Source organism: Streptomyces sp. NBC_01445 (assembly GCF_035918235.1).
GTDB lineage: Bacteria > Actinomycetota > Actinomycetes > Streptomycetales > Streptomycetaceae > Streptomyces.
In genome coordinates, this window is record NZ_CP109485.1 from 626,984 (window position 1) to 684,654 (window position 57,671).

Consider the following 57,671-nt stretch of genomic DNA (forward strand, 5'->3'; position numbering starts at 1 on the left):
GCCATGGACGGCTTCAGCTGGACCATCCCCGGCCTCGTGCTGGCCCCGGCCCTGACCGCACTGCTCCCCGCCAGCGGCATCCCCGTCACACCCGACAACATCGGCTGGCACGGACAGGTCAGCGCCGCCGTGTTCCTGCTCGGCTGGGGATGCGCCTTCATCTGGGGGCCCATCGCCGACCGCTTCGGCCGCAAGCCCGCCATGATGGCCTCCATCCTCATGTACGGGGTCTTCACCGCCCTGGCCGGCACCGCCACCCACCTGTGGGAATGGAATACGTATCGCTTTCTGGCAGCCGTCGGTGTCGGCGGCGAATGGGCCATGGCCGGCACGCTGCTCTCCGAAGTGATCCCCGAGCGGGTGCGCGCGCGATTCGGCGGTCTGATGCACTCCGCCGCCTACTTCGGCGTCCTCGCCATCTCCGTCATCTATCTGCTCGCCGGACCTGAACTCGGCTGGCGGGGAATGTTCTTCGTGGGCGGCCTCCCCGCCCTGGCCGTCTTCCTCATACGGCGCACCACTCCCGAGCCGGAGCGCTGGCAGGAGGACACGTCCAGCCAGCAGGCGCGGTCCTTCTGGCAGCCCGTCGTCGAGGTTCTCTCCCGGCCCTACCGTGCCCGTACCGTGGGCAACCTGCTGCTCCTTGTGGTGTGTGTCATCGGGCTGTGGGCGGGCTCGACCTACGTACCCACAGCCATGACCGGTCTGTCGGAGGAGGCCGGTTACAGCCATGCGGCCACCGTGCGCCTGGCCAGCCTCTCGTCCATGACGGTGGCCGCCTTCACGATCCTGGGCTGCTTTGCAGTGCCGCGCATCGCGGCGCGCATGGGGCGGCGCGGCGCACTCGCCTCACTCTTCGCGCTGGTGATCGTCGGAATCGTGGGCGCCTACGGTTGGGCCTATCCCCACCACTCGATCGCCCTGCTCTTCGCCTTCCTGCCGGTACTCGGCCTGGGCGGCGCCAGCTTCGCGGTCTTCACCATCTGGCTGCCGGAGCAGTACCCGACGCGGATGAGGGCGACCGCTTTCGCCTTCACGACCACCTTCTCCCGATGGGTCGCCGCGGGCGGCACCTTCCTCATCGGCTACGGCATCCACGCCACCGGCTCGCTCACCCTCCCCCTCACCCTGACCGCGGCCGTCTTCGTCATCGGCATGCTCCTGGTACGCCTCGCCCCGGAGACCCGCAGCACGGCGCTTCCCTCCTGACCGCCGACACCCTTCCCGTGCCGGTCAGTTCGTGGGCCCGGGATCCTTCTCGTGGTCGTCGACATCCGGCGGAGCACCCTGCTGCCCGCCCTCGCCGACGGACTCGGCGTCGAGCGGTACGCCGTTCGTCCGCAGCATGTGTCTCACGTCCAGGATCAGTGGGAACACTTCATGGTTCTGGTCCTCGCCCTGTTCGTCCCAGGCTCGCTGCTCGGCCTCGACCGCCATCCGGTCCTGGGCGAACACCCGTTCAGTGAAGCGGCGGATCAGCGGCCATGCCAGACGGAGCACCCCGGGGACCGGCGGCTTCGCGATCATCAGCAGGCCGTAGGCGTGGTTGATGCGCTGTTCGGCGTCCTCCGGCACGTAGGCCGCCCAGAGGGAGAACGACGGGAGTTCGGCGCCGTCGGGGACGGCTTGCAGGGTTTGGTACGGGTACTGGGTGCGGATGGTGATCTCGTCGGGTGTCTGCTGTCCACCGAGCCCCTCGGCGGACAGCAGTCCGGCGCCGCGGTCCTTCTTGCCCCCGGCGGGGACGAAGAGGTAGCGGGCCTCGACGAACTGCGGGCCGGTCTCGTACCCCTGCAGCTCGGGCTGAATTCTGCCCAGCACGCTGCGGTGCAGGAACTGGTGGTTCATGTCGAGCAAGTTCTCGTGCATGAACGAGTAGTGGCAGCGCACGGTGCGCGAGAAGGTCATGGTCCGGTGCGTGGCCGCGCCGAACTCCGGCAGCACCGGGAACGGCGCCGCCTCGGCCTTCTCGGGGTCGCCGGGGAAGACGAACACCAGGCCGAACGCCTCGCGGACCGGATACGACCGCACTCCGCGCGGCGGCCGCTCGCACCCCTTGGGCAGGTACGGGATCTGCGAGATGCGGCCGTTTCCGCGGTAGGACCAGGCGTGGTAGCAGCAGCGCAGGGCGTCCCCCTCGACGACTCCGAGGCTCAGTGGCACCTGGCGGTGCGCGCACCGGTCCTCCAAGGCGTAGACGCTTCCGCTCCGGCCGCGGTAGAGCGCGATCCGTTGTCCGGCGAAGACGGCGGCGAAGGTGCGCTCCCTGCGCACAGCCCGCGACCGGGCCACGGGATACCAGTAATCCGGGTCGATCCCGATGCGCCGCAGGTCGGCGACGGCCTCTCCGCGTTCGGCCACCGGACGTCGGGGGAAGCCCGCCGGTCCGTCGGCGCTGTACCCGTCCGTTCGGGGAAGGGCCTCGGTCATGTACTGCTCCCTTGCGCTGGAGCCGGCAGGACAGGGAAGCACCGGGCTCCCGGAGGTGTACGCGCGTCGCGCGGCCGGTCTGTCCCAGGCCGAGCCTTAGGGGTCCGGTGGCTGCCGATCAGCGAGCGTGCCGGCGGCGGCATCGGTTCGGTCCGACCCACCGGAGGCCGAGGGCGCTCCGCCTGCCGCAGCAGGACTCCATTTCTCCACGGTGGTAGCAGGCGGCCCGAACGGCAACTGCGACAGCGTGCATCGCCGGGCCGTCACGGCACGGCCGGCCCGAACACGACAAGGCGCGTCCACTACTGGACCGGACGCCCCCGCAGGCCGGGAGACGGCCCCCTGTTGCTCCATTTGCCTGTTCGGCTCCCCTGAGCGCGGTACTGAGCTTCGCCGTTCCCCGTCGACGCGTTGACGCCGTGCGATCGTGCAGCGTCAGAGCGATGCGACCAAAGGAACGTATGAACGAGACCGTTTCAATTCCTCCCAGAACGGTCGAGGCCGGGGATGATCACGTCTTCCCTCCGGCGACCACGACGGTGCAAGCCCGGGCAGAGCTGGACTTGCTCCTGCGATCAGCTCTCGCCCTCGAACACGCCACCATTCCCCCGTATCTCTGCGCGATGTTCTCCCTCAAGGACGGAAAGAACCGAGAGGTCGAACGCATCATCCGCAGCGTCGTCATGCAAGAGATGCTGCACCTGGCACTGATCGGAAACATCATGAACTCGATCGGTACCACCCCCAGGTTCGACGACCCGGGCCTGGTTCCCGTCTACCCGGGGCGGCTGCCCGGCGGGGTGATGCCCGACCTGGAGGTTTCGCTCGGCGCCTGCTCGATCGAACGGGTACGCCAGGTCTTCATGGGCATCGAGCTGCCCGAGGAGCCGCTCGCCCCGGCCGGCCAAAGAGAGCTCACGGCCATCTCTGGGTACAACCCTCAGCTGGACGAGTTCGGGAACATCCAGAACCTCACCGAAGAGGCCCTCGACGCCCCTCGAAAGTTCTTCGCCCTGGCCGACTACGACGCCACCACCGTCGGCGGGTTCTACCAGCACATCGCACAGGCACTGACCGATCTCGACGAGAGTGACGAGAATCTGTTCAGCGGCGATCCACGCAGACAGGTCAGCTGGCCGCACGCCCCCGGACGGCTGTACCGGGTGACCAATCTGCAGACAGCGCTCTGGGCCATCCTCGAGATCATCGACCAGGGCGAGGGCCATGCCCAGGACCCGACCGTGGGCCCGCTACCGGGAAGGGCGTCATGACCAGCACCGATCAGGACGGGGCCGTCGGCGGGCACGACCGACGTACCGCTCTGCAACTGGCGGCCACTGCCGCTGTGTCGGGGGTACTCGCCACCGGCACAGGGGCGCCGGCCTCGGCGTCGGCCGCCACCGAACCGCCGGCCGTCACCGAACCATCGGCGGCCGACGGACCACTACCGGCCGAGCCAGTCGCGGATGAGCTGGCGCACTACTACCGGTTCTGGGAGATCGTGCAAGGGCGCCGGCTGGTCAAGACGCACGGTTACTGGGCGTTCGACGGGCCGCCGATCCCGTTCGATCCGAGCGGTGTGCATCGCCTGGTCGAGAATCCCGACACCCAGCGGCTGGAGGAGGGCTCGGCAGCGCGCAGAGCGTCCGAACGGTGCGACCGCGCCTACACCGAGATGCTCAGGACGCTCAACCGCGTGTTCGACGGCCACCCCGAAGAGCTCCGCCGGGCCCAGAAGCAGATGGAAGCCCTCGGTAAGCAGGCCCGTGCGCTGATGCGGATGCCGAGCGCCCCCGGCGCGAAGACCTTCCTGGCCCCCGCCTTCCAACTGGCCGAGGACCGCTGACGAGGATGTGCCCGCGGTTCTGACCGTGGATGCGTCCACGGACGCATCCACGCATCCCACAGCCGATGCGCTCGCGGTGCCTGGTCCGGTCACCAGCCCTACGTTGGTGACATGGCAGTGATGACCGCTAAACGTCCGGGAGCTCAGGCTCGGGTTCGCGTCAAGGACGTCTTGTTGGCGGCCGTGGTCTTTCTGCTGTCGATGGTGGCGGTCTCGATCATTCATGAGCAGCACCGGATCTCCATCCGGTGGCAGGCCGTGGTGCTCGTCGGGACCAGCTCCTTCGCGCTGGTGTGGCGGCGCCGCCACCCCTTCGGCGTACTCGTCGTGGCCGTCGCCTGCGCAGTGGTGCTTCAGTCGCTCGGGTTCCGGGAGGGTCCGCTGGGGACGAGTTCGGTCATCCTGTCCGTGTACACGGTCGCCGCGTGCACCGACCGGCGCACCACCTGGACCACAGCGTGCGCGTCGGCGTCAGTGCTGGTGGGGGCGGCCCTTGTGACCGACCCACGGGCGTGGCTCTCCCCGGACAACGCGGCGATGCTGGCATGGACGGCTCTGCCGGCGGCGGTCGGGGACGGAGTGCGATCGCGCAGGGCCTATGTGGCAGCCGTGGAAGAACGGGCGGAGCACGCGGAACGCACCCGCGAGCAGGAGGCCCGTCAGCGGGTGGCGGCCGAACGTATGCGGATCGCACGTGAGTTGCACGACGTCGTGGCCCACCACATCGCCCTGATCAACGCCCAGGCGGGCGTCGCCGTCCACCTTGTGGAGCAGCGGCCCGAACACGTACTCACGGCCCTGGAGGGGATCCGCGACGTGAGTCAGTCCGCGCTCGACGAACTGCGGGTGACCGTGAGCCTGCTGCGGCAGCCGGACGAGACAGCCGCGCCCCGTGATCCGACGCCGGGCATGGGTCACGTACCCGACCTTCTGGCGTCCTTCGAACGCGCTGGGCTTGCTGTCAAACAGACGGTGAGCGGCGACCCCCAACCCCTGCCACCGGCGGCCGACCTGGCGGCTTACCGCATCATTCAGGAGGCCCTGACCAACGTGCGCAAGCACTCGGGTGTGGACCAGGCCCGACTGGACTTGTCCTACCTCCCGAACCTGCTGACGATCACTGTGCAGGACGACGGACCGTCGCAGCCCACCCGTTCCGACCCGGGAAAGGGCCACGGGCTGATCGGGATGCGCGAGCGGGCCGGCACAGTCGGAGGCAGGGTGCAAGCCGGACCGCGCGCCGAAGGCGGTTTCACCGTGATTGCCGAGCTGCCGCTGCTGTCCGGCACGGCCGAGGGCGAACCGGCGTCGGCGGGTACCGACGAGACGGGTTCGAGGGGCACCGCCGAGGAGGGACGAGCGTGACGATCCGAGTGCTTCTCGCCGATGACCAGGCTCTGCTGCGGGGCACCTTCAAGATGCTGTTCGATTCCGCGGACGACATGGAGACCGTGGGGGAAGCCGCGAACGGCAGGGAGGCCGTGGACCTCTGCGAAGAGCTCCGTCCGGACGTGGTCCTGATGGACATCCGCATGCCCGAGATGGACGGCCTCGACGCCACGCGCCTGATCAGTGAGTCCGAGGACCTCGCCGGGGTGAAAGTCCTGATCCTCACCACCTTCGAGGACGACGAGCACGTCGCCGAGGCGCTGCGCGCGGGGGCGAGCGGCTTTCTCGGCAAGGGGGTGCGGCCGGACGTCCTGCTCGAAGCCGTCCGCACGGTGGCCGCCGGTGAGGCGCTGCTCTCCCCCGTGGCGACCCGCGCGCTGATTTCCCGTTTTCTGGCGCAGCCCGAGCTGTACCCGGCCGTCGTCCAGGAACGCCTGCAGTACCTGACGCCGCGGGAGCGCGATGTGATGTGCCTGGTGGCGCTGGGCCTATCGAACGAAGATATTGCCGAACGTTTGTTCGTAAGCCCGCTGACCGCGAAGACACACGTCAACCGCGCCATGACCAAGCTGGCGGCGCGTGACCGGGCCCAGCTCGTGGTCATGGCCTACCAGTGCGGCCTGGTCAGCCCAGCGGTGGAACCGACCGGCCCACAGGCCTGAGGGCCGCCCGGAGCAGGCGGGACGGCGTCGGCCGTACGCCCGGCCATCGGGTACCACGGATGCAGTAGACGCGATTCGCTTCAGGGGGACGACGCGTGATCGCCCCGCGTCGGCCACATTGAACGTATGAACGGAAGCAGGTCCTCGAGCCCCAGTGCCCCGCGGCACGACCGGCCCTCAGTGCCTGCCCGCCTCATGTGCCGCAGCTGCGCGATTCCGCGCTTGTGCGGTGGCCAGGAGAGGACTCGACATGTTCAGTAACTCCCAGGAATGCCAGACCACGCGTGACCGGCTGGCCGGCTACACGCTCGACGCACTCGCCGAGGAAGAGGCCCGCGCCGTCACCGCCCACTTGGCGACCTGTTCCGCGTGCCGGGACGAGCACTACTGCCTGGCGGCGGTGGCTGCTCACCTGATTCCTCTCCGGGAGGCACTGGCCGACGAGTCGCGCCGCAGCATGCCCCGTCGGCGCCGCCCGGAGCGGACCGCGTCGCTGACTCTCGCGCACTGGGCGAACTGCAAGGTGCTGGCAGCGACCGGCTGAAACGCGGTGTACGGGGGGAGGGTGTCACCCGTCCCCCGGCAGACGCCCTCCCCCGTACCGCTCCGCATCCAGAAGTCGTGATGATGCCAACAGGTCGTCCGCGCAAGGGCGTTGGGTACCTGTCGGCAGGCCCGAGGATCCGGATCCGACTTCTCTTGCGGAGAGGCACAACCATCCTGATGTGTCGCGAGTCACATGATGTAAGAGCAACAAACTCGCAAAGATCACAAGGGGGAAATATGCGATTCAGCCGACCTGTCCTGACTGGTGCCGCTCTGGCAGCCCTGGCGATCGGGGGCACGACCGCGCTGGCGGGACCCGCCTCCGCCGCGCCCAACACCACACCGCAGAAGGTCTGTGGAAGCAGCTACAAGACCGTCAACTCGGCGCCGGTCGGCTCACTGGGCACGGTCTACCTCACGTACAACTCGTCGAACGGCAAGAACTGCGTCGCGACCATCCGCAACAACCCCGGCACCCGGCTGGACATGTCCGCGTGGATCTACGTCTCCGACACCGACCAGGGTGACCAGGACTACGGGCAGTACACCTCGTACGCGGGACCGACCTACGTCTACGGCAAGGCCCACTGCGTCGACTGGGGCGGCAACATCAACAACGTGTACGTCCAGGTGACCGGGTCCAACTGTGCCGCGCTCAGGGAGCACCGGGTCACCACGACCCGCTGATCGCTCGCCGCGCGACGGCGCACAGCTGACCAACGCACCACCGACCGGCCAACGGGAGCACATCACACACCGTTGGCCGGTCTCCGCGCGAAATGCCGACAGACTCGGGCCTGTTACAGCCGACCTCACGGCGCCTACGTCGCGCGGAACCGTCCCTGCTCCACCTCGGCGACCAGTCCTCCGGCCCTCAGCACGTCCAGGTGCTGCACCGCCGTCCTCCGCTCGACCGGCCTCACATGCGGCCCTTCGACGTGGGGCCGGTAGACGAGCCTGTGCTCGACGATCTCCTCGACGGTCCGCGGCTCTCCGAGGAACGTGAGCAGCGCCGCCTCGCGCTTCGCCACCACGCCGGCGAAGGCGTCGAGCCGGCGCCGGAATTCCTCGGCGCCCTCGATCACGCCCTTCTGGTGGGACGTGCCGTACCAGCGGGCGTCGATCTCCCGGCACCGGCGCATCGACGCCTCGAAGTCCACGAGACTGCTGCCGAGGTCCCCGTAGTAGGGACCGAACGACGTCAGGTCGATGTCCCCGACGAACAGGAAGCCGTCCGGCTCGATCAGGAAGCCGCTGTGGCCCGTGGTGTGCCCGGGCAGATGCACGACGGTCACGGTGCGGCCGCCGAGGTCGAACACGGTCCCGTCCTCGAACCCCTTGGCGTCCGGTCGCCCCTGCACATGGAACTCGTCCCGCATCATCTTGTCGACGGCGTCGACCTCTTCGGGTGGCAGGCCGATCCCGGCGACCAGAGCTTCGCGGGATCGCAGCGCGTCGAGGTCACCTTCGTGGGTGTGGACCGGCACCTCGTAACTGCCGAGACCGGCGATGTGGTCCTCGTGCGCATGGCTCACGAGGACCAGGTCCGCGGGTGGCGCGCCTTCGACGAGCGACAACGACGGGTCGACGACCAGCGATTCGGCCGTGCCACGCACCAACAGCGTGTTGCCGTACGGGTAGGCACCTTGCTGGGCGCCTACGAGCACGCTGACGTCGCCGTATTCTGCCGCTGTGTATCCCGTGGTACGCATTTTCAAGACCCTCTCACTTTCCGGTCCGATCTCCGGTCGAACGCCCACATCGCGTGCGGCACCGGAGCGTTGAAGACGAGCTCGGGAGCGAACCGGGGCCCGGGCTCGCCATACGGTGTCGGGCTCGGCGGCGGGCGGCGTGACGGGCTGCGGGCCGGCGTAGGGCATGCGGATGCTCCGCAGGTGTGCGGGAGGGAAGAGTGTGGGAGAGGCCCTGCACGGCAGGGGTACCACCTGGTGTTCAGCGGGACTGGAAGTCGGCCAGCGCGTGGACGACGTGGGACGACGCCGGGTAGAGCTCGCGGTACAGCGCGTACAGCTCGTCGTAGCGGGACGTCATCTCCGGGCGGGGGGTGACGACTTCCTGGACCGGGTTCCATGCGTCGATGCGGGCGTCGGTCACGAGTCGGGCGGCGAGGAGCGCCCCTCCGTAGGAGGCGCCGATCGAGGTCGTACGCACCTCTTGGGCCCTGCCGGTGACGTCGGAGACGATCTGGGTCCACAGGCGTCCCTGGGTGCCGCCGCCGACAGCGACGACGCGGCGGATGTCACCCCCGGCCGCATCGATGGCCTCGATGTTGTGCCGCACTCCGTACGCCGTGCCTTCCAGGGCTGCCCGGTACAGGTCTCCGCGGGTGTGGGACAGCGTGAGGCCCGCGATGACGCCGCGCGCCCGTGGGTCGGTGATCGGGGTGCGCTCCCCGGCGAAGTACGGAAGCATCAGCAGGCCGCCCGCACCTGGGCCCGACTCCTCGGCCAGGCACAGCAGTTGTCGGTAGTCGTCGCTGCCGAACAGATCGCGCAGCCAGCTCGTGACGGCGCCGGACGTTGCCATTCCGCCGGCGAGGTTGCGGGTGTCGGGGAGGGCGCCGACGGTGCTCCACAGCGAGGGGTCGCGCAGCAGCCCCGGCACGGTGTGGACGAGGAACATCGTCGTGCCGTACATGAGCATGAGGTCGCCGATCCCGTGTGCGCCGACGCTCAGCGCCTCGGCCCAGGCGTCGATGGTTCCGGTGGTGACCGGGATACCGGTTGGCAGGCCGGTGAGGCGCGCGGCCTCGGCTGTCACCGTGCCAGCCGCCTCGCCGGACCAGCGCAGTTCGGGAAGTTCGATGCCGGGGGCGATCAGGTCGCACCACGGGGTGTACCAGTCGCGGGTCAGGGTGTCGTAGAGCGGGGTGCTCTGGCTGGCCGAGTGGTGGTCGAGGACGTAGGCGCCGGTGAGTTTGCGTACGAGCCAGGAGCTGGGCATGAAGAGCCTGCGGGCGCGGGCGTAGAGCTCCGGTTCCTGTTCGGCGATCCACGCCACCTTGGCCCCCGCCGCCTGGGTCGTGAGCCGCGAGCCACAGCGGTGGGCGATCTCTTCGGCGCCCAGCTCGCTTTCGAGCCGCTCGATCTGGGGGACGGAGCGGGTGTCCACACCGTAGAGGATCGCGGGGCGCACAGGTGTGTCGTTCTCGTCGGCGAGCAGCACGCAGGGGCCCATGCCGCTGGCCCCGACCGCGATGACCTCCGCGTCGTGGACGGTGGTCAACTCGCGGGTCAGGGAGACGAATTCGCCCCACCAGATGTCCGCGTCCATCTCGACGTGTCCGGGGGCCGGGCGGTCGACGGCGTGTTCACGGACGGCCGTGTGCAGCACGGTGCCGTCGAGACCGACGAGGACGCCCTTGCTGCTGGACGTTCCGATGTCCACACCGATGACTGCTGACTGAGGCATACGAGCACCGTATTTCTCGGTTCGTTCCGGAGCGTTGCGCTGGGGTCATTTCAGGCCGGAAGTCTTGAAGGACTCGACCATCTGGCGCTGGAAGACGAGGAAGAGGGCGAGCATGGATATCACGGCGGCCACGGCGGCGGCCAGGACGTGGTTCCAGTTCGCGCCGTACCGGGTGCTGACTGGAAGGACTGCTGCGGAGGAGACTGAACGACCCGATACCCACCTGAATGACCGTCAAATCGGACGAGCGTCTCGCCGGGTACCGCGCGGTCCTGCAGGGCCATCTGCGGGAGACGGGGCAGGCCGAGTCGCCCGCCGAGTACGCCTGCCACGGAGACTTCCGCGTCGAGGGCGGACGGGCCGCGATGGAGCGGCTCCTCGCCCTGCCGGAACCCCCGGACGCCGTGTTCGTGGCGAACAACCTCATGACGGTGGGCGCCCTGGCCGCCTTGCGCGACGCAGGCCCCCCGCAGACGGGCCTGCTCTCCTTCGGCGACGCTCCGTGGCCCGAACTGGTAACCCCGTCACCGACCTCGGTCCAACTCCCGTCGTGCGAGCTGGGGTTCGCCGCGGCGGGACTCGTTCAGGAGCGCAACGCGGGCACGGACAAACCACTGCAGACGGTGGTCCTGCGTACGTCCCTCCAGGCCAGGACTCGACGAACGGACCGGCGCGGGGGTGCCGACAGCGACGTTGCCCGGGACGCCTGAGGCGTTGCGGGCAACGTCGCCGAGCGGCACGTCAGGCTTCGGGTGCCGGTGAGAGGTGCTCGTGGACGGCGAGCCAGTGGCCGGAGTCCTGGCGGGCGAACACGATCGTCTCGCGTTCGTGGAGCGTCTCCTCGCCGGCCGTCGTGGCCACCGTGGTCTCGACCCGGTGGCTGAACACGGCAGTGTCGCCGAAGGCCTGCACCAGCTGATCGGCCGATGTACAGCGCACGACCCGGAATCCGTCCTCGGCGACCCAGCGGTTCCACAGGGCGCGGTAGTCGGCGGTGGACGCGACGCGTTCGGCGGTGGTGTGGAAGACGAACGTCGCGTCCGGCGTGAACGCGCCGAAGTAGTCGTCGAGGCGGCCTTCGCCGAACGCGGACACCAGGGCGTCGGCGGCCTTCAAGACGTCGTCGGTCATCGGTCGTGCTCCTTCTGGCAGCAGTGCGGGGCGGTTCAGCCGATGCGGGCGACGGCGCGTACGGGTGCGCCGTCGGCGGCGGGCAGTTTCAGCGGCAACAGCGAGACCTCGATGGGCTCGCCCGCCGCCTGCGCGTCGACCAGGGGGCCGAGTCCGGTCAGGTTCTCGGCGATCACGGCGTGCGCCCCGCACAGGATCTGGTGGGCGGGGAACTCGTCGGCGGGGGTGGGATCCACGCTCAGCGCGTCGATGCCGACCGTACGCACGCCCGCGGCGACCAGGAGTTCGGCCGCCTCCCTGGTCAGGTAGGGATGGGTGAGGTAGTCGTCGGTGCCCCAGTGCGCCGACCAGCCGGTGGCGACGAGAACGATCGCCCCGGCCCGGATCCGGCCCTCGAAGAGGTCCGGCCCGAGCGGCGAACGCGGCTGCGCACCGCGGGCGTCGACGACGACGGCCTCTCCCACGAAGCGGTCCAGTGGGAGCTGGTCGAGGGTGGGCAGCGAATCGTCGATGTGGAACGGCGCGTCGACATGCGTACCGGACTGGGACCCCATGTCCAGGTGCAGGACGTTCACGCCGTCCGCCGCGACGCTCAGGGCCGGGGTGATCGTCACGCGCGGGTCGCCGGGGTAGACCGGGATGCCGGTCGCGAGCTCGACGGACAGGTCTACGAGGCGCATGGCCGTCACGCCCTTTCCGCGGCGGCGACGGGGGCGGGGACGTCGTCGGTGATCGGCGGGACGGGCGTGTTCGAGGCGCGGACCAGGCGCGGCCCCTGGGGCCCGTAGACCTCGCGCGGCTCGGGGAAGAGCGACAGCAGGGCCAGGTAGAGGAGGGCTGCGACGCCCAGGCCCACCAGGAGCGAGAGGTCCACTCCGCCGGCCAGGTCGCCGAGCGGGCCGACGAACTGGCCGGGCAGGTTCACGAACATCAGGGCGAGGACCGCGGAGGTCAGCCACGCGCCCATGCCGCGCCAGTTCCAGCCGTGGGTGAACCAGTAACGGCCGCCCTTCTGGCGCCGGTTGAAGACCTGGAGCGAGTCGGGGTCGTACCAGCCGCGGCGGGTCAGCCAGCCGAGCATCATGATCACCATCCAGGGGGCGGTGCAGGTGATGATCAGCGTCGCGAACGTCGAGATGGACTGCGACAGGTTGGCCGCGAAGCGCCCGACGAAGATGAACCCGATCGACAGCACACCGACGAACAGCGTCGCCTGCACACGGCTGAACCGGGTGAACACGCTGGAGAAGTCGAGCCCGGTGCCGTACAGCGAGGTGGTGCCGGTGGACATGCCGCCGATCAGCGCGAGCAGACACACGGGCAGGAAGTACCAGCCCGGGGCGATCGCGAGGAGCCCTCCGACGTAGTTCGACGCGCTCGGGTCCATGTACTTGGCCGCCTTCTCCGCGATGATCGAGGCGGTGGCGAGTCCGAAGAAGAAGGGCAGGATCGTGGCGATCTGCGAGGCGAACGCGGCCGTGACGACCCGGCGGTTCGAGGCCTGTGCCGGGATGTAGCGGGCCCAGTCGCCGAGGAAGGCGCCGAAGGACACCGGGTTGGACAGCACGATCAGCGCGGAGCCGATGAAGGCGGGCCAGAACCCGGCGGACGAGGCGGACGAGAACGACCCCTGGTAGCCCGGGTCGAAGTCCCCGGCGAAGGCGAAGAAGCCGAGGACGAACAGCGTGGACGCCGCCACCACCGCGATCTTGTTCACGAACAGCATGAACCGGAAGCCGTACACGCACACCGTCAGCACAAGCAGCGCGAACACGCCGTACGCCAGCGCGAACACGCCGTCGTTCTGCGGCACGCCCATCAGCCGGTGTGCGCCGCCGACCAGTGCGTCTCCGGAGGACCACACGGAGATCGAGAAGAATGCGACGGCGGTGAGCAGCGAGAGGAACGAGCCGACGATCCGGCCGTGCACACCCAGGTGGGCCGAGGACGACACGGCGTTGTTGGTGCCGTTGCGCGGGCCGAACACCGCGAGCGGCGCCAGGATCAGCGCACCGGCCACAAGGCCGAGCACGGTCGCCGCGAGACCCTGCCAGAACGAGAGGCCGAACAGGATGGGGAAGGCGCCCAGGACGCAGGTGGCGAAGGTGTTGGCGCCACCGAACGCGACCCGGAACAGGTCCAGGGGCTTGGCGGAGCGGTCCGAGTCAGGGATGCGTTCGACGCCGTACTGCTCCACCTCCGTCAGAGCCGGGGAATCACTCATTCGTCCTCCTTGGGAGCGAGCAGGTTGATCAGGTCGTCGGCGGACGCGGCGGACAGTTTCTTGCGCGACAGCGAAACATGTGCAGGTGGTCGGGTGAGTGTGCACGGCAAGGGATTGCCACGGCAATCGGTGCAGGCACGAAGAGGTAGCCTCAATTTGTGGCTGAGCACAAAGAACACCGCACCGACGGGGTGAACCGCCGGCGGGTGACCGTCGCGGACCTGCTGTCCTACCCCGCGTTGCAGTTGCGCCTGGTCGCAGGCGCGGCGGGCCTGACCCGCCCGGTGTCGTGGGCGCATGTCAGCGAGCTGGACGACCCCACGCCCTGGCTCCTGGGCGCCGAAATAATCATGACGACGGGTCTCGCGATGCCGCGCTCGGCCGCCGGGCAGCGGGCCTACCTGGAACGGCTCGACGACGCCGGGGTGGCCGCCCTGGCCGTCTCCGCCCAGTTGCACATGCCTCCGCTGCGCCAGGCGTTCCACGCCGCGGCCGAGGAGCGCGGCATGCCGGTTCTGGAAGTACCGCTCGCCGTTCCCTTCATCGCGGTCGCGCAGGAAGTCGCCGCCGCGGTCCAGGAAGACGCCCGCCACCGGCTCGGCGCCCAGCTCCAGGTCTTCGGCGCCTTGCGCTGGCTGACCTCGGAGAACCTGGACACGGCCGAACTCTTCAGCCGCCTGGAGAACCTCTCCGGATACGCGATCTACCTGTGCACCCGGCAGGGCCGGCCCCTGCTGCCCGGCGTGCCCGCGCCGGACCCGTCCCTGCTGCCCCGCTCGGCGGACGCCCCGCCGACGATCCCCGGCGGATTCGCGCTTCCCGTACCCTCACCCGGCGGACCCGCCGGGTTCCTCATCGCCATAGCCCACGACGGCGCGCGCCCGGCGGGCCTTGCCGTCGTGCAGCACATCGCCACCGTGGCCGCGCTCCAGCTCGCCATGGTCCGCACGGAACGCGAGACGCTGCGCCGCGAAGGCACCGAGATCCTGGCAGAGCTGCTGCAGGACGCGCTCGATCCGGCCGTCGCGAAGCGCCATCTGCTGCGCCACTCCATCAAGGGTGAGGCCGCCCTGGCGGTGGTCAGGGGCGTGACGCAGCAGGCCGTGCTGGAAGCCCTCCACGACGAGCCCTGCCTGCTCCTCAACCGGGGCGACGACCGCTACCTCTTCGGCTCACCCCGGCTCGGCGACACGATCGCCGCCCTCCCGGGGGTGACGGCCGGCATGAGCCGCCCCGTCCGGCCCGGCGCCTCGCTGCGGGTCGCCCAGCGCGAGGCCCTGTGGGCCGCCTCCCACGCCGCGGCATCCGGCCGCCCCCTCGTCCGCTACGCCGACGACGCCACAGGCCGCTGGCTGCCCGACGACCCCGCCGCGCTCACAGCCCTGGTGGACCACGTGCTGGGCGACGCACTGCGCTACGACAGCAGTCATGGCTCCCGTCTGCTTCCCTCCGTGCGTACCTGGATGGAGCGCGACCGGCGCACGGACGAGGCCGCGACCGCGCTCCACATCCACCCCAACACCCTCTCCTACCGCCTCCGCCGCTTCAGCGAGCTGACGGGCCGCGATCTGTCCGCCACGGCGTCCTTCGCCGAGGTGTGGCTCGCGATCCGGGCGGCTGGGCAGTTGGGGCTTCTGGACTGATGGCCCCCGCCTGGTGAGCACGACCATGCGGCCCGGCTCGGGCCGGCGGATCCGCGCACAGGGCAGTCCGTCCCACACCGAGGTCCCTGCCGTCGAAGGGCTGACCTTCCCGCACCCGCTGGTTATGCTGCCGCCGAAGCGTTCATGGAAGCGCTCAAACGAACAGCGGGTGTCGAGGGGGCCATCAGCATGCGTGAGCCGGTCGATCTCAGGCGGCAGCGGATTCTCGCTGTGGTGCAGTCGCGCGGGGCGACGCGGGTGAGCGATCTCGCCGCGGAGCTCGCCGTGTCGGTGGTGACGCTGCGCCGCGATGTCGAGGAACTCGCCAGGGAGGGCAAGCTGCGCCGTGGTCATGGCGTCGCCCGCCCGGTGCTGCCCGAGACGGAACGGGCCGCTGCCCCCGTCGAACCGATGGCCGACGGCGGTCCGGTCGCGGTCGTCGTTCCCGAACGCCACTCGTATCTCTACGAGGCGCTGCACGGCGCCCGGACCGCGTTCGAAGAGGCGGGGATCCGGATCGCGCTGCACATCGCGCCGGCTGTCGCGGGAGCCGAACAGCCCATCGTGGAACAGGCGTTGGCGGCCGGCGCGCGTGGCCTGCTCATCGCCCCGCGCTGGCGCAGCAGGGCCACGGAGGAGGCCGACTACACCTGGCTCGCCTCCCTGCCGGTGCCCGCGGTCGTGATGGAGCGCAGGCCGCGGCGCGGCAGCGCGCTGCACGCCGTGGACACGGTCTGTACCGATCACTGGTACGGCATCCATCTCGCCGTCGAACACCTCACCGGCCTCGGCCACCGGCGCATCGTGCTCGCCGCGAGGGACGACAGCCCGACTGCCCGCGCCCTGCGCGCGGCGTTCGTCGAGATCGCCGCGGACCATCCGGACGTCGACAAGTGGGCGGTGGCGCTCAGCTCGCCCGGGGCGGCTCCCGACCCGGCGGCGGAGGCGGCGGAGAAGCCCATCGAACTCCCCGTACTGCTGGCCGAGTTGGGTGCGACGGCAGCCGTGCTGCACGGTGATGTGGACGCGCTCATGCTGGTGCAGTCGCTGCGCGACAGCGGGGTGCGGGTCCCGGAGGACTGCTCCGTGATCGCGTACGACGACGTGGTCGCGGGTCTCGGCAGCACGCCGCTCTCGGCCGTCTCGCCGCCGAAGGCCGAGGTGGGCCGGGCGGCGGCGGAGTTGCTGCTGCGCCGGCTCGACGGGCAGTCGTCGGCCTCGGGCGCGGAACCGGCGCGACGCCTGGAGCTGCTCCCCACTCTGCAGGTGCGCGGTTCGACTCAGGTCCCGCACACCGCGGAATCGCACGCATCCGACGCCACAGGAACTCGCGGCACAACCGCCGCCTCACAATGAGCGTTTGACCGCTTCATTTTCTTCTGATCGCTCTATTGACCAAGTCCGGTCAGCCGATCAGGATTCCCGTGACTCGAACACGCAGGAGCCGCGGGAGGCGCCCATGCCTGGTCGACAGAGCCGTCGATCGGTGCTCGCCGCGATCACCGCGCTGCCCCTGACGGGCGCCCTGAGCGCCTGCAGCGGGAACGACAGCGCGTCATCCGGGAGCAGCAGCAAGTCCGGTACCAAAAGCAAGACCACCATTACGTTCTGGTCCGCGCTCCGCGGCAGCCAGGAGGTGGTGGATGCGTTCAACAAGACTCACGACACCATCCAGGTCGCTTTCGAGCAGATACCGTCCGGCACCTCCGGCGGATATCTCAAGCTCAGCAACGCGGCTCGCGCGGGCAACGCGCCCGACGTCGCCACCATCGAGTACCCGCAGGTCCCGGGCTACGCGATCGACGGTGTGGCCCGGGACATCACGGACGTGATCAGCGACAAGCTCAAGGCCAAGCTGCTGCCGCAGGCGCTCGGACTCACGACGTTCGAGGGGCGCACGTACAGCGTGCCCCTGGACGTCGAGCCGATGGTGCTGCACTACCGCAAGGACCTTTTCGACAAGTACGGCTTCGACGTCCCCACCACCTGGGACGAGTACACCGACCTGGCCCGCGCTGTGCGCCGCACCGGCGGCAAGCGCACGGTGACCTTCTTCTCCACGGACATGGGCCAGTTCTCGGGCTGGTGCTGGGGGGCCGGTGCGCACTGGTTCGACACCTCGAAGGGCGCCTGGAACGTGTCGCTCGCCGACGCGCCCACGCGCCGCGTGTCCCAATACTGGCAGCGACTCATCGACGAGGACCTCGTCTATGTCAATCCGCCCAACAGCCGCGAGGCCGACGCCCAGGTCGGCAACGGCCTCGTCCTGACCCGGCACAGCGGCGCCTGGGACGCGGGTGCGCAGATGAACGCGCGCCCCCAGCAGAAGGGACTGTGGCGGATCGCCCCGCAGCCCCAGTGGGACCCGGCGAAGCCGGCGCTCGGCACCCAGGGCGGCTCGACGTTCGCGATCACCAAGGACAGCAGGCACCCCGAGGCTGCCATGGAGTTCATCGAGTGGCAGGTCTCCAGCCCCGACGCGATCAAGGCCCGTCTGTCCAGCGGCGCGAGCAGCCAGTACCCGGCCGTGACCGAGCTGATCAAGGAGGGCCGTGCCGCCTTCGACCGCTCGTACTACGGCGGGCAGGACATCTACACGCTGTTCGAGAACGAGGCCCAGAAGATCAGCGACGGCTGGGTCTGGGGGCCCCGGATGACCGCGACCGGGCAGGTCATGTCGGACGCCTTCGCCCGGGCGGCGGCAGGGTCCGGAACGATCGAGTCCTCCATGCGCGCCGCGCAGGACGGAACGATGCCCGATCTCAAGGCGCTCGGCCTCAAGACCACCCAGCACTCCACGTGAGCCCCCGCATCCCGAAAGGCAGGTGAGTCCCATGACCGCGACAACCCATGTCCCCGCTACGGCGGCGGCTCCCCCGCGGGAGGCGGACGGCGCCCGGCGCAAGGCGCAGCGTGCGGCGGGGCGCCGCCGGGGCGGCGCCGCGGGCGTCCTGATGGCCCCGTTCTTCATCCTCCTCACGCTCGTCTTCCTGATCCCGGTCGCGACGGCGGTGTGGCTGAGCTTCTTCAGTGACGACCAGCCGGGCCTCGGCTTCGGCCCGGAGCGCACGGTCTTCGTCGGCCTGCGCTCGTACGCCGCGGTGCTCACGGACCCGTCGTTCCTGTCCGGCCTCGGCACGGTCGCGCTGTACTGCGTGATCTACATCCCGGTGATGACCATCGGCTCGCTGGCGCTGGCGCTGCTGCTCGACTCAGGTCTCGTACGGCTACGTTCCTGGGCCCAGTTGGGCCTGTTCCTGCCTCACGCGGTGCCCGGCATCATCGCCGCGCTGATCTGGCTGTACCTCTACACACCGGGCATCAGCCCGATCATCGACGTGCTCGGCAAGGCCGACATCACCGTCAACTTCCTGGGCCTGCACACCGCGATACCGTCGATCGTGAACATCGCGGTGTGGAGCAACCTCGGCTACAACATGGTCGTCTTCTACGCGGCCCTGCAAGCGGTCCCCCGGGAGGTCCTGGAGGCGTCCGTGGTCGACGGGGCGGGTCCGGTGCGCACGGCGCTCCAGGTGAAGGCACCGCTGGTGCGCTCCTCGATCGTCATGGTCGCGATGTTCACACTGATCTGGGCGCTGCAGCTGTTCACGGAACCGATGCTGCTGCGCGCGGGCTCGCAGGTCGTCGATGCCCGGTTCTCCCCGAGCATGTACATCTACGACGCGGCGTTCAGCCGTAACAACTACTCGCTCGCGGCCGCCGCGTCGGTGATCCTCCTCGTCATCACGATCGCCGTCTCCTACGGCGTCACCCGCTGGACCAACCGTGTCAACTCGGCCGAGGAGAACGCCCGATGACCACTGCCGAGCTGAGCAGGTCCACCCTGCTGCGCCCACGTCTGCTGGGCCGTACGACTGTCAACGTCGTCGTCGCGATCTCCGTCCTCTACACCATGCTGCCGGCGCTGTGGCTGGTGCTCGCCGCCGGCAAGTCCCGCGACGCGCTGTTCAGCAGCAACATCCTCTCCTTCAAGGACTTCTCGTTCGTCCAGAACGTCAAGGACCTCTTCGCGATGGACGGCGGCCTCTACACCCGCTGGTACGGCAACAGCCTGCTGTACGCGGTGCTCGGCGCCGCGATCGGCGCGATGATCAGCGTCGCCTGTGGCTACGCCTTCGACAAGTACCACTTCCGGCACAAGGAGAAGCTGTTCGGCCTGGTGCTCGCGGCGGTCATGGTGCCGCAGACGGTGCTCGCGCTGCCGCTGTACCTGCTCGCGTCCGCGACCGGCGTCGTGAACACCTTCTGGTCGGTCTTCGTCCCGGTCCTGTTCAACCCCTTCGGTGTGTACCTGGGCCGCATCTTCGCCCAGGGCTACGTGCCGAACGAAGTCCTGGAGGCGGCCCGCGTCGACGGCGCCGGTGAGCTGACGACGTACGTCCGTGTCTCCCTGCGGATGCTCGGCCCCGGCCTGATCACGGTCTTCCTCTTCCAGCTCACCGCGATCTGGAACAACTTCTTCCTGCCTATGGTGATGCTGTCCAACCAGAAGCTCTATCCCGTCAGCCTGGGCCTGTTCCAGTGGAACAGCCAGGCGACCGTCTCGCCCGAGTACTACCCGGTGGTGATCATGGGTTCGCTCCTCGCGGTCCTCCCTCTCGTCCTCGCGTTCATCTTCCTCCAGCGGTTCTGGCGGTCCGGCCTGACGGCGGGGGCGGTCAAGTGAGCAAGCCCCGCGCGGCGCTGGCCATGTCCCCCCAGGCCGCGGCGGCCGTCTTCACGCCGCGGTCCGTGGCCGCGCTCGCGAAGGTGTGCGACCTGGCGCCGCTGCCCGTACTGGACGACCTGACGACCGTACGGGCCAAGGATGTCCTCGCCGATGTCGAGGTGCTGGTCACCGGCTGGGGCTGCCTGCCGCTCGACGCGGACGTCCTGGCATCGGCGCCGCGCCTGAAAGCCGTGGTGCACGCGGCCGGTTCGGTGCGCGGGCATGTCACCGACGCCTGCTGGGAACAGGGCGTCGAGGTGTCCTCGGCCGCCGCGGCCAACGCGCTGCCGGTCGCGGAGTACACCCTCGCGATGATCCTGCTGCACGGCAAGCACGTCCTCGAACGGGCCCGCGACTTCCGGCGGACCCGTGCGCGCGACAACTGGCTGCTGACCACGCAAGAGGTGGGCAACTACCGCCGCACGGTGGGCCTGCTGTCCGCGTCCCTGATCGGCCGCCGGGTGATCGAGCTGCTGCGGCCCTTCGACTTCGAGGTGCTGCTGCACGACCCGTACATCACCGAGGCGGAGGCCGCCGAACTGGGCGTGGAGTGGGTGGAGCTGTCCGAACTCTTCACGCGCAGCGACCTGTTGAGCGTCCATACGCCACTGCTACCGGCCACGCGCGGCCTCGTCAGCCGGGAGCTGCTCGGCTCCATGCGGGCGGGTGCCACCCTCATCAACACCTCTCGCGGCGCCGTCGTCGACCAGGACGCACTCACCGATGTCGTGAGCACGGCCCGCATCCGGGCGGTGCTCGACGTGACGGACCCCGAAGTCCTGCCCGCCGCTCACCCCCTGTGGGCCTGTCCGAACGCACTGATCACGCCCCACCTCGCTGGTTCCCAGGGCAACGAGTGGGAACGCCTCGCCGACACGGCCGTCGGTGAGGTGGCCCGGTGGGCCGCGGGCGACGGCTTCGCCCATCCCGTACGACGCGAAAGGCTGGCGTTCCTCGCATGACCATCCCGTTCGAACTGCCCGAAGACAACCGCGAGTTGAGTGCCTGCACGGGCTACACGCGCGCACACTGGGAGGCCGTCGCCGACGGGCTGCTCGGCGCCGCGTGGCGCTGGGCCACACCCGAGGGCGCCCTGCTCGACCTTCCGGGACGCCCCTCCGCGTCCGGGGTCCGCTCGGACGGCCTCGAAGGCTTCGCCCGTACGTTCCTGACGGCCGGCTTCCGGGTCGCGGGCGCCGGCGGAAAGGACCCGCACGGCTGGCTGGAGCGGTACGCACAGGGCCTCACGGCGGGCACTCGGACGCCCGGCCGGGACGACGCCGAGTCATGGCCGCTGATCCTCGAACACCATGTGCAGGGCCAGCCGATGGTCGAGTCGGCGTCCGTGGCGCTCGGCCTGTCGCTGACCCGGCCGTGGCTGTGGGACCGGCTCGACGACGATGTGCAGGACCGGGCGGAGTCCTGGCTGCGCGGCGCGATCAATCACACGCCCGCACCCAACAACTGGTATCTGTTCCCGTTCACGGTGGCGTCGTTCCTGGAGTCGGTCGGCCGCGGCGACGCGGCCACAACGCGCGTCATGGAGCGGGCACTTGGGCTGATGGAGACGTGGTACCGGGGCGACGGCTGGTATGCGGACGGCGACGGGCAGGCCTTCGACCACTACAACGGGTGGGCGCTGCACCTGTACCCGATGCTGCACGCGCACCTGTCCGGCGACACCGCGCTGGCCGCCCGGTTCGGGCCCCGTCTGCGTGAACACCTCGAAGGGTTCTCGCTGCTCTTCGGCGCCGACGGGGCGCCGATCCACTTCGGGCGTTCGCTGACCTACCGGTTCGCGGCGTCGGCGGCCGTCGGCATCGGCGCCGTCACCGGCCACACTCCGCTGACGCCGGGTACGTCGCGCCGCCTCATCAGCGGGAGCCTGCGCTACTTCCTCGACCGGGGCGGGGTGACGGACGACGGGCTGCTGAGCCTGGGCTGGCACGGCCCGCACGACGCGACGTTGCAGACGTACTCGGGGCCGGCATCACCGTACTGGGCGTCGAAGGGGTTCGTGGCGCTGCTCGCGCCGGAGGACGATCCGCTGTGGACGGCGACCGAGGAGCCCGCGCCGAGCGAGGGCCCGGACCGGGTGCTCGCACTGCCCGCGCCGGGACTGCTCGTCCAGTCGACGCGGGCCGACGGGATCGTACGGCTCCACAACCACGGCAGCGACCACGTCCGCCCGCACGAATCGGAGTCGGCCGCTCAGGACGACCCGCTGTACGGCCGTCACGCGTACTCGACGCACACGGGCCCGACGTCCCGGACGAATGTCGCCGACAACCATCTGTCGGTCGTGGTCGGCGGCGCGGCCAGCGTGCGGCGCCGGATCCGTCCGCTGGGCGCGGGCCAGGGTGACGGGTGGGGCTGGGCCGCGTCCTCGCACCTGCCGGTGTTCGCTTCGGGCCCGCCGATGGTGCCGGGGCTGCGCGTGGAGAGCGTGACCGTGGCCCGGGGCCGGTACGAGCTGCGGGTGCACCGGGTCGTGGGGGCGCCGCACGGGGCGGGGGTCACGCTCACGGGGTGGGCCTCGGACGCCTTGAGTTCGCAGCTGCACGGTCTGTACGGGTGGCACGAACGGGACGAGGTGCGGGCGCCGCAGGGGACGGCGTACGAGCGGTGGGTGCGGGTGCCGCGACTCTCCGGCGAAGCCGAGGGAACGGCGGTTTTCGTGGCGCTGGCGTCGTTGAGCGCCGACGAGCCCAGCGCTCCGCTCACCGACGTGGTGACCGAAGTGCGGTTCAGCGACGGGGAGTTGCGCGTACTGTGGGCCGATGGTCCGCAGACCACCGTTGCCTTCGAACCGGTGCGCGTCACCCATGGGTGACGCCCGTTCCCGAACCGCCGGTCCGCGTCCTTGATGCCTGTGGCCCGGCCTGCGGCCCGCGCGTGCGGGCCGCAGGCCGGGCGACGATCCGTCAGGCGGCGGGCAGCGACTGCCGCTCACCACTCGTGGATTCCCGCACCTCCAGCCAGTGGGGGGCCACGTGCACCTCGAACGGCGGGGCGTCGTCCGCGCGAATGCGGGTCGCCAGGCACTTCACGGCCAGGGAGGCGATCGCGGCCTTGTCAGGAACCACCGAAGTGAGAGAGGGCGTGCTGTACAGCGCCTCCGCGGAGCCATCGATACTCGCCAAGGCGATGTCCCTGGGGATGTGCAAGCCCGTTTCGAACGCGGCTCGTTGGGCTCCTACGGCCAGCAGGTCGCTGAAGCAGAACACCGCGTCGGGCCGCACATCCGCCGGCAGCGCCAGCAGGGTACGCATCGCCAGGAGCCCGTCACGGCGGCCGAACTCCTTCACCAGCGGCGCAAGCCTGGGGTCGTAGGTCAACCGTGCTTCGTGCAGCGCCAGTTGGAACCCTTCCAGGCGCTGGCGACTGGTCGCGGACCCCGGTCGGTCGACACCGATGGCGGCGATCCGGGTGCGGCCGAGCCCGGCCAGGTGCGCGGTGGCCTCGCGAGCCGCGGCGACGTTGTCGATCAGGACGTGGTCCGCGACGACGCGATCGTGTTCGTAGCTGCGCTCGCCGAGCAGCACCAGGGGGAACTCGTCGGCCACCGAGGCGAGTTCGTCGGGTGAGACGTGCAGCGGTGACAGGATCACGCCGTCCAGCAATGACGCGCCGACACCGGTAGCCAGACGCAGCTCCTCGCCTGCGTCCCCGAGGGTCTCCTCGATCAGGACGGTGAAGCCAAGTGCCGCCGCCTCTGTTCTCACATGGTGTGCGAGCTCCGCGAAGTAGGGAGTCGCCAGGTCCGGGACCGCCAGCGCGATCAGGCCGCTGCGCCCGGTTCTGAGTCTTCGCGCCGACGGATTGGGCCGGTAGCCGAGTTCCGCCACTGCGCGCATCACCCGTGTCCGCGTCGCCTCGGACACCTTCGGGGCGTCACGTACAACGTTGGACACGGTCTTGATCGACACTCCCGCGCGCTCCGCCACGTCTTTGAGTGTCACTGCTGCCATTCGATCGCCCCCCGCACTCGAAGTTCCCCCAGATTATGCACCGGTGAGCACGACTCACCAGGATTCCGCCGGCGGCAAACTCTTTCCGGCGAGGGGGTTGACCCTGCGGATACGTGGCAGTTACAACGTTGGAACCATCTCACAGCAAGCGCTTGCCGTCCGTCTCTCGAGAGGGTTCTCATGTCTCCAGATCGTCCCCATCGTCCGCTGCGCGCGGCCGTCGTCGGAGCGGGTGGTATCGCGCGGTCCAGCCATCTGCCGGCCTTGCAGAAGCTGGCCGCGGAAGGGGAGACGGACGTCGTAGCCGTGGTGGACGTGGACGACACCGCGGTACGCGCCTGCGCCGACGCGTTCCACATTCCCTACGCGTCCACGGATCTCGACGCGATGCTCGCCGAAGTGCGCCCGGATCTCGTGGTGTTGTGCACCCCGCCCGCCGTGCACCGTGAACAGTCCGTCGCGGCGCTACGAGCCGGTGCCTGGGTCTGGTGCGAGAAGCCGCCGTGCCCGTCTCTGGCCGACTACGACGCCGTCGAGGCGGCCGAGAAGGGCGGTGACGGGGACCCGTACGCGTCGATCGTCTTCCAGCACCGCTTCGGCTCCGGCGCCCGGCACATACGCCGGCTGCTGCGCGAGGGCGCGTTCGGCCGGCCGCTGGTGGCGCACTGCCAGACCACCTGGTACCGGGACACCGCCTACTACGCCGTGCCGTGGCGCGGCCGTTGGGCGACCGAGGGCGGCGGCCCGGCGATGGGGCACGGCATCCATCAGACGGATCTGCTGCTCGATCTGATGGGGCCGTGGACCGAAGTGCGCGGCATGGCCGCGCGGCTCGTGCACGACGTGGAGACCGAGGACGTGTCCACCGCCCAGGTCCGGTTCGCCGACGGTGCCGTCGGCACGGTCGTCAACAGCGTGCTGAGCCCCGACGAGGTCAGCCGCATCCGCATCGACTGCGAGCTCGCGACGATCGAGCTGACGCACCTGTACGGCTACCGCAACGCCGACTGGCGCATCACGCCCGCTCCCGGCGTCCCCGAGGAGACCGTCGCCGGCTGGCACGACTTCGGCGAGGACGAGCCCAGCTCGCACCTCGCCCAGCTACGGGCGCTCGTCGCCGACATCAAGGCCGGACGACGCCACGCCACCAGCGGCGCGGGCGGACGCCAGACGCTCGAGTTCATCACCGCTCTGTACAAGTCCGCGTTCACCGACGTGCCCGTCCGCGCCGGTGACATAGCCCCGGGCGACCCCTACTACACCGCCCTGCACGGCGGCGCCCAGGGATGGGCGCCTGCCGGCCCCCACCAGGAGGAGGCCCCCGCATGACGCTCGCACTGACCCACGCCCACGGCGACCGCATCACCGTCGCCCACGCGGCCACCGGCACCGAGCTGTTCGCCTACGTGTACCGGCCCGAGGCCGCATGGGAGGCCCCCAAGCCGTACCTGCACCCGATCCGCACCCTCTCCGGCGCGGTCGTCACCGACTACCGCCCCAACGACCACCGTTGGCACAAGGGACTGCAGCTGACGGCCTCTCATCTGTCCGGCCAGAACCTGTGGGGCGGCAACAGCTACGTGCACGGCGACGGATACCTCGCCCAGCCCGAGAAGGTCGGCTCGATGGCCCACGTCGCCTTCGAGGAGGTCTCCGCCACGGACGGCCGCGCCGTCATCGCCGAGCATCTGACCTGGCACCCGCACACCAAGGAACTGTGGGCCGACGAGGAACGGCGCATCGAGGTGCGCGACGTGGACGCGGAGTCCGGCAGCTGGTCGCTCACGTGGACCTCGGCCATCACCAACCGGCGTGACGAACCGCTGCATTTCGGCAGCCCTACCACCCACGGCCGTCCCGCGGCCGGATACACCGGCCTGTTCTGGCGCGGGCCGCGGGCCTTCCGCGACGGGCGGGTCTTCACCGCCGAAGCGGACGGCGGAGACCTGATGGGCAGTCAAGCATCCTGGCTGGCGTACGTCGGTGAGCACGACGGGCGCGACGGTCGCGCCACCCTTGTCTTCGAGCACGCCGCCGCCAACGACCACGCGGGCGACAAGGGAACGCACCCCGCTCACTGGTTCGTGCGCAGCGACCCGTTCGCCGCGGTCGCGCCGTCCTGGGCCTTCCACGAGGAGCTCGTCCTCGCGCCGGGCGACACCCTTACCCGTAGCTACCGCGTGACGATCGCCGACGGCGCCTGGGACCGCGAGCAGGTCGCCGCGCACCTGCGGGGGCACGCGTGGTGAGCGCGACGTACGACGGCTTCCCGGCGGCGGTGGGTGTGTCCCACCTGACGGTCTACGACTGGCCCACGGTCGACGGGCTGCCCGGCGGCGGCACCCCGCATCTGCACCTCACGTGCAGCGAGGGATACGTGGTGACGGCCGGGCGTGGCACCGTGCAGACCCTGACCACGTCCGGCTACGAGGAGACACCTCTGGAGCCGGGCACCGTGGCCTGGTTCACGCCGGGCACGATCCATCGACTCACCAATGCCGGCGGCCTGCAGATCACCGTCGTAATGCAGAACAGCGGCCTGCCCGAAGCGGGCGACGCGGTGCTCACCCTCCCCCAGGACCTGCTCACCGACGCCGAGACCTACGCGACCGCGATCCGCATCCCCACCGACGTCCCGGAAGCCCAGCAGGTGGAGGTCGCGCGCGCCCGCCGCGATCTGGCGACCCGCCGGTTCCTGGAACTGCGCGAAGCCACCGAGGGCGGCGATCCGGAACCGCTGGCGGCGTTCCAGCGGGCCGCCGCCGAGTTGATCCGCCCGCGCCTCGACGCCTGGGAGCAGCGCTGGCAGGACGGTGCACATGCCGCGGCGGCGGCGACCGGGGCCCAACTCGGCGCTCTGCGTGCGAAGGACGCCGGACACCTGGCCGGGGCAAGGGTCACAGCGACCGGGCCCACCGCCCGGGGACGCTTCGGCATGTGCGGCCGACTGGACGTCTACCTCGGCATCTGACAACCGGCCTCGCGGCTGGTCGCCACCCCGTCCAGCTCACACCCTGCCGCGAGGCTGGTCACCACCCTCTCCATCTGGCCCCGGCCGCGAGCCTGATGGCCACCACCCCGACCATCCGCCCCCGGCCGCGAGCCTGATCGCCACCACCCCGACCGCCGGACACCCAGCCACGGGGCTGCTCACCACCCCGCCCCTCCCCCTCCATCCACGCACCGTTCCCCGGGAGGCCCCCCATGCCCGAGCCCCGAAGCGGCCGGCGCCCACTCCCCCGCCGGGCCGTCCTGGCCGCGGCCGCCGTCGGCCTCAGCGCCGCGCTGAACTCCACGCTCACCGCCTGCGCCACCGCGAGCGGCAGTACATCCGGCGGCGTCACCCTCACGTTCTCCTGGTGGGGCAACGACGACCGTGCCGCGCGCACCGAGCAGGCCGTGCGGCTCTTCGAGAAGGAACACCCCGGCGTCACCGTCCGCACATCGAGCGGGGACTTCGGCGCGTACCTGCAGAAACTGGCCACGCAGGCGGCCGGCGGCGGCATGCCCGATGTGGCTCAGCTCGACTACCGGCAGGTGTCCCAGTACGCGGGCGGGGGCGCGCTGATGTCACTGGACGACACCATCAAGAACGGGACGATCCGCACGTCCGACATGAGCAGGGACTTCCTGCGCACCGGCACGTACAAGGGCGGGCAGTACGCCCTGCCCATGGGCCGCGGCATCACCGGCTACGCCTATGACTCCGCCGTCTACGCGAGGGCCAACATCCCGTCACCGAAACCCAGTTGGACGTGGCTGGACTGGGAAAGGGCCAACAGGAAGATCGTCGCCCTGGGACTGAAGTCTCCCGACGGCCGCCCCTTCGCGGGTGCCAATGACGGCGGGACCAACGAGGACGTGTTCGAGACCTGGCTGCGCAGCCGCGGCGGAAAACTCTACGCAAGCCAGACCGAGCTCGGGTTCACCGAGGACGACCTCACCGCGTTCTGGACGTTCTGCGACCGGCTGCGCAAGGACGGCACCATCGCTCAGGCCAGGGACACGGCGCAGGCCAACAGCACCGAGACGAGCCCGATGGGCCGTCATCTCGCCGCCGCCGACTTCACCTGGGACGCACCGTTCCCCAGCTACCCGGCCCTGCTGGGCGACTCCGTCCACTTCGCACCGGTCCCCACGACCGACGGCCACCAGGGCTCGTACTTCAAGCCGAGCATGCTCATCGGCGTCAGCGCGGACAGCGAACACCCCAAGGAGGCGGCGCAGTTGGTCGACTTCCTCCTCAATGACCAACGGGTCGGCGACATCCTCGCCTTCTCCCGGTCCACTCCGCCCAACCGGAGGATCGCCGCCCGCGTCGCCAGGACGCTCAAGGGCCCCGAGCGGGAGATCTACGAGTACGCGCAGACCATGGAGAAGTACGGCCTGGACGCCCCGCCGACCGCCCCGCCACGGGGCGATGTCGCGATCCAGACCGCATTCACCCGCGAATACCAGCGTGTGATGTACGGCCTGGCCACACCCCGCCAGGCGGCACGCGAACTCATCGACGAGGCGAACCGGGAGCTGAGGTCATGAGCACTGTGTCGACCAGGGCGCCCTCGCGCCCCGCCCCGGACACGGACCGCCAAGCGCCGAAGCGGCGGCGCCGCCAGGTACGTGAACGGCAGTGGCCCGCCTACGTGTTCCTCTCCCCGTGGATGCTCGGGGCGCTGGTCCTGACCCTCGTGCCGATGGCCGTCTCCCTGTATTTGTCCTTCACGGACTACAACCTGTTCGATCCGCCGCACTGGGTGGGCCTGCGCAACTACACGGAGATGCTCACCGAAGACCCCCGCTACTGGCGGTCGGTCGGCACCACGATGCTGTACGTCGTCGTGGCCGTCCCGCTGAAGCTCGGCCTCGCCCTCGGTGTCGCGATGCTCCTCAAGAACCTCAACCGCGGCCGTGCCTTCTACCGTTCCGCCTTCTACGCGCCCTCCCTGCTCGGGGCGAGCATGTCCATAGCCCTGGTGTGGAAGGCGCTGTTCAACGACGGCGGCACGGTTTCCGGGCTTCTCGACTCGGTCGGCATCGACGTGGGCGGCTGGGTGGGCAATCCCCACCTCGCGGTGTACGTGGTCGTCCTGCTGACGGTGTGGCAGTTCGGGGCACCTATGGTGATCTTCCTGGCGGGTCTGCAGCAGATCTCGCCCGATCTCTACGAGGCCGCGTCGCTCGACGGCGCCGGCCGCCGGCGGCAGTTCGTCTCCATCACCGTGCCGATGCTGTCCCCGGTCATCTTCTTCAACCTGGTGCTGGAGATCATCAACTCCTTCCAGGTCTTCACACCGGCCTTCGTCATCAGCGGCGGCAAGGGCGCCCCCGCCGACTCCACCATGTTCTACACGCTCTATCTGTATGAACGCGGCTTCACCGCCTCGCACATGGGCTACGCGGCGGCGATGGCCTGGATGCTGCTGATCGCCATCGCCGCGATCACCCTGATCCTGTTCCGGACGTCCCGGTCCTGGGTCTTCTACGCGGACGAGGAGGGACGATGAACATCGCCATGAAACGCTGGCTGCCGCAGGCGGCCGCGGCCGTCTGCCTGCTCGTACTGCTGTATCCGCTGGCCTGGCTCCTCGCCACGTCGCTCAAGCCGGCCGACGAGGTGGTGACGAGCCTCGACCTGTGGCCCAGCCACTTCGAGTGGTCGAACTACACGACTGCGCTGGACGGCGTCTCGGGCATCACCGTCACACAACTGCTCGGCAACACCCTGCTGATCGCGGTCGGCGCCGTCGTGGGCAACGTCCTGTCCTGCTCGTTGGCCGCCTATGCCTTCGCCCGGCTGCGCTTCCGTATGAGCAAGGTGATGTTCGCGTTCATGGTGGCGACGCTGATGCTGCCGCACCACGTCGTCCTGATCCCGCAGTACATCATCTTCAACCGGCTCGGCATGGTGGACACCTACTGGCCGCTCATCCTGCCGAAGTTCCTTGCCACCGAGGCGTTCTTCGTCTTCCTGATCGTCCAGTTCATGCGCGGACTCCCGCGCGAGCTGGAGGAGTCCGCCCGCATCGACGGCTGCGGCGCCTTCCGCACGTACTGGTCGATCACGCTCCCCCTGACCCGGCCCGCGCTGATCACCACCGCCATCTTCACGTTCATCTGGACGTGGAACGACTTCTTCACGCAGATGATCTATCTGTTCGCGCCGGAGAAGTTCACCATCACCCTCGCCCTGCGCAGCTTCGTCGACCAGTCCAGCACGTCCGCGTACGGGCCCATGTTCGCCATGTCGGTGATCTCGGTCCTGCCGATCGTGCTGTTCTTCTTCGTCTTCCAGCGCTATCTGGTGCAGGGCATGGCCACCTCCGGGCTGAAGGGCTGAGCCACCATGACCCACGCGCCCACCGCGCCGACCACGTCCAGCAAGTCCAGCCGGGACAGCCGCGATCGCCGGGAGCCCGGCGAGGTCTTCGGTCCGAGCTTCTCCCTCTTCGCCGACGTGCTCCTGGTCGGCCTGCTCACCACCGCCGCCTGCCTCCCGGTCGTCACGGCACCCGCCGCATTCACCGCCGCGTCGACCGCCCTCAGGCAGAGCGCTGTCCATGGTCTCCCTGTCAGGGCCGGTACGTACGTCGCTCACCTGCGCGCACACATGACCGCGCGGGTGCTGGCCGCCGGGTGTGTTCCGCCGCTGCTCGCACTCGTCCTGCTGATCGACGCAGCGCTGTTGCGCAGTTCGCTGCCCGGAGCGGCCGTCATGTCACCCGCGCTGGCGCTGCTCACGCTGGGCGTCATGGTCGTGGGGCTGCGCGCGACGGCGCTGGAGGCTCCGCACCGGCTGTCCGCACGCGAGGGATTCCTCCGCAGCGTCGCCGACCCGCGCGGCTCGCTCCTCCTCGCCGGTGCCGTACTCCTGAGCCTGCTCCTCGCATGGTCGATTCCGCTGCTGGCTCCGCTGCTGTCGGGTCCGCTGGCGTTCGCCGCCACGGTCGTGGGGCTCCGCTCCACCGCGGACTGATCCGCGGCGACGCCCACTTCCTCCATACTCCCGTACGACACCACCGGAGTTCTCGCATGCCGTACTCCCATCTGGACGCCGCCGGCCACCCGAGGCCGCAACTCGTCCGCGACCCCAGCTGGCGTGACCTGAGCGGTCCGTGGCAGTTCGCCTACGACGACGCGAACCGCGGCCGCTCCGGGCGCTGGATGGACCCGGAAACCACCGAACCCTTCACCGCCACCATCACCGTGCCCTACCCGCCCGAGTCCGAGGCCTCCGGCGTCGGCGACACGGCCTTCCACCCCGTGCTCTGGTACCGGCGCACGATCGAGGTCACCCGGCCGACAGCGGGCCGGCGCCTGCTGTTGCACTTCGGCGCAGTCGACCACCGGGCCGAGGTGTGGGTGAACGGACAACTCGTAGGACGTCACGAAGGCGGCCACACAGGCTTCTCCTGCGACCTCACCGATGCCGTCCGCCGGGACGGTGAGCAGACCGTCGTGGTCCGGGCCGAGGACCAGCCGCTCGACGCCACGCAACCTCGCGGCAAGCAGGACTGGCGGCGGGACCCGCACGTCATCTGGTACCACCGCACCTCAGGCATCTGGCAGCCGGTATGGCTGGAGGACGTGCCGGACGAGCACATCACGGTCCTGCACTGGACCCCCGATGTCGCGCACGCCCGCGTCCGCTGCCGGATCCGGCTGAGCGAGTGGCCGCGACGCCCGTTGACCGTCACGGTGCGCCTCGCCCGAGGCGATCGGGTGCTCGCCGAACAGCGCACGCTGGCCGACGGCCAGGAGACGGAGTTCGATGTCGCGGTGCCGGCCCTTCGGCACGCTCAGGACCTCGACGACCTGCTCTGGAGCCCCGAGCAACCCCATCTCGTGGACGCGATCGTGACTCTGAACGACGCGGCCGACGACACCCCCGTCGACCGCGTCACGTCCTACCTCGGTCTGCGCGACATCGGCTGGGACGACGGTGTCTTCCTCCTCAACCACAAGCCGTACTTCCTGCGTTTCGCACTCCAGCAGGGCTACTGGCCCGCATCCCATCTGGCGGCCCCGGCAGACACGTTGCGCCGGGACGCCGAACTGGCCAAGTCGATCGGCCTCAACGGGCTGCGCATCCACCAGAAGATCGAGGATCCCCGCTTCCTCTACTGGGCCGACCGGCTGGGGCTGATGCTCTGGGAGGAGATGCCGTCGGCGTACACGTTCGGCACGCAGACCGTCGAGCGGGTGGTCGGCGAATGGACCGAGGCGATCTCCCGCGACCTCAGCCACCCGTCGATCGTCGCGTGGGTTCCGATCAACGAGTCCTGGTCCGTTCCGAACCCGGCGCTCGTCCCCGCCCAGCGGCACTTCATGGACAGCCTCTACCACCTGACCAAGGCCCTCGACCCGTCACGCCCGGCCGTCTCCAACGACGGCTGGGAGATCTCCGCCGCCGACATCTGGGGTGTGCACGACTACACGCAGCATGCGCAGGTGCTCCGCGAGCGTTACGGGCACTCCTCCTTGCGGCAGGGCGAGATCGTCGAGCAGTGGCCCGGTGCCAAACGGTTCGTCCTGGACGGCGTGCGCCACCAGGGACAGCCCGTCGTACTGAGTGAGTTCGGCGGGGCCACCTTCGAACCGGCCGAAGGCGCGGAGTGGTTCGGCTACGACACCGTGAGCACGAAAGAGGACTTCGCCGAACGCCTGGCCGGGTTGGTGCAGGCCGCGGTGGACTCCGGCCTCGCCGGCTTCTGCTTCACCCAGTTCACCGACACCGAGCAGGAGATCAACGGCCTGTTCACCGCGGACCGCCGGCCGAAGCTCCCCGAGGCGGAGTTGCGCGGAATCCTGACCCGGACCCGAGGCCGGTCGGGAGCCACCACATAAAGTCGCCGCCGACTGTCCCGTCTTCTGCGTCTCCCGCGGCCAGCTCGTCGACCTGGGTACCGCAGCCGTCGCCGTCGGCCTCCTCGCTCTCACCTGGACCTCTCGCATGGACCTCTCGCAAACGAAATACCCTGGACCGGCCTACAACCCCGCAAGGAGCAGAGCGTGTTCATCCAGCCCTGGGACGCCGCACTGGACGACGCCGAATGGCAGACGTGGATCGCCGACGGCCACGACTTCGGCCAGCTCAGTGTCAACGGCCTCCCCGGTCAGGCTCCGATGGTCGTCCCCACCCACTTCACCAGCGACAACAGCCGGCTCCTGATCCACCTCGCCCGCCCCAACCCGGTCTGGAAGGCGATCGAGAACGACCCGAACGTTACGTTCACCGTCATCGGCGACTACGCCTTCGTCCCCGGCCCCTGGCGCGCCAAGCCCGACACGCCGCCCACCGACGGCGTCCCCACCAGCTACTACGCGGCCGTCCAGTTCACCTGCCGCGCCCACATCGTCGACACCCCCGAGGCCAAGGCCGAACTCCTGCGCCGCCAGCTCGCCCACTTCCAGCCGAACGGCGACCACGCCCTCGTCGCCGTGGACCAGCCGCCGTACGGACGCATGCTGTCCGGCATCCGCGGCCTGCGCCTGGACGTCACCGAGGTGCGCGCCAAGTTCAAGTACGACGACAACAAGCCCGCTGAGCACCGCACGGCGGTCGCCGACCGCCTCGTGGCACGAGGCCAGGCCCTCGACGTACCCACCGCCGGACAGCAACGCCGCCGCCTGGACCGTACGGGCGACTGAAAGCCCTGACAGGGCGGACGCGTTCCTCAGGTCAGGGACGTGCGACGAGTTCGGTGAGTTCGTCCAACACCCGCACAGCCACCTTGGCACGTACATCAATCAGCGCCGCCTGCCCCGGGGGGGCGACGCGCATCACATGTGTGCGGAGTTACGGTACGCACATCGGTACTCGGAAAGGTCAGGTAGCCATGTCGAAGACGGTGACCGCGCAACTGCCGGAGATCCGCGATGAACTCGCCGCCTTCTACAAGGATCTGCACCAGAACCCGGAACTCTCGCTCCAGGAGACGCGAACCGCCGGTCTGCTGGCGCAGCGCTTGCGCGACGCGGGATTCGACGAGGTGGCCGAAGGGATCGGCGTCACCGGCGTGGTCGGGTTGCTGCGCAACGGTGAGGGGCCGGTGGTCATGCTCCGCGCGGACTTCGACGCGCTGCCGGTGGAGGAGAAGACCGGGCTTCCCTACGCCAGCCAGGCGCGTGGTGTGGACAGCGAGGGCCGTGACGTACCGGTGATGCACGCCTGCGGTCATGACATGCACGCCGCATGCCTGACCGGCGCCGCCATGCTGCTCGCGCAGGCACGTGATCAGTGGCGCGGCACCTTGCTGGTTGTGTTCCAGCCGGCTGAGGAACTCGCGGTCGGCGCGCGCGGGATGGTCGATGACGGACTGTTCGAGCGGTTCCCCAAGCCCGAAATCGTGCTGGGCCAGCACGTCGGGCCACTGCCCGCAGGGGTCATCGGCTACGGCACGGGCCCGGTGATGGCTGCTGCGGATTCCCTCAACATCACCCTCCACGGTCGCGGCGGCCACGGATCCCGGCCCGAGGCGTCCATCGACCCGGTGCTCATGGCGGCGAACGTGGTCACGCGGCTGCAGGGCATCGTCGCGCGGGAGGTGCCTCCGGCCGAGACGGCCGTGGTGACGGTGGGTCGCTTGCAGGCAGGTACAAAGGACAACATCATCCCCGACAAGGCCGAGTTGGGGGTCAATGTCCGTACGTTCACCCCGGCGATCCGCGACAAGGTCCGCAGCGCGATCGAGCGCATCGTCACGGCGGAGTCGCAGGCGAGCGGCGCGGAGCAGCCGCCGGAATTCGACTGGGCCGGCGCCGCTCCGGCGCTCGTGAGCGAGCCGGCCGCGACGCAGACCACGGTCGCCGCGTTCGCGGAGCACTTCGGGCAGCAGCGGATCATGCCCATGCCTCAGGTGAACGCGAGCGAGGACGTCGGCGTCTTCGGTGAGGTGCTCGGCGTGCCCACCGTGTTCTGGTTCTGGGGCGGCCTGGACACCGAAACGGTCCTCACCGCGCTCGCGGAAGACCGGCTGGACGAGCTGCCGGCCAACCACTCCCCCCACTTCGCCCCCCTCGTCGAGCCCACCTTGAGCACGGGCGTGGAAGCACTCGTCGTAGCCGCCCTGGAATGGCTCGCGGACGCGTGAACCGGTGGTCCTGCCGGCGTTCACCGATCGGCGGCAGGACCCCCGCCGCCGAACGTCTCCAGCAGTACGTCGACGACCTCATCCACGTCTGCCTCGGCGAGGTCCTCGAACGCCCCGGAATGGCGGGCGAGCAACACCCCGGCGACCGCCGCCACCAGCACGTCGGCCCGCAGCCCGGGCCGGTCCCTGCCCTCCCGGGCGAAGCGTGCCCGCAGCGGATCCACGAGCCGGGCGCGCAGGGCCGCGCGGGTGGCGTCCTGCGCGGCCCCGTCACTCAGCGGCTGGACAGCGACTCTCAGCAGAGGGACCGGACCGCGCCGCTCCGCCCGCTCGGCGACCTCGCGCAGGCGCGGCTCCGTGAGCAGGTCGTCCGGCGCGGTGTCGCCGTGTTCGGCGCGCAGCACCTCGACATACAGCAGGGGCTTGCTGCCGAAGTAGCGCGCGATCAGGGCCGGGTCCACGCCGGCCCGCTCGCCGATCTCGCGGATGGTCGTGCGGTCGTAGCCTCGCTCGGAGAAGAGTTCGGTCGCCGCCCGCAGCAGCGCCTCGCGGGTGCGGGCGGAGTTCCGGCGCGGGCCCGCGGCCTCCGCGCTCATGGGCGGATCGGCTCGGGGCGCGCCTGCTCCCCCTTGGCGACCGGCGTGGTCTGCCCCGCCGCGACCACGGAGGGGCGCAGCCGGGTGCCGGTCCGGGTGAGTACCACGGCGAGAATGCCGGTGATCACGAAGGCGGCGCAGCCGGCGAGGCCCGCGTTGCGGTATCCGTCGTTGGCCGGCAGCGCCGCGCCGGGGTCGGTGGCGGCCTGGAGGATGACCGCGCTGAGCGCGCTGCCGGTCGAGTACCCGATGTACTTCATGACCTGATTGAAACTCATCGCACTGCCCGTCTCCTGCGCGGGCACCCCGCCGACGATCAGGCCGGGCGTGACCGCGAAGGTGACGCCCACGCCGAGTCCGGCGAGCGCCATCATCGTGCCGATGCCCCACAGGCTGGAGCGGGCGAGCAGGAAACAGACCAGGCCGGCGAGGGAGAGCAGACAGCCCAGCGGCAGCATGCGGGCGGGCGTCGCCGCTGCGCCGAGCATCCGCACGAGGCGGCCGGTGACGAGGCTGGCCGCGGAGAACGGCACGAGGAGCAGGCCGGTGACGACGATGGACGAGCCGAAGCCGTATCCCGCGGACTCGGGTGTCTGGACGTATCGGGTGACCAGGGCGATCAGCAGGTAGGTGCCGACGCCCCCCACCATCGTGGTCAGGTTGGCGACGAGTACGCCGCGATCCTTGATGAGCCGTACGCGCACCAGCGGATGCGTGGAATGCATCGAGTGCAGTACCCACCCGGCGAGCAGGACGACGGCCGCGACGGCGAGCGCGAGCAGCGGCGCGGATCCCCAGCCCCACCGCTCCCCCTCGGCAAGCGTCACCAGGAGTGCCGCCATGCCGCCGGCGAGCAGCAGGGCGCCGGGAAAGTCCATCGGGGTGGTGGGGCGGCTCGGCGCCGCGGGCACGACGATCACGGTGGCGATGAACGCGGCGGCGGCCGTGGCGGCCGCGAACCAGAATCCTGCGTACATGCCGAGGTACTGGGCGAACAGTCCGGTGATCGGATAGCCGAGGCCGATGCCCGCGGCGGTGGTCAGGGAGAGGGTCGCCACCGCAGACCGTGCCCGCTCCGGAGGAAGTGCGTCACGGGCGGTGGCGATGGCGAGCGGGACGAGGCCCATGCCGACGCCCTGCAGCGCCCGGCCCAGGAGAAGGCAGGTCAGCCCGAGGGGCAGGGCCGCCAGGAAACTGCCCACCAGGACCACGGCGAGACCCGTGAGGATCACGTTCTTGCGGTGCGGGCCGTCGCCGAGGCGCCCCATGACCGGTGTGGCGATGGCTCCGACCAGCATCGTCAGCGTCAGCGCCCACTGTGCGGTGGAGGCGGCGACGTGGTCCTCGGCCGCGATGGTCGGGATGAGCGGTGCGCCGAGGCTGCTGACCACGGCGACGAGCATGCCGAGCGAGACGAGGACGGGCACGAGGGCCCGCGGATGCCGAAGTGCCGGTGTCGGAGCCGTTGCGACGGAGGTGTGCGCAGACGCCGGTATGGAGGGCTGCAAGGGAGGGTTCCCGTTCTTGTCATCAGACGATGTCATTGAATGATGACACGGCCCGGAACCCGCTCCTTCCGCCCCCACCCCCGCGCCCGCCGCGCGTCACATCAGCTCGGGACCCGCAACGCCCCCAGGAGCATCGGCAGCGAGGCGTGCAGTTCTCGCTCCCAGTACGGCCAGCTGTGGGTCCCCGGCCCGTAGAAGTTGGTCGTCACATGGCGGGCGCCCGCCTTTTCGAGCGCGCCCGCCAGGGCGTGGTTCTGCCGGTCGAAGTCGGCTTCGAGGGCGTTCGTGGCACCCGGCGGGTCCAGCGGGCCGGCGGTGCCGTCGCCGCACGACAGGTACACGGGGATCGGCTTGAGCCGCTCGGCCAGGTAGTACGGATCATGAGCGGCCCACACATCCCGCTGCGCCACGGGGTCGCCCCAGACCCGGCGCGGGTCGTCGCCCTGGCCCGCGAAGAAGCCCATGATGCGGTTCACCGACTCGTCGTTCAGCAAGGGGTGCACGGATCCGGAGTACGCCGCTGCCGCCTTGAACATGCCCGGGTGGCGGGCCGCGTACATCAGCGCGCCCTGCCCTCCCATGGACAGTCCGGCCACCACGCGACGCGGTCCCGCTCCCCAGTCGTGTTCAAGAAGCCGGCGCAACTCCTTGGTGTGGAACGTCTCCCAGGCGGGGTCGCCACCCTGCCCGTAGTTCCACCAGTCGCTGTACCAGCCGTTCCAGCCGGCCTCCGGCATGACCACGAGGACGTCGCGCAGGCTGTCGACGCGTGCGACGTCGGTCCGGCTCGTCCACGATGTGTAGTCGCCGCAGCAGCCGTGCAGCAGCCACAGGGTCGGCCAGTGCCGGCGGCGGTCGTCCAGGTTCCAGCCGTCGGGCGTGAGAAGACGGACCTTGACGGTCCGGCCGCCGAGAGCCGGGGAGCGTACGGACAGGTCCACCTGGCGGTCGGCGACCTGGGTGACGGCGACGACCTCGGCGCCACGGGCTGGAGCGGCGGCCACGGACGGTGCGTTCGGCGTCAGGGCGAGCAGCAGGACGGCCAGGAGGAGCAGGAGGCATCTGGCGCGGCGGATCGAGGCGGCGGTCATGGAGGCTCCTGTCGGTGGGATCAGTCTCGGCCGGGGAGGACCAACAGGGCGTCTCCGACCGGGCGTTCGCCGGTCGCGTCGGACGGGGCGTTGATCACGCGCCCGTCGGCGACCATGGTGGTGGACCCGCCGCCGTCGAGATTGATCGCGTCGCGCAGGCCCAGTGCCTTCGCGACCGCGGCGCTCTCCGGGATGCTGAGTCCGAGCGCGCCCGTGCTGCGTCCGTCGGCCGTGACGAGGACGGTCCGTCCGGCGGCGTCGACTCCGGCCAGCGTGCGCGGATTGCGCTTGTGCACCCAGCCGTAATAGAAGCTCGGGTTACCGGGCTGGACCATGCCGTCGGCCGCCACGGTGATGTGTGCACGGCCGTCCCGGACGAGTTCGGGGCCGCCATTGAGGATGCTGGTGCCGGTGGACGGGGAGACGGTGCGCCCGTCGGCGTCCTTCAACACGGCCTGGATCCGCAACTGGCGCCCGGTCTGCGCCAGTTCGGCCAGTCGGGAGACGTAGCGACCGGTCGCCTGTACAGAGCTGCCGCCTTCCGGTAGCGACCCACCTCGCGGCGATCGCACCTCAAGTACCCGTCCGTGGCGGTCGAGTACGGCCTCAATTCCTTCGCCGCTCGGGGTCTTCTGGCTGAACTCGGCGGTAAAGGCGACGAGTTCGTCGTCGTCCTTGCAGGTCGTGTCGTGCAGCGGCAGCGAGGTGGGCGTGTCGTCGGCGGTGCCGCCACAGTTCCTGATCAGGCCGGGGACGCGGTTGATCCCGTCCAGCGGAATCGAGGCGCCCCGGCCGGCCAGCTTGCCCTGCCAGGTGAGCCGGGCGATGCCCGTCCGCCTCCCGGAGTCCTGGATCACGAGGGAGGGGCGCGTGCCCACCGGTTCGCTCAACAGCCGGCCGTCGTATACACCGATACCGGCCGGATCGCCGGGGGCACCGGCGTTCGGGTCGAGCACGAAGAACCCGGCGTTGACGCCTGCGGTCGCCCCGGCCGCGGCCACGAGCTGACTGGTCTTCTCACGGTTCTCGAGATCCGGCCCGTACGACGCTCTCAGCGCGCCGCGGAAACGGTGCGGATCGATGGTGAGGACGTCGATCCGCCACGGGCCCCGGTCCGTGGGCTCCCCGTCCCACCCGCGATACACGGCGGCACCGGTGAATCCGACCGTCGAAAGCCGGGTGCGCTCGGCCGTGGCCGCGGACTGCGACCCGAACTCCCCGACCCGGACGCGCCATCCGAGCGTGCCGCCCGCGAAGTCCGCCGTCGCTGGTGTGGTGACCTCCTCGGCGCGCGCCTCGAAGCCGTCTTCGCGCAGGTGGGCGACCAGTTCGTCGGCGCTCGCGCGGTCGTTGAGCGCTGCTGGTGGCGCATCGGGATCCGGCGAGCCGGCACCGCCGGGGATGGAGACCTCGACCGTCCACCCGAGCGCCGGGGCGTCGGCTCCGCGCACGATACGGGTGAGGGTGACTCCGGGCTGGAGCTGCTGCGTCGTCCGCGTCTCGGGCAGGTCGGCGGGGCCGAGCGGCAATGCGCCGGCCGACCTTGGGACGGGCGCCGACGAGGCCGGTACCGACAGGCCTCCCACGACGGCGAGAACGGACAACACCGCGCCCACGCCGAACAGTCTGCTGTTCACATGCCCCCCACCGGACGAAGAACGGCTCTCCCGTAACGGTGCTTGTGGTCGAGACCACCCGTCAAGGCATGTGCACGTCATCCCTCGGACGACGCGGTCGATGACCGTGGGCTCAGGCAGCCGATAAGGCGTCCCGCGCGCGACACGCACCACTCAAGATCGAAAATGTGAAGGCTTCCGGAGTGGCTGGTGACAGCCCTGGACTTTCGTGTTCGCGCTGATGCAGGGTGTGCCCACCGCAGTCGGAGCTCCGCTTGGGCCTGTCCCCCCGGTGGCCCGTGGTCACGGCTGCGCGGGCACCCGACGGGTGCCCGTCCCATTCCAGGTCAACTTCTCCCTGTCCAACGGAAGTTGCGATTCTCCATGCCCAAGGGAAGTCAAGTGAGCCCTCACGGAAGACTCGTCCGCTGCTCCACCCCGCTCGTGCTCGCCGCCGCGCTCGCCCTGTCGGCCACCGCCTGCAGCAAGGAACAGGCCACCACGACGGCCGGCGGCGTGAAGCTGGTCAAATCCGGCCAGTTGACGACGTGTACGCATCTCCCGTACGCGCCGTTCCAGTCGGAGAAGGGGAAGAAGATCGTCGGCTTCGACGTCGACCTGATCGATCTGGTCGCCGACGACCTCGGTCTGAAGCAGGAGATCGTGGACAAGTCGTTCGAGACGATCAAGACGGGCGCGGACCTCAACGCAGGGGTCTGCGACGTGGCCGCCGCGGGCATGACGATCACCCCCGAGCGCAAGCAGCACCTCGACTTCTCGACCCCCTACTTCGACGCCAACCAGGCACTGTTGGCCCGTAAGGGCGTCAAGGCGAAGTCGCTGGACGCCATCAAGAGCGGCAAGATCAAACTGGGGTCGCAGTCGGCCACCACCGGCGAGGACACCGCGCACGCCGGCGGCATCGACTCGAAGTCGTTCGAGAGCTCGGACGCCGAGCTGAACGGACTGCGCACCGGTCAGGTGGACGTCGTGATTCAGGACTACCCGGTGGTCCAGAACTGGCTCAAGGACCCTGCCAACGCCGCTAAGTTCAGCGTCACGGGTACCGTTCAGACGGGTGAGAAGTACGGCTTCGCCGTACGCAAGGGGGGCAACGCCAAGCTCCTCGCCGCCATCGACAAGGCCATCAAGAAGGCCAAGCAGGACGGCACGTACAAGAAGCTGTACGAGAAGTGGATCGGCCCGATGCCTGCGGAGGCCGCGTCCCAGTGACCTCCTCTCACGCACCCGTCGCGGGGAAGGCCCCGGCCCAGCCGGCCGCGCGCCCGCGCCTCTCCCCGCGTCGGCGGCGCAGCATGCTCCGCGGTGCGCAGTACGTCGTCCTGGCCGGCGCGGTGATCGCTGTCGCTGTACTGGCCGACTGGCACCAGTTGCAGCAGCAGTTCCTCGAACTGTCCGTGGCCAAGCGGATGTTCCCGGATCTACTGACGGTGGCGCTGGCCAACACGGTGGCGTACACCCTGTCCGGATTCGGTGTGGGCCTCGTACTCGGCCTGGTCATCGCCCTCATGCGGCTCTCCTCGGTCGCCCCCTACCGCTGGCTCGCCTCGCTGTACATCGAGGTGTTCCGCGGACTGCCCGCCCTGCTGATCTTCATCTTCATCGGGGTCGGCGTCCCCCTGGCGTTCCCCGGTCTTGCCATCCCCGGCGGCGCGTACGGTCAGGTCGCCGTGGCCCTGGGCCTCGTAGCCGCCGCGTACATGGCGGAGACCATCAGGGCCGGCATCCAGGCCGTGCCCCGCGGCCAGATGGAGGCCGCACGCACGCTGGGCATGTCCCACGCGAGGGCCATGTGGTCGATCGTCATCCCCCAGGCCTTCCGCGTCATCGTGCCGCCCCTCACCAACGAACTGGTCCTTCTCTTCAAGGACTCGTCACTCGTGCTGTTCCTGGGCGTCTCCTTGCAAACCCGCGAACTCACCAAGTTCGGACGGGACTTGGCCAGCGAGACCGCCAACACCACACCCATTTTCGTGGCCGGTCTCTGCTACCTCCTGATCACCGTCCCGCTGGGCTACGTGGTACGCCGTCTGGAGGCGGGCCATGCGAAGGCGCGGTAGGCGATGAGCGCCAGCGAGCCCTCCGGCACCACGAGAGAAGACAAGGGGACGGGCATGACGAATGCCACCACCGCAGCGGACACGTCCGCGCCCACGCCGACCCGGGCGATCGAGATCCGCGCGCTCCATAAGTCCTTCGGTGACCTCGAGGTCCTGCGCGGCATCGACTTCACTGTCGACACAGGCGAGGTGGTGTGCGTCATCGGCCCTTCCGGGTCGGGCAAATCGACGTTGCTGCGCTGCACCAACCTGCTCGAACAGCCCACTCAGGGCCACGTCCTCATCGCCGGAACCGACATCACCGACCCGGATGTGGACATCGACCGGCTGCGTCGACGTATCGGGATGGTCTTCCAACAGTTCAATCTCTTCGCGCACTTGAGCGTCCTGGACAACCTGACGATCGCACAGCGCCGGGTGCTGGGCCGGGACAAGACCGAAGCGGTACAGGTGGCCCGACAGAACCTGGCCCGCGTCGGACTCGCCGACAAGCAAGGCAGCTACCCCTCGCAACTGTCGGGCGGTCAGCAGCAACGGGTGGCCATCGCCCGCGCCTTGTCGATGGGCCCCGAGCTGATGCTGTTCGACGAGCCCACGAGCGCGCTCGACCCGGAACTCGTCGGAGACGTCCTCGCCGTCATGCGCGGCCTCGCGGACGACGGAATGACGATGATGGTCGTGACCCACGAAATGGGCTTCGCCCGGGAAGTGGCCGACCGTGTCGTCTTCATGGACGACGGCGTCATCGTCGAACAGGGAAGCCCCGACGAGGTCCTCGGCAACCCCAGCCACCCACGCACCCGGGAGTTCCTCGCGCGAGTCCTGCGCCCGGCGGACACCCTCACGGAGTCCTGACGGGGTAGGGCGCTTCCCGACCGCAGACGGATGGCCGGGATGCATGTCGGCACGCACCGCTCCCGCTCCCCCCGGGGGTGCGGCCCGCCAAGGCGACAGTTACCGGAACCCCTCACACACACGCGCGCCACGGCGAGCGCAGCCCGACACACGCCCCCGGTCGCCGACCGGGGGCGTCGTCACGAAACTCGACAGGATCACTCACGGGTTCGTCATCAGCCGCAGGGGGCCATTGCTCCGGGCGGCAATCGTTCCGGTACCACTCGCTCGTCGTCGGTCACATGTTTCCCGGTGAATACGAGCCGGAACAGCAAACCACCGCGCAGCCGAGGTAAGTGCCAGGGCAGAGAGCTCGAAGAGCCAGTCAGCGGGTGGCCGGCCTGCCGATGCCGTACAGCAAGGTGTCAACGACGCGTGTGGCAAGGGCGTCCACGGCGGCGTCGGTGTCCGGCGCCTCGGCCGCAGCCTCGTGGATGAGGGCGTAATAGACGCGCCGCGCCCAGTCCAAATCGGTGTCGGGCGCAAGAAGGCCCGCGTCGCGGGCGCGCGCGAACAGCAGCTCGCACCGGGCCAGGACCTCGGCGTGCACGCGCGCGGCCTCAGGGGCGCCGGTGGGCTCGGCGCCCATGGCGAAGCCCCATCCGATCTTCACGCGGAGCACGTTCGCGGTGACCTGGTAGAGGGCGATCGCCGGCGGGGCGGTCTCCGGCCGGGCTGCTTCGACTGCCTCGTAGAACCGCTGCGTCGCCCATGTGGCCAGTGCCGTGATCAGGGCGTCCCGTGAGGCGAACCGCCGGTGCACGGTCGTCCGCGCCACCCCGGCGGCCTCGGCGACCTGCTCCATCGTCGCTGCCGGGTTCGCCGACAGCACCCGCTCAGCAGCTTCGAGGATCGCTCGAACGGTCCGCTCGGCGTCGGCACGCAGCGGCTTGTCGGGGGCGGGCAGCGCCATGGGTGCTGATCCTTCCGGGTCTGTGGGTGACTCCAAGAGGATACGACGGCGTGTCGACTCACGGATAACTTGCAACATTCGTGATGCATGTTTTAATGATTGCGCATCACATGGGACGCAGCTATCTACGGAGGTACACCATGGACCTGCAGTTGAACGGCAAGGCTGCGCTGATCACGGGCGCGAGCCGGGGTATCGGGCTGGCCGTCGTTCGAGCCCTCGTCGCCGAAGGCGTCCGCGTCGTCGCAGCAGCCCGTACCCCCACACCGGAACTGAAGTCGACCGGCGCCACGTGTGTGGCGGTGGACCTGTCCGATCCGGCCTCGGCTGAGCGTCTGGTCACCGAGGCCGTGACCGAACTGGGCGCCATCGACGTCCTGGTCAACAACGTCGGGGGCGGCGACGGGGGCCTGGGCGGCGGCTTCCTCGACATGACCGACGCGCAGTGGGCGGAGGTGGTGGACCTGAACTTCTTCGCCACGGTCCGTGTGACCCGCGCCGCCCTGCCCGCGCTGCTGGCCACCCGTGGCGCGATCGTGAACGTGTCGTCCATCGGTGCCCGTGTCCCGAGCAGCGGACCGATCGCGTACACCACCGCCAAGGCCGCACTCACCGCCTTCGGCAAGGCACTCGCGGAGGAATTCGGCCCGCAAGGTGTCCGGGTGAACACCGTCTCCCCCGGACCGGTCCGAACCGCCATCTGGGAGAGCCCCACCGGCTACGGAGCGGAGCTCGCGGCATCCCTGGGCATCCCGCATGCCGAGCTCGTGGCCGGACTCCCCGCAGCGACCGGCATGCTCATCGACCGGCTCATCGAACCGGACGAGGTCGCAGCCCTCGTCACGTACCTCACCTCACCACGCGCCGCGGCAACCACGGGCACCGACCACCTCATCGACGGCGGATCCGTCAAGACCGCCTAGCAAGCCGGCACACGCGGCAGTAGGACGTCATTCCTCGGGCAGACGTTGACAGCACCCCGCCTCAACGTGACACCCGATCTCGCAGATCGCTTCCGTCGTCACGCTCTCGGTCTGCGACGGGAGCGTGCGCCGCCTCCGGGACCACCGGTCACGTCTGCGTACGACGATCCGGTCTGCTGCGCACGGCGCCGCCCACGATCATGATCGCGTGCTGGGACCACGCGCAATGGCAGCTGTCGCACACCGTTTTGATCCACCCCAGCGAGGCGTCATCGCGGCGCCGCTGTCGTCCGGCTGCCCCGCAGAACTCACAGGTGACGGCAGAACGTTCCTCGGCCGCGGCAAGAAGCACACGGATCTCACCGCCGGCCGAGTCCGGAACTCCGGAGACCTGGATCCGCACCGTGCCGAACTTCTCCTTCAGATCGTCGACCCGATAGTCGCCGGCGTAGAGGCGGAGGCCTTCGTCCAAGCGCAACAGGAGGGGATGCCAGCCGGGACCGACTGCACGCAGCTGTTGTGGCAACTGATCAAAGGGGCGGCGCTGTTCGACCTGCATCGCCTCATCATGCGCCGTCAGAACCCCACCCCCAACGCCCCCTCAAGGCATACGTCAACATCACTGGCCCGTGCGCTGCTCATCGGGCAGCAGCCGTTTGCCGACCGGCCGCCGAGACGGCCCGGGCCGGTAGTCGCGCAGCTTGGCCACCGCATTTCGGTGGACTGCCGTGAAAAACCTCTGGATCCGGTTCCGATTGCACCGCATCCTGCTGGGATGCGCTTCTCCATCAACATCCCCAACTTCGGCGACTTCGCCGACCCCCGTAATGTCGCGACCGTAGCGGCCGCCGCCGAACAGGCGGGCTGGGACGGGCTCTTCGTCTGGGATCACGTGCTGCACCGGCATCACCAAGGGCGTCCCTTCGGGGACCCGTGGATGCTCCTGACCGCCGCCGCGCTGGCGACCTCGCGGATCCGATTGGGCACCCTGCTGACGCCGGTCCCTCGTTACCGGCCGCAGCAACTCGCCCGCCAGGTAGCCACGTTGGATCAGCTCAGCGGCGGCAGGGTGATCTTCGCCGCGGGTCTGGGCGGTCCGATCGAGGACGAGTACCGCAGCTTCGGCGACGCCGCCGAGCCGCGCGTCCTCGCCGAGCGACTGGACGAGGGGCTGGAGCTGCTGGGGCGCTTGTGGTCAGGCGAGCCGGTGAACCACCACGGCCGGCACTACGAGGTCCGGGACGTGACGATGCTCCCCGCCACCGTGCAGCGGCCCGCTCCCCCGGTGTGGATAGGCGGATTCTGGCCACGCCGTGCGCCCATGCGGAGGGCAGCACGCTGGGACGGCGCGGTGCCGCTGTTCGAGACGGCCCGACATGGGCATGTGCCGGATGCAGCAGAGGTACGGGAGCTGATCAGCTACGTGCGCAGTCAACGTACGGCTGGGACGGACCGACCGTTCGAGTTCGTGCTCGGCGGCGCCACGCCCCCGGACGCGGCGAAAGCCAAGGACGTGATCGGACCGCTGCACGACGCGGGCGCCACCTGGTGGGACGAACGGCAGATCCAGACCGGCCCCGACCTGGACCGCCTGACCCCGGTTCTACGCCGAATCGAGGCGGGGCCGCCAGTGCTCTGACACGTTCCTTGCAGTTGGTCAACTGTCGCGCCGTTGCCCCAGCAGGCGGGCCTGTTCCCTCTTCAGCTGGGCGAAGCCTCTGCGTGCGTACGCGGCTATCTCCTCGCTGGGGAACGGTACGACTGAAAGGTGCTGGTCGTAGCTGTCCTGTGCCCATCGTGCGGCCGTGACCTCGCAGCATCGCCGGCTCAGCGACCTCTACGGCCCTCTGTGCCTCAACGGGTTGCGCCTGTCGCAGCGCCATGAACGCCTCGCTTGCGTCTCCTGGTCCGTCTGCCGTGGCAGATCGGGTTCGCTGCGACTCCTGTTTCGCCCCGACCCGAGCCACGCGTGCATCCGTCCGTACCGGCCCCGGACCTCTTCCGCCAGCCGCATGCCGCGCACCCCCTCGATCACCAGCGGCTTCCCACCCATTGACGCTCCGCGCGACAGATCGAAGAATGGGCGCCTCCCGCCTGACAACGTTGTCGTGTGAAAGAGGTCCCGCACATGCCGCACCACCCCATGCAGGTCGACCGCCGGAGATTCCTGCAACTCCTGGGCCTGTCGAGCGCCTTGGCCGCCCTGCCCACCGTCGCCGTCGCGAACTCTGCCCAGGCTCTGGACAGTTCCACCGGTTCCTCCGGTTCCGCCTCTCCCCCGGACGAGACGGCAGCCACATACCACCGCGTTCTGCTCCAGCACACCCACTGGTCCGAGACGCAGTGGGACGAGGCGCGGGGCTACTACACGGACAAGGATTTCGGATTCGCCGTCGTTCTCGGCCATGCGGTGCTGCTCACGCACGGCACGTACGACAACGAACTGGCCGGCGTCGACCGGGACACCCTCAAGGCACGCACGCTCGCCACGATCCGGCACTTCGCGACATCGAACCGGCTCACGGGCGGGACCCAATGGGGCCGCAAGCTGTTCTTCGACACCACGTTCCAGTCGTACTTCATCCTTGCCGCGCGGCTCCTCTGGGACGATCTCGACAGCGCGACGCGCACGAACGTCGACACCATTGTTCGTGAACAGGCCGCGTACACAACGATGTTGGGCACCGGCGACGACCCGGACTCCGGCGACTGGACACCGAACGGCCTCAAGGGCGGCTACGTGGGGGACACCAAGCTGGAGGAGATGGGGCTGTACGCGCAGACACTCGCACCCGCCCTCGCATGGGCGCCGGACGACGCGCGCCGCCCGGAGTGGGAGTCGGGCTACGGCACCTGGTCGCGCAACGAGGCGGGGCTCCCCCCGGCCGACCTCGCCAATCCGGCGCTCGTCGACGGCGTAGCCGTCTCCCGCAACACGGCCCGGAATCTGTACGACACGTTCATCGTCGAGAACCACGGATCCTTCGGCCCGCACTACCAGGAGGAGTTGTGGCGTACCTCGGGACGCAACGCGGCGCACTTCCTGGCCGCCGGGCAGCCGCTGCCGCAGGTACTGACCGCACAGCCCAACGCACAGCCGCTGTGGCGCACGTTGCTGGGGGTGATGAGTGACGCCGGTGAGCCGTTGATGCCGATGGTGAACGACCGCGAGCATCTGTACGGCAGGGACGTGATCCCGCTCGCGTTCCTGGCGCAGGTGACGGGCGACCGGGCGGCGGCACGGGCCGAACAGGCGCTGGCCGAACGGCTCGAGGCATACCAGAAGTACCCGCCGGAGTACCGACTGGCCAAGTTCTCGGGTGAGCCGAAGTATGAGCCGGAAGCCCGGGCCGAGCTGGCCATCAGCTATCTCCTGCACATGTGGGCGGCCGCGAAGGGCGAACGGGTCCGGCCGCTGTCTGCGGACGAGCTCTTCGCCCAGGCGTCGGGGGTCACGGACTTCGGCTCGGGTCCTGGTCTCGTCTCGCACCAGACGCGGGCCGCGTGGGCGGGTGCCGTCAGCAAGCCCGGCTTCGTGAAGTTCGCCTGGCAACCGGCCCACGACGACTGGCTGTTCAAGCTCAGCGGCGGTACGCCGATGTTCCTGCCCGCGACCACGGGCAAGGTCGCGCAGCGAACCGTCCGGACGTACACCTCCCGGCGCGACGGCTTCGACGGCAGCGCCACGGTGCTGCGTCTGGACAGTGGATACGCGGGCTTCACGACACTGCCGACGGGCGCCGTCGTCTACGCGACCTCCGGAACGGCCGCCGGGGAAGGGCACCTTGAGGTGCACAACCTGACCATGCCGGGGATGGCCGGCCTCGACGGCGCACGTACGTACCGTTTCGAGGAGGGTGAGGTCGAGGTACGCGCGCAGGATGCGGATACCTCCCCGACCGCGGCTGCGGCGCGCGTCGACGAGGTGAGCTTCTCCCGCGCCACCGTGCGGCACATACGTATGCTCGGGGTACGCCCCGATCCGACGTACGGCTACTCCCTGTATGCGTTCGAGGTGCGCGACGGTGCTGACGTCACCGACCTCGCACGTGGCGCGACGGCCACCTCGTCCTCGAACGATCCGGGCAAGGGTCCGGAGCTGGCCGTCGACGGTGATCTCGCGACGCGCTGGGCGGTCGCCAAGGCCGAACGTCCGCGTGCCGACAGCTGGTTGAAGGTCGACCTGGGCGGCGAGCGCGAGGTCGACCGCGTCACGCTGCGCTGGGAGGCTGCGGCCGGGCGCGCGTATCGCGTGCAGGGGTCGGCGGACGGCGAGCACTGGGAGGACCTGGCGGCCTGGCCGGTCCCCGATGTGAGCAGCCGGGGTGGCTGGCTCGACATCGATGGACGTGCCGGGCTCGTCGTGCGCGGATCGGATGCGGACCACCCGATCGCCGTGTACGGCGACACGATCCTGGCGGCCGACGGGCAGGCGGCGCCGGTCGTCGTCGAGGGATATGCAGGTGCGTCGGCCAACACGCTGCGCGCGCTGGCGCGGATCGCCTCGCCCAGGGCTGGGAGCAAGGCGATCCAGGTGGCATTCACGCAGGAGCACCTGAGCCTGTTCAACCTCTCGGGCGACGCGGTCACCACGACGGTGGACGTGCCACAGTCCGGTGCACGTCGTCTGGTGTTCCAGGGAGACCAGACTCTGACCGACGGCGGAACGACCTACCAAGCCCAACTCGGAGCGTCTGACGCCCTGTTGCTCGCTCCCCGGTTCACGCTGGCTCCTGTGGCGGGTGCGGGACGGCTGCCCTCTGGACTGCGTGTACGGGTGATGGACGGCGCCACCGTGCAGCTCTCCGGGGCGAGTTGCCGCGTTCGCGTGGAGGGGCAGCAGCGCAGCGAGGTCGCCGTCGTGCGGCATGGGCGTGAGACGACTCTCCGTCTTCGCGACGTGACCGCCTTCCCCCTCGACGACCTCGCCCTCGACCGCACCGTGTTCCCCACCAGTCCACTGCCCGCCGGCATGTCGGACCCGTCCGCGGCGGTGGACGGCAATCCGGCGACCTCGTGGCGGCCCGGTCCCGACGGGCGCATGGTCGTCGACCTGGGCGAGCGGCTGCCGTTGCGTTCGATCGAGGTCACCTGGACGGACGCCGGGGCGCCCGCTCTCAGTGTTGAGGTCAGCGACGACGGTGTCACCTACCGAGGTGCGGGCCGCGCCGACGGGCGCGGCCGTGTCCGTGCACTCGACCTCGACACGTCGGCGCGGTATGTCGCCGTGAAGGTCGAGGGGCGGCTGTCCAGGGACGCCCGCCTCACCCGACTCACCCTGCGCTGAGACTCGCACAGAACGCATCCCGAGGGACCCGGCCCGGCCGCGCGGCAGGCCGGGTCCCTCGCCGTTTCGCGCGGGGAGAACTCTGCGTCTGCGACCTCAACTCCCCCTCGCCGCAAGGCCACACCCCACCGGAAAGTTTCGTCCGGCCCCTTGACCTGCCCCCCGAGGCGCCCGCACAGTACGGGCTAATACGCATTACCTAATACGCATTACCAGCACGCGGTCACGCGACAACCAAGTGTCGACAGCAAGGAGCACCAGGCGTGGAGCAACCCAGGAAGCGCGCGAAGCCCGGCCGGGCCCCGTCCCCCACCGGCCGTACGTCGCGCCCGCGCCAGGCCGAGGTGGCCCGCCTCGCCGATGTCTCCCAGGCGACCGTCTCCCTGGTCCTGAACGCCCGTCGCGACGGCAAGGGCGCGACGATCTCCGAGGAGACGCGGCAGCGGGTCCTCGACGCGGCGCGCAGCCTCGGCTACGTCCCGGACCCGGCGGCACGCCGGCTGGCCGCCGCCCGCAACAACCTGCTCGGCGTCTTCAGTTTCACGGCGACCTTCCCGACCGATGTGCAGCACTCGTACTACCCGTTCCTGGTGGGCGTGGAGCAGGAAGCGGCCGCGCGCGGCTACGACCTCGTGCTGTTCACCGGGTCGAGCAGCGGGGGCGCGGGCGCCGCGGGGCCGGACGCGCTCAGCCGGGTACGGCTCGCCGACGGCTGCCTGTTCCTCGGCCGGCACGTGCCGCGTGCCGAGCTGAAGCGGCTGGTCGCCGACGGGTTCCCGGTGGTGCATCTGGGGCGCCGGGAGGAGCTCGAAGGGCTCGCCTGGGTCGGCGCCGACTACGTCAGCGCGAGCCGCGAAGTCGTCGCGCGACTCGGCGAGTTGGGACACCGGCGGATCGTGCTGGTGCGCGAGGACGACGACGCTCCCGCGTCGGGCGACCGCCAGGAAGGTTTCCTCGACGGTCTCGCGCGGGCGGGTCTGCCGGGCGCTCCCGACGCGGTGCTGCGCTGCGTCGATCCGGTGGCGGAGCTGACGGCGGATCGGGTCCGGGCGCTGGTCACGGACGGTGTAACCGCGTTCGTGGCGGAGGAGACCGACACCGGCGCCGCGTGGCGGGCGGTGAGCGGGGCGGTGCGGGCGGCCGGGCTCTCATGTCCGGAAGACGTCTCGCTGGCGCTGCTCGGAAGCCCTCCGCCGGACCTTGCACGGGAGCCGGTGCCGATGGGGTTCGACGTGCCCCGGCACGCGCTGGGCGCCGCCGCGGTGCGGTTGCTCGCCTCGATGGTCGCCGGAGAGGAAGCCGACGAGCCGTTGGTGGCGTGCGAGGTCCGCGACGGGGTGACAGCGGGGCCACGCGTCGACCAACTCCCTTGACGCGGCAGTCAGTTCAGAACACCTCAAGAACAACCACAAGGAGCACTGTGATACCCGAACCGGACATCCTGATCGTCGGCGGCGGCCTCGGCGGTGTCGCCGCCGCGCTCGCCGCCTGCCGGGCGGGCCGGCGCGTCGTGATGACCGAGGAGACGGACTGGATCGGCGGGCAGCTCACCGCCCAGGCCGTGCCGCCGGACGAGCATCCGTGGGTGGAGCAGTTCGGCACGACGGCGTCGTACCGGGCGCTGCGCGAGGGCATCCGGGCGTACTACCGGCAGTGGTATCCGCTGCGCGGCGAGGCGCTCGGGCTCGCGGACCTCAACCCGGGCGCCGGGCGCGTCAGCAAGTTGTGCCACGAACCGCGGATCGCACTCGCCGTCCTGGACGCGATGCTCGCCCCGCACCGGGCATCGGGCCTGCTGACCGTCCTGACCGAGCACCGCGCCGTCTCCGCAGAGGCGGACAACGATGTCATCCGTGCCGTCACACTGCGGGATCTGCGCGGCGACACCCTCACGACCATCCCCGCTCGCTACGTCATCGACGCCACCGAGACCGGCGAACTCCTCGCACTCGCAGGCGTTGAGCACGCCAACGGTGCCGAAGCGCAAGGGGAGTTCGGCGAGCCGCACGCACCTGCTCAGGCCCAGCCCGACAACCAGCAGGGCATCACGGTCTGCTTCGCGCTCTCGCACCACGAGGGCGAGGACCACATCATCGACCGTCCCGAAGACTACGCGTTCTGGCGCGCCTACCGGCCCGACTTCTGGCCGGGGCCCCTGCTCGGCTTCGAGGCACCCGACCCGCGCACCCTGGAGCCGGTCCCCCGCACCTTCGTGCCGAACCCGGACCTCGACCCGCTCGCGGTCAGTGCCGACCAGAGCGCCGACGCCGGGGACAAGGAGCTGTGGGGGTTCCGGCGGATCCTGGCGCGCAAGCTGCACCGGCCGGGCGCCTTCGACTCGGACATCACGCTCGTCAACTGGCCGTTGAACGACTACTGGTTGAAGCCGTACATCGGCCAGGAGGCCGAAGCGCTGCGCGAGGCACGGCAGTTGTCGCTGTCAGTTCTGTACTGGTTGCAGACGGAAGCCCCGCGCGCCGACGGCGGCACCGGGTTCCCGGGACTGCGTATCCGCCCGGACGTCACCGGCACCGCCGACGGGCTCGCCAAGGCGGCGTACGTGCGCGAGTCGCGGCGCATCAAGGCGGTGACGACCGTCGTCGAGCAGGACGTCGCCATCGACGCGGTCGGCCCGTACGGCAGGACCCGCTACCGCGACTCGGTGGGAGTCGGCGGCTACCGGCTCGATCTGCACCCCTCCACCGGCGGCGACTCGTACATCGACATCGGCTCGGTGCCGTTCGAGATCCCGCTGGGATCGCTGGTGCCGCGCCGGGCGCGCAATCTGCTGCCCGCCGGCAAGAACATCGGCACCACCCACATCACCAACGGCTGCTACCGGCTGCACCCCGTCGAGTGGAACGTCGGCGAGGTGGCGGGCGCGCTCGCGGCGCACTGCCTCAGCGAGGACGTCGATCCGCAGCAGGTGCAGGCCGAGGACAAGCGGTTCGAGGTGTTCGCGCGGCTGCTCGACCGGTCGGGTGTGCAGCGGCACTGGCCCGACGTCCGCGGGTACTGACAACCCCTCCCCCACGCCTTCAGCAATGTACGCACGTCAACGCACGTCAACGCACGTCAACGCACAAGGAGGTGCCCTGACATGACCGGCATGATCCCTGACCGTCGCATCCGCGTCGGCATCGACGTGGGCGGCACGTTCACGGACGCCGTGGCGGTCGACGCCGCGACGCTCGCGCTGGTGGGGCAGGTGAAGGTGCCCACCAGCCACCACCACGAGGACGGTGTCGCGCATGGCATCGTCCAGGCGCTGGAACAGCTCCTGGAGAAGGTCGAACGGACGGCGGCGGACGTCACGTTCCTGGCGCACGGCACGACGCAGGCCACGAACGCCCTGCTGGAGGGCGACGTCGCGAAGGTGGGGCTCATCGGGACAGGCAGCGGGGCGGGCGCGGTGTTCACCCGTCGGCTCGCCTCGTTCGGCAGGCTCGAACTCGCCCCGGGCAAGCGGCTTCCGCTGACGTACGCGCATGTGGCCGACCCGTTCGACGCCGATGCGGCGCGTGCCGCCGTGGAGCAAGTGCGCGACGAGGGGGCCGAAGTCCTCGTCGCGACCGAGCCGTTCGGGGTGGACCGGCCCGAGGGCGAGCAGGCCGTCCTCGACGCCGCGCGCCCCTCCGGGCTGCCACTCGCGGCGGCGCACGAGATCACCTCGCTGTACGGGCTGCACAAGCGGACGCGTACGGCCGTGGTGAACGCGGCGATCCTGCCCCGGATGCTGGCCACGGCAGATCTCGTGGACGCCTCCATCACCAAGGCCGGGGTGACGGCGCCGCTGATGGTGATGCGCTGCGACGGCGGGGTCATGTCGCTGGGCGAGATGCGTCGGCGCCCGCTCCTGACGATCCTGTCGGGCCCCGCGGCGGGCGTCGCGGGCGCGCTCATGCAGGAGCGGATCAGCGAGGGCGTGTTCCTGGAGACGGGCGGCACGTCGACGGACATCAGTGTGGTGCGGCGCGGCAAGGTGGCGGTGCGGCACGCGACGATCCTCGGCAGGACCTCGTACCTCAACGCCCTCGACGTACGGACAGTCGGTGTCGGCGGCGGTTCGATGGTGCGGATCGCCGGGAACCGAGTGGTCGGTGTCGGGCCGCGCAGCGCGCACATCGCGGGGCTGCCGTACGCGTGCTTCGCCTCGCTCGACGACCTGCGGGACGCGCGGATCGCCACGGTGCGGCCGATGAGCGGCGACCCGGACGACTATCTGGTGCTCGATGCGGCGGGCGGCCGGTTCGCCGTGACGATGACGTGCGCGGCGAACGCGCTCGGCCGGGTACCGGAGGGCGACTTCGCGCGCTGCGCGCAGGAGGTGGCACGGGCCGCGATCCAGCCCCTCGCCACCGCCCTGGGCACTGATGTGGCGGGCGCCGCGCGCGCCGTCCTCGACGCCGGGACCGCGCAGGTCGAGGCAGTGGTGGACGCGATGATCCGGGACTACCGGCTCGACCGCGACACGGCCGTACTGGTCGGCGGGGGCGGCGGGGCAGCGGCGGTGACCCCACACCTCGCCGCCGACGCCGGACTCGAAGGCCGTATCGCCCGGCACAGCGAGGTGATCAGCCCGATCGGCGTGGCCCTCGCGCTCGTCCGCGAGCAGGTCGAGCGGATCGTGCCCGGCGCAACGCAGGAGCAGATCCTCGCGGTGCGCGCCGAGGCCGAACGGGCGGTCGTCGCACAGGGCGCCGCGGCCGAAGGGGTCGAGGTGGAGGTGACGGTCGACCCGCAGACCAGCACCGTACGGGCCGTAGCCACCGGTGCGACCGAGCTGCGCACCCAGGACCGGGCGCACCGCGCGGACGACACCGAGCGGCTGCGCGCGGCTGCCGCGAGCCTCAAGGCGCAGCAGTCACGGGTGAAGGTGCTGGCCGGCACGGCTGCGTACACCGTCTACGGCACCGAGGTGCGGCGCAGGTTCCGGGCCCACCGGCAGCCGGTTCGGGTGGTGGACGCGGACGGGGTGGTGCGGCTCGGCATACCGCACGCGCGGGTGTCGACGACGACGGTGGGCGCGGCCGGTGAGGCGCTGGCGTCGCTGGTGCGCGACGCCACCTCGTACGGCGACGGCGGTGTGCGGGCTCCGGCCGTGCGGCTGCTGGTGGGCGGCCGGATCGCGGATCTGTCCGGCGTGCTCGCACCGGATGCCCTGCTGGCCCTGGCCCGCAGCGAGTTGCGCTCGCGGGCCGCCGACGAACCGGTCGTCGCGGTCGTGGAGCCCCGCGCATGACCGGCGATCACGACGAGGACCTGGACCTCGCGGTGCGGCTGCTCGCAGGGACGCCCACGCACGAGGGACGTGATCCGCTGATGCTCCGTCAATGGGCGCTGACAGCCGAAGAGTTCGGCAGTCGGATGGCTCCGGATCCCGGACCGGTGCGAGTCGTCGAGCAGGACGGCGGGCTCGCGGCCGGCCTGCTGGCCCGGTACCGGTCGAGGCCGCCGGTGGTCGAGATCTACGTCGACACGGTCGACCGCGCCGAGCGGCTGATCGCCGAGCGCGACTGGCGGCACTGGTTCCCCGTCGGATCGGTGCGGGCAGCCGCCCTCGCCCACGAGCGGGCGCACGCCTGGCTCCACCACGCGCATGTCCGGGCCGAGTTCAAGCGGGCGCTCGGCCACACGGCACTGAGGCTGGGGCGGCGCCGTCTTTACGCACATGTCGCGGGCGCCGACGAACTGGCCGCGCACGCCTATGCCCGCGCCGCCTGCGGCCTGGGCCGCAGTCCCCTGCTGCTGACGGAGGCGCTCGCCGCCGCCGTGTCCTGCGAAAGCGAGAAGTGACCGATGGGTGTCGTCATTCTGCTCGTCATGGCGGCCGGAGTGGCCGCCATGCTCAGCCGCAAGCTGCCGACCGCGTTCGCGCTGGTCCTGCTCGCCGTGGTGATCGCGTTCCTCGCGGGCGCGCCGCTGACGGGCAAGAACAGCGTGTTCGACACGGTGCTCCAGGAGGGCGCGCCCGCGCTCGCCGCCACGATGATCGCGATCCTGCTCGGATCGTGGCTCGGCAAGCTCCTGGAGGAGACCGGCATCGCGGGCACCCTGGTCCGTAAGATCGTCGAGTTCGGCGGAGACCGGCCGGTGTTCGTGGCGCTCGGTGTCCTCGCGGTGTCCGCGCTTGTCGGCACCGTGACCGGCTCCGCGCCCGCGGCGATGCTCGCCGGGCTGATCGGTATCCCCGCGATGATCGCGGTGGGCATCCCGAAGGTGACCGCCGCGGGCACGATCCTGATGGGCATCGCGGCCGGGATGCCGTTCGAGCTGCCGGTGTGGCAGTTCTTCTCCACGGCGCTTGAGCTGCCGGTGGACACGGTGCGCGGCTTCATGCTGAAGCTGTTCCCGTTCGCACTGGTGGCGGCCACCGCCTACGTGCTCGTGGAGTCGCGGCGCCGGGGTGTGGAGCATGCGTGGTCGCTCAAGTCGGTTCAGAAAACGCCGGGTTCGCGCGGCAGCAGTCGGCGTCAGCGGCTCGGCGACGCCCCGTGGTACGCGCTGCTCACTCCCGTGGTGCCGCTGGTGCTGGCCCTTGGCTTCGATCTGGCGATCATCCCGTCGCTCCTTGCGGGTGTGCTGTACGCGCTGGTGACGACGACGCGGCCGCGCGAGATGAACCGCCGCCTGCTGCGCACCCTGTACGGCGGCTTCGAGGTGGCGGCTCCGCCGATCACGCTGTTCGTGGCGATCGGCATTCTGCTCGCCGCGGTGAAGCTGCCCGGCGCGGTCGACGCGCTGGAGCCGCTCGTCAAGGCGGTCAGCCCGCACAACGCGGTGCTGTTCGTCCTGGTCTTCACCCTCCTGGTACCGCTGTGCCTTTACCGCGGACCACTGAACGTGTTCGGCCTGGGCGCCGGCATCGCAGGCGTCCTCATCGCCACCGGCATCTACCCGGCTGTCGCCGTCCTCGGCATGGCCACCTCGTACAACCAGGTCTTCGGCGTCGCCGACCCGACCAGCACCCAGACGGTGTGGAGCGCGCAGTACGCGGGCGTGTCGCCGCAGCAGGTGATGGTCCGCACGCTGCCGTACGTGTGGGCGGTGGCGCTCGGCGGCCTGTGCGTCACCGCCGCCACCTACCTGTGAAACCCCTCTGAAAGAAACCGACTTCAGGAGCCGATCATGCAAGAGCCGCAGTTTGGCCTGAACCGTCGCATGTTCCTGCGCACCACCGCCGTCACCGGCGCCGCGTTCGCCCTCGGCGGCCTTTCGACGGCGTCCGCGTCGGCCGCGCCCGGCGGGTTCCCGGACTACACCTACGTCCGCACCCTGCTGTCACCGTCCCAGCTCAAGTACAACCCGACGGGCGAGATCATCTTCCCGACCGTACGGGGGGTGTACGACAAGTTGGCGTCACCTCTGGGCCGTTACTACCTGTACTACGCGCCGCACGACGCGCCGGGCGGCGTCTGCCTGGCGTACGGCGACTCGCTGGAGGGCCCGTTCACGGAGTACCCGGCGAACCCCATCGTGTCGAACAAGTGGGACCCGCACTACTCGGTCAGCCACGTGTCGTCCCCGCACGTGCTGTGGAACGAGGACGCCAAGGAGTTCTGGCTGTACTTCCACGGCGAGAACACCACGACGCGCCTGGCCAGGTCCAAGGACGGTGTGCACTTCACGTACGACAAGGTCGTCCTGTCGACGTCGATGATGCCCACCG

Annotated in this window: 50 protein-coding genes (2 of these 50 running past the window's edge); 37 read left to right on the forward strand and 13 right to left on the reverse strand. The window is 70.0% G+C overall.

What is annotated here, in order from left to right; translation table 11 throughout:
* On the forward strand, positions 1-1,209 hold the 3' portion of the coding sequence (locus tag OG574_RS03155; protein ID WP_326771727.1) for an MFS transporter. The gene continues 102 nt to the left of window position 1, outside the view; the window shows 1,209 of its 1,311 coding nt (coding positions 103-1,311); its start codon lies off the left edge, out of view; the stop codon is at positions 1,207-1,209.
* A 24-nt stretch (positions 1,210-1,233) separates the two neighbouring features.
* On the opposite strand, the gene OG574_RS03160 is transcribed toward OG574_RS03155, so the two are convergent.
* Positions 1,234-2,430, reverse strand: a complete 1,197-nt coding sequence (locus tag OG574_RS03160) for an aromatic ring-hydroxylating dioxygenase subunit alpha (protein ID WP_326771728.1) — start codon at positions 2,428-2,430, stop codon at positions 1,234-1,236.
* Positions 2,431-2,891: 461 nt separating this feature from the next.
* Here OG574_RS03160 and OG574_RS03165 point away from each other — a divergent pair, with 461 nt between their 5' ends.
* From OG574_RS03165 to OG574_RS03190, 6 genes are all read left to right on the forward strand, one after another.
* Positions 2,892-3,701 (forward strand): ferritin-like domain-containing protein, encoded by an 810-nt coding sequence (locus OG574_RS03165; RefSeq protein WP_326771729.1) that lies wholly within the window; start codon positions 2,892-2,894, stop codon positions 3,699-3,701.
* Complete coding sequence (locus tag OG574_RS03170; protein ID WP_326771730.1) at positions 3,698-4,276, forward strand: hypothetical protein; 579 nt, start codon at positions 3,698-3,700, stop codon at positions 4,274-4,276. Before OG574_RS03165 ends, OG574_RS03170 begins: the two co-directional genes overlap by 4 nt.
* Before the next feature lie 111 nt (positions 4,277-4,387).
* A complete protein-coding gene (locus OG574_RS03175; RefSeq protein WP_326771731.1) occupies positions 4,388-5,641 on the forward strand; it encodes a sensor histidine kinase in 1,254 nt (417 codons plus the stop codon).
* Positions 5,638-6,327, forward strand: a complete 690-nt coding sequence (locus OG574_RS03180; RefSeq protein WP_326771732.1) for a response regulator transcription factor — start codon at positions 5,638-5,640, stop codon at positions 6,325-6,327. The genes OG574_RS03175 and OG574_RS03180 overlap by 4 nt, the downstream gene beginning before the upstream one ends.
* Before the next feature lie 250 nt (positions 6,328-6,577).
* On the forward strand, positions 6,578-6,871 hold the full coding sequence (locus OG574_RS03185) for a zf-HC2 domain-containing protein (RefSeq protein ID WP_326771733.1): 294 nt from the start codon (positions 6,578-6,580) through the stop codon (positions 6,869-6,871).
* A gap of 239 nt (positions 6,872-7,110) precedes the next feature.
* Positions 7,111-7,560 carry a spore-associated protein gene (locus OG574_RS03190; protein WP_266570214.1) on the forward strand — a complete coding sequence of 150 codons (450 nt, stop codon included), beginning with the start codon at positions 7,111-7,113 and terminating at the stop codon, positions 7,558-7,560.
* Between the two features lie 134 nt (positions 7,561-7,694).
* On the opposite strand, the gene OG574_RS03195 is transcribed toward OG574_RS03190, so the two are convergent.
* Together OG574_RS03195 and OG574_RS03200 are read right to left on the reverse strand one after the other, a co-directional pair.
* Positions 7,695-8,585, reverse strand: coding sequence for an MBL fold metallo-hydrolase (locus tag OG574_RS03195; RefSeq protein WP_326771734.1), 891 nt, complete (start codon positions 8,583-8,585; stop codon positions 7,695-7,697).
* Between the two features lie 241 nt (positions 8,586-8,826).
* The gene (locus OG574_RS03200) at positions 8,827-10,305 is read right to left on the reverse strand and encodes an FGGY-family carbohydrate kinase (RefSeq protein ID WP_326771735.1); all 1,479 of its coding nucleotides are present in this window, start codon (positions 10,303-10,305) and stop codon (positions 8,827-8,829) included.
* 227 nt (positions 10,306-10,532) lie between these two features.
* Here OG574_RS03200 and OG574_RS03205 point away from each other — a divergent pair, with 227 nt between their 5' ends.
* Positions 10,533-11,015: a substrate-binding domain-containing protein gene (locus OG574_RS03205; RefSeq protein ID WP_326771736.1), complete on the forward strand. Its 483-nt coding sequence runs from the start codon at positions 10,533-10,535 to the stop codon at positions 11,013-11,015.
* 31 nt (positions 11,016-11,046) lie between these two features.
* On the opposite strand, the gene OG574_RS03210 is transcribed toward OG574_RS03205, so the two are convergent.
* From OG574_RS03210 to OG574_RS03220, 3 genes are read right to left on the reverse strand one after another with little or no spacing between them, the layout of a single operon-like run.
* Complete coding sequence (locus OG574_RS03210) at positions 11,047-11,436, reverse strand: YybH family protein (protein WP_326771737.1); 390 nt, start codon at positions 11,434-11,436, stop codon at positions 11,047-11,049.
* Between the two features lie 35 nt (positions 11,437-11,471).
* Complete coding sequence (locus OG574_RS03215) at positions 11,472-12,116, reverse strand: cyclase family protein (RefSeq protein ID WP_326778349.1); 645 nt, start codon at positions 12,114-12,116, stop codon at positions 11,472-11,474.
* 5 nt (positions 12,117-12,121) lie between these two features.
* Entirely contained in the window at positions 12,122-13,660 is a 1,539-nt protein-coding gene (locus OG574_RS03220; RefSeq protein WP_326771738.1) for a purine-cytosine permease family protein, read from the reverse strand.
* A 158-nt stretch (positions 13,661-13,818) separates the two neighbouring features.
* Here OG574_RS03220 and OG574_RS03225 point away from each other — a divergent pair, with 158 nt between their 5' ends.
* From OG574_RS03225 to OG574_RS03255, 7 genes are all read left to right on the forward strand, one after another.
* Positions 13,819-15,303: a PucR family transcriptional regulator gene (locus OG574_RS03225; protein WP_326771739.1), complete on the forward strand. Its 1,485-nt coding sequence runs from the start codon at positions 13,819-13,821 to the stop codon at positions 15,301-15,303.
* A gap of 189 nt (positions 15,304-15,492) precedes the next feature.
* Positions 15,493-16,659 (forward strand): substrate-binding domain-containing protein, encoded by a 1,167-nt coding sequence (locus OG574_RS03230; RefSeq protein ID WP_326771740.1) that lies wholly within the window; start codon positions 15,493-15,495, stop codon positions 16,657-16,659.
* A 103-nt stretch (positions 16,660-16,762) separates the two neighbouring features.
* Positions 16,763-18,106: an ABC transporter substrate-binding protein gene (locus OG574_RS03235; protein WP_326771741.1), complete on the forward strand. Its 1,344-nt coding sequence runs from the start codon at positions 16,763-16,765 to the stop codon at positions 18,104-18,106.
* A gap of 31 nt (positions 18,107-18,137) precedes the next feature.
* The gene (locus OG574_RS03240; protein ID WP_326771742.1) at positions 18,138-19,121 is read left to right on the forward strand and encodes a carbohydrate ABC transporter permease; all 984 of its coding nucleotides are present in this window, start codon (positions 18,138-18,140) and stop codon (positions 19,119-19,121) included.
* Positions 19,118-19,990: a carbohydrate ABC transporter permease gene (locus OG574_RS03245; protein ID WP_100593597.1), complete on the forward strand. Its 873-nt coding sequence runs from the start codon at positions 19,118-19,120 to the stop codon at positions 19,988-19,990. Before OG574_RS03240 ends, OG574_RS03245 begins: the two co-directional genes overlap by 4 nt.
* A 23-nt stretch (positions 19,991-20,013) precedes the next feature.
* Entirely contained in the window at positions 20,014-20,994 is a 981-nt protein-coding gene (locus OG574_RS03250; protein ID WP_326778350.1) for a hydroxyacid dehydrogenase, read from the forward strand.
* Positions 20,991-22,865, forward strand: a complete 1,875-nt coding sequence (locus tag OG574_RS03255; RefSeq protein WP_326771743.1) for a DUF2264 domain-containing protein — start codon at positions 20,991-20,993, stop codon at positions 22,863-22,865. Before OG574_RS03250 ends, OG574_RS03255 begins: the two co-directional genes overlap by 4 nt.
* Before the next feature lie 91 nt (positions 22,866-22,956).
* Here the strand turns inward: OG574_RS03255 and OG574_RS03260 are convergent, their stop codons facing one another.
* Positions 22,957-24,003 (reverse strand): LacI family DNA-binding transcriptional regulator, encoded by a 1,047-nt coding sequence (locus OG574_RS03260; protein WP_326771744.1) that lies wholly within the window; start codon positions 24,001-24,003, stop codon positions 22,957-22,959.
* Between the two features lie 180 nt (positions 24,004-24,183).
* Here OG574_RS03260 and OG574_RS03265 point away from each other — a divergent pair, with 180 nt between their 5' ends.
* The 10 genes from OG574_RS03265 (at position 24,184) to OG574_RS03310 (ending at position 35,093) form a co-directional block, all read left to right on the forward strand.
* Positions 24,184-25,332: a Gfo/Idh/MocA family protein gene (locus OG574_RS03265; RefSeq protein WP_326771745.1), complete on the forward strand. Its 1,149-nt coding sequence runs from the start codon at positions 24,184-24,186 to the stop codon at positions 25,330-25,332.
* Entirely contained in the window at positions 25,329-26,252 is a 924-nt protein-coding gene (locus tag OG574_RS03270) for a PmoA family protein (RefSeq protein WP_326771746.1), read from the forward strand. Before OG574_RS03265 ends, OG574_RS03270 begins: the two co-directional genes overlap by 4 nt.
* The gene (locus tag OG574_RS03275) at positions 26,246-26,974 is read left to right on the forward strand and encodes a cupin domain-containing protein (RefSeq protein WP_326771747.1); all 729 of its coding nucleotides are present in this window, start codon (positions 26,246-26,248) and stop codon (positions 26,972-26,974) included. The genes OG574_RS03270 and OG574_RS03275 overlap by 7 nt, the downstream gene beginning before the upstream one ends.
* Before the next feature lie 233 nt (positions 26,975-27,207).
* Positions 27,208-28,542 carry an ABC transporter substrate-binding protein gene (locus OG574_RS03280; protein WP_326771748.1) on the forward strand — a complete coding sequence of 445 codons (1,335 nt, stop codon included), beginning with the start codon at positions 27,208-27,210 and terminating at the stop codon, positions 28,540-28,542.
* Complete coding sequence (locus OG574_RS03285) at positions 28,539-29,507, forward strand: carbohydrate ABC transporter permease (protein WP_326771749.1); 969 nt, start codon at positions 28,539-28,541, stop codon at positions 29,505-29,507. The genes OG574_RS03280 and OG574_RS03285 overlap by 4 nt, the downstream gene beginning before the upstream one ends.
* Positions 29,504-30,340: a carbohydrate ABC transporter permease gene (locus OG574_RS03290; RefSeq protein WP_326771750.1), complete on the forward strand. Its 837-nt coding sequence runs from the start codon at positions 29,504-29,506 to the stop codon at positions 30,338-30,340. The genes OG574_RS03285 and OG574_RS03290 overlap by 4 nt, the downstream gene beginning before the upstream one ends.
* Before the next feature lie 6 nt (positions 30,341-30,346).
* Complete coding sequence (locus OG574_RS03295; RefSeq protein WP_326771751.1) at positions 30,347-30,976, forward strand: hypothetical protein; 630 nt, start codon at positions 30,347-30,349, stop codon at positions 30,974-30,976.
* A gap of 56 nt (positions 30,977-31,032) precedes the next feature.
* Complete coding sequence (locus tag OG574_RS03300) at positions 31,033-32,847, forward strand: glycoside hydrolase family 2 protein (protein WP_326771752.1); 1,815 nt, start codon at positions 31,033-31,035, stop codon at positions 32,845-32,847.
* Between the two features lie 165 nt (positions 32,848-33,012).
* On the forward strand, positions 33,013-33,651 hold the full coding sequence (locus OG574_RS03305) for an FMN-binding negative transcriptional regulator (RefSeq protein ID WP_326771753.1): 639 nt from the start codon (positions 33,013-33,015) through the stop codon (positions 33,649-33,651).
* Positions 33,652-33,839: 188 nt separating this feature from the next.
* Positions 33,840-35,093 (forward strand): amidohydrolase, encoded by a 1,254-nt coding sequence (locus tag OG574_RS03310; protein WP_326771754.1) that lies wholly within the window; start codon positions 33,840-33,842, stop codon positions 35,091-35,093.
* A 20-nt stretch (positions 35,094-35,113) separates the two neighbouring features.
* On the opposite strand, the gene OG574_RS03315 is transcribed toward OG574_RS03310, so the two are convergent.
* The 4 genes from OG574_RS03315 to OG574_RS03330 form a co-directional block, all read right to left on the reverse strand.
* Complete coding sequence (locus OG574_RS03315) at positions 35,114-35,689, reverse strand: TetR/AcrR family transcriptional regulator (protein WP_326771755.1); 576 nt, start codon at positions 35,687-35,689, stop codon at positions 35,114-35,116.
* A complete protein-coding gene (locus OG574_RS03320) occupies positions 35,686-37,116 on the reverse strand; it encodes an MFS transporter (RefSeq protein WP_326771756.1) in 1,431 nt (476 codons plus the stop codon). The genes OG574_RS03315 and OG574_RS03320 overlap by 4 nt, the downstream gene beginning before the upstream one ends.
* A 182-nt stretch (positions 37,117-37,298) precedes the next feature.
* Positions 37,299-38,288, reverse strand: coding sequence for an alpha/beta hydrolase (locus OG574_RS03325; RefSeq protein ID WP_326771757.1), 990 nt, complete (start codon positions 38,286-38,288; stop codon positions 37,299-37,301).
* Between the two features lie 20 nt (positions 38,289-38,308).
* On the reverse strand, positions 38,309-39,925 hold the full coding sequence (locus OG574_RS03330) for a phosphodiester glycosidase family protein (RefSeq protein ID WP_326771758.1): 1,617 nt from the start codon (positions 39,923-39,925) through the stop codon (positions 38,309-38,311).
* 363 nt (positions 39,926-40,288) lie between these two features.
* On the opposite strand from OG574_RS03330, the gene OG574_RS03335 reads away from it, so the two are divergent.
* From OG574_RS03335 to OG574_RS03345, 3 genes are all read left to right on the forward strand, one after another.
* A complete protein-coding gene (locus OG574_RS03335) occupies positions 40,289-41,137 on the forward strand; it encodes an ABC transporter substrate-binding protein (protein WP_398377465.1) in 849 nt (282 codons plus the stop codon).
* Between the two features lie 83 nt (positions 41,138-41,220).
* The gene (locus tag OG574_RS03340; RefSeq protein WP_326778352.1) at positions 41,221-41,985 is read left to right on the forward strand and encodes an amino acid ABC transporter permease; all 765 of its coding nucleotides are present in this window, start codon (positions 41,221-41,223) and stop codon (positions 41,983-41,985) included.
* Positions 41,986-42,039: 54 nt separating this feature from the next.
* Positions 42,040-42,840 carry an amino acid ABC transporter ATP-binding protein gene (locus OG574_RS03345; protein WP_326771759.1) on the forward strand — a complete coding sequence of 267 codons (801 nt, stop codon included), beginning with the start codon at positions 42,040-42,042 and terminating at the stop codon, positions 42,838-42,840.
* Between the two features lie 364 nt (positions 42,841-43,204).
* On the opposite strand, the gene OG574_RS03350 is transcribed toward OG574_RS03345, so the two are convergent.
* Positions 43,205-43,792 (reverse strand): TetR/AcrR family transcriptional regulator, encoded by a 588-nt coding sequence (locus OG574_RS03350; protein ID WP_326771760.1) that lies wholly within the window; start codon positions 43,790-43,792, stop codon positions 43,205-43,207.
* Positions 43,793-43,932: 140 nt separating this feature from the next.
* Between OG574_RS03350 and OG574_RS03355 the strand changes: the two genes are divergently transcribed.
* Positions 43,933-44,715 carry an SDR family NAD(P)-dependent oxidoreductase gene (locus OG574_RS03355; RefSeq protein ID WP_326771761.1) on the forward strand — a complete coding sequence of 261 codons (783 nt, stop codon included), beginning with the start codon at positions 43,933-43,935 and terminating at the stop codon, positions 44,713-44,715.
* 148 nt (positions 44,716-44,863) lie between these two features.
* Here the strand turns inward: OG574_RS03355 and OG574_RS03360 are convergent, their stop codons facing one another.
* Positions 44,864-45,274, reverse strand: coding sequence for a hypothetical protein (locus tag OG574_RS03360; RefSeq protein ID WP_326771762.1), 411 nt, complete (start codon positions 45,272-45,274; stop codon positions 44,864-44,866).
* A gap of 216 nt (positions 45,275-45,490) precedes the next feature.
* Here OG574_RS03360 and OG574_RS03365 point away from each other — a divergent pair, with 216 nt between their 5' ends.
* The 8 genes from OG574_RS03365 to OG574_RS03400 form a co-directional block, all read left to right on the forward strand.
* Positions 45,491-46,354 (forward strand): LLM class flavin-dependent oxidoreductase, encoded by an 864-nt coding sequence (locus tag OG574_RS03365; protein ID WP_100593576.1) that lies wholly within the window; start codon positions 45,491-45,493, stop codon positions 46,352-46,354.
* Positions 46,355-46,843: 489 nt separating this feature from the next.
* A complete protein-coding gene (locus OG574_RS03370; RefSeq protein WP_326771763.1) occupies positions 46,844-50,002 on the forward strand; it encodes a discoidin domain-containing protein in 3,159 nt (1,052 codons plus the stop codon).
* Positions 50,003-50,265: 263 nt separating this feature from the next.
* Positions 50,266-51,375: a LacI family DNA-binding transcriptional regulator gene (locus OG574_RS03375; RefSeq protein WP_326771764.1), complete on the forward strand. Its 1,110-nt coding sequence runs from the start codon at positions 50,266-50,268 to the stop codon at positions 51,373-51,375.
* Positions 51,376-51,422: 47 nt separating this feature from the next.
* Positions 51,423-53,021: an FAD-dependent oxidoreductase gene (locus tag OG574_RS03380; protein WP_326771765.1), complete on the forward strand. Its 1,599-nt coding sequence runs from the start codon at positions 51,423-51,425 to the stop codon at positions 53,019-53,021.
* A 90-nt stretch (positions 53,022-53,111) separates the two neighbouring features.
* Entirely contained in the window at positions 53,112-55,244 is a 2,133-nt protein-coding gene (locus tag OG574_RS03385) for a hydantoinase/oxoprolinase family protein (protein ID WP_442816918.1), read from the forward strand.
* Complete coding sequence (locus OG574_RS03390; protein ID WP_326771766.1) at positions 55,241-55,798, forward strand: hypothetical protein; 558 nt, start codon at positions 55,241-55,243, stop codon at positions 55,796-55,798. The genes OG574_RS03385 and OG574_RS03390 overlap by 4 nt, the downstream gene beginning before the upstream one ends.
* Positions 55,799-55,801: 3 nt before the next feature.
* Positions 55,802-57,094 (forward strand): transporter, encoded by a 1,293-nt coding sequence (locus OG574_RS03395; RefSeq protein ID WP_326771767.1) that lies wholly within the window; start codon positions 55,802-55,804, stop codon positions 57,092-57,094.
* Positions 57,095-57,130: 36 nt separating this feature from the next.
* Positions 57,131-57,671 carry the 5' portion of a hypothetical protein gene (locus OG574_RS03400; RefSeq protein ID WP_326771768.1) on the forward strand. It continues 464 nt past the right edge of the window, so only the first 541 of its 1,005 coding nucleotides appear in the window; its start codon is at positions 57,131-57,133; its stop codon lies off the right edge, out of view.

Coding starts and splice junctions, on each gene's coding strand:
- OG574_RS03160 (WP_326771728.1), bottom strand. CDS start 2,430: ATGACCGAGGCCCTTCCCCGAACGGACGGGTACAGCGCCGACGGACCG.
- OG574_RS03165 (WP_326771729.1), top strand. CDS start 2,892: ATGAACGAGACCGTTTCAATTCCTCCCAGAACGGTCGAGGCCGGGGAT.
- OG574_RS03170 (WP_326771730.1), top strand. CDS start 3,698: ATGACCAGCACCGATCAGGACGGGGCCGTCGGCGGGCACGACCGACGT.
- OG574_RS03175 (WP_326771731.1), top strand. CDS start 4,388: ATGGCAGTGATGACCGCTAAACGTCCGGGAGCTCAGGCTCGGGTTCGC.
- OG574_RS03185 (WP_326771733.1), top strand. CDS start 6,578: ATGTTCAGTAACTCCCAGGAATGCCAGACCACGCGTGACCGGCTGGCC.
- OG574_RS03190 (WP_266570214.1), top strand. CDS start 7,111: ATGCGATTCAGCCGACCTGTCCTGACTGGTGCCGCTCTGGCAGCCCTG.
- OG574_RS03195 (WP_326771734.1), bottom strand. CDS start 8,585: ATGCGTACCACGGGATACACAGCGGCAGAATACGGCGACGTCAGCGTG.
- OG574_RS03200 (WP_326771735.1), bottom strand. CDS start 10,305: ATGCCTCAGTCAGCAGTCATCGGTGTGGACATCGGAACGTCCAGCAGC.
- OG574_RS03205 (WP_326771736.1), top strand. CDS start 10,533: ATGACCGTCAAATCGGACGAGCGTCTCGCCGGGTACCGCGCGGTCCTG.
- OG574_RS03210 (WP_326771737.1), bottom strand. CDS start 11,436: ATGACCGACGACGTCTTGAAGGCCGCCGACGCCCTGGTGTCCGCGTTC.
- OG574_RS03215 (WP_326778349.1), bottom strand. CDS start 12,116: ATGCGCCTCGTAGACCTGTCCGTCGAGCTCGCGACCGGCATCCCGGTC.
- OG574_RS03220 (WP_326771738.1), bottom strand. CDS start 13,660: ATGAGTGATTCCCCGGCTCTGACGGAGGTGGAGCAGTACGGCGTCGAA.
- OG574_RS03230 (WP_326771740.1), top strand. CDS start 15,493: ATGCGTGAGCCGGTCGATCTCAGGCGGCAGCGGATTCTCGCTGTGGTG.
- OG574_RS03235 (WP_326771741.1), top strand. CDS start 16,763: ATGCCTGGTCGACAGAGCCGTCGATCGGTGCTCGCCGCGATCACCGCG.
- OG574_RS03240 (WP_326771742.1), top strand. CDS start 18,138: ATGACCGCGACAACCCATGTCCCCGCTACGGCGGCGGCTCCCCCGCGG.
- OG574_RS03245 (WP_100593597.1), top strand. CDS start 19,118: ATGACCACTGCCGAGCTGAGCAGGTCCACCCTGCTGCGCCCACGTCTG.
- OG574_RS03250 (WP_326778350.1), top strand. CDS start 20,014: ATGTCCCCCCAGGCCGCGGCGGCCGTCTTCACGCCGCGGTCCGTGGCC.
- OG574_RS03255 (WP_326771743.1), top strand. CDS start 20,991: ATGACCATCCCGTTCGAACTGCCCGAAGACAACCGCGAGTTGAGTGCC.
- OG574_RS03260 (WP_326771744.1), bottom strand. CDS start 24,003: ATGGCAGCAGTGACACTCAAAGACGTGGCGGAGCGCGCGGGAGTGTCG.
- OG574_RS03265 (WP_326771745.1), top strand. CDS start 24,184: ATGTCTCCAGATCGTCCCCATCGTCCGCTGCGCGCGGCCGTCGTCGGA.
- OG574_RS03270 (WP_326771746.1), top strand. CDS start 25,329: ATGACGCTCGCACTGACCCACGCCCACGGCGACCGCATCACCGTCGCC.
- OG574_RS03280 (WP_326771748.1), top strand. CDS start 27,208: ATGCCCGAGCCCCGAAGCGGCCGGCGCCCACTCCCCCGCCGGGCCGTC.
- OG574_RS03285 (WP_326771749.1), top strand. CDS start 28,539: ATGAGCACTGTGTCGACCAGGGCGCCCTCGCGCCCCGCCCCGGACACG.
- OG574_RS03290 (WP_326771750.1), top strand. CDS start 29,504: ATGAACATCGCCATGAAACGCTGGCTGCCGCAGGCGGCCGCGGCCGTC.
- OG574_RS03295 (WP_326771751.1), top strand. CDS start 30,347: ATGACCCACGCGCCCACCGCGCCGACCACGTCCAGCAAGTCCAGCCGG.
- OG574_RS03300 (WP_326771752.1), top strand. CDS start 31,033: ATGCCGTACTCCCATCTGGACGCCGCCGGCCACCCGAGGCCGCAACTC.
- OG574_RS03310 (WP_326771754.1), top strand. CDS start 33,840: ATGTCGAAGACGGTGACCGCGCAACTGCCGGAGATCCGCGATGAACTC.
- OG574_RS03315 (WP_326771755.1), bottom strand. CDS start 35,689: ATGAGCGCGGAGGCCGCGGGCCCGCGCCGGAACTCCGCCCGCACCCGC.
- OG574_RS03325 (WP_326771757.1), bottom strand. CDS start 38,288: ATGACCGCCGCCTCGATCCGCCGCGCCAGATGCCTCCTGCTCCTCCTG.
- OG574_RS03335 (WP_398377465.1), top strand. CDS start 40,289: ATGCCCAAGGGAAGTCAAGTGAGCCCTCACGGAAGACTCGTCCGCTGC.
- OG574_RS03340 (WP_326778352.1), top strand. CDS start 41,221: ATGCTCCGCGGTGCGCAGTACGTCGTCCTGGCCGGCGCGGTGATCGCT.
- OG574_RS03345 (WP_326771759.1), top strand. CDS start 42,040: ATGACGAATGCCACCACCGCAGCGGACACGTCCGCGCCCACGCCGACC.
- OG574_RS03350 (WP_326771760.1), bottom strand. CDS start 43,792: ATGGCGCTGCCCGCCCCCGACAAGCCGCTGCGTGCCGACGCCGAGCGG.
- OG574_RS03355 (WP_326771761.1), top strand. CDS start 43,933: ATGGACCTGCAGTTGAACGGCAAGGCTGCGCTGATCACGGGCGCGAGC.
- OG574_RS03360 (WP_326771762.1), bottom strand. CDS start 45,274: ATGCAGGTCGAACAGCGCCGCCCCTTTGATCAGTTGCCACAACAGCTG.
- OG574_RS03365 (WP_100593576.1), top strand. CDS start 45,491: ATGCGCTTCTCCATCAACATCCCCAACTTCGGCGACTTCGCCGACCCC.
- OG574_RS03370 (WP_326771763.1), top strand. CDS start 46,844: ATGCCGCACCACCCCATGCAGGTCGACCGCCGGAGATTCCTGCAACTC.
- OG574_RS03385 (WP_442816918.1), top strand. CDS start 53,112: ATGATCCCTGACCGTCGCATCCGCGTCGGCATCGACGTGGGCGGCACG.
- OG574_RS03390 (WP_326771766.1), top strand. CDS start 55,241: ATGACCGGCGATCACGACGAGGACCTGGACCTCGCGGTGCGGCTGCTC.
- OG574_RS03395 (WP_326771767.1), top strand. CDS start 55,802: ATGGGTGTCGTCATTCTGCTCGTCATGGCGGCCGGAGTGGCCGCCATG.